Raw genomic sequence first — 43,065 nt, 5'->3', positions numbered from 1 at the left:
CACCTCCAGGCGATCATCAAACACCGACTCAAGAGCATCCAGTACCGCACCGACCTACTCGACAGCTTCCTCGCCCACACCGGCCTGACCCTCGAACCCGACACAACCTGACCATTCAAGATCTGTAGCCCGCTTCGCGGAGCACCTCGACAAGAACGGTCTTGATGATAGAACGGTATGCTGACATCGCTTGCTGAGACTTCGGCACATTCGGGAACATGCAGTTCAAGCTTATCCCGGACGAGTTTCGGTAGAACCACATGTTCCCGGTATTCGTGTGGGATGCGTTCGGGATCGTCGAGGGAAGCCAGCTGTGGTATTGGTCGTAGTTGGGCATCTTCCGAAAATCGATAAAAGAGAAGAAGTTTACCGGGAAAGGCCAAGTCCTCAGGTGGTAATACTGCGGAGCCAACAATTCCCAGGCCTTGACGAACGGCACATCCACGCTCTTGATCATGGCCTTGAAGCTCACCTGCGCGGCGTGGAGAACCTCCGGAAACGAAAGTTCACCCGACACGGAAAAAGCAATTGGCACAGTATTGACGAACCATCCGAATGATTCACTCCACCGCGGGTCCCGCCGCTCGCTGATAGGGAGGAAGCCATAGTATGAGGTCGCGCCGGAAACTCTGTGCAGCGCGATCCCCACTGCGGCCAGCAGACCCAGGAAAAGCTTTCCATTATAATGGGCACACAGGTCTTCGAACGCCGTTGCATCCTCATCGTCGAGGAGTCGGACGGTCAAGTTGTGGGCCGGGTACATGCGACCTGCCTCGATGCCAAGGTCGAGCGGAATCTGCGGAAACAGCCCTCCGGACTGTGCGACGAAAGATCGCCAGTACTCTAGCTCCGGGCCTTCCGCGGTGATTCCGGAGTACTTCCTCCGTTGAGCTTCAGCAAAGTCGAGGTAGCTACCGGCGGGCGCGGTGGGCAACCGCCGCCCAGCGCAGACGTCTGCGTACACACGCTGCACCTGATCGACGGCTATCGCCAGGGATATCCCGTCGCAAACAATGTGGTCGAATGCCAGGAAAACCATTGAATGTTCGGCACCAACCAGTACGCCCATACGGAACAGCGGCCACGACAAAGTGCTAATTTCTCGGTCAAACATGGCTTTGAGATGACCCGCAGCAGCGTCTGCCGTAGGCATCTCTCCGCTATCCACGTGATGCAGCGTCACGTCGGCCGGAGACATGACGTCACATCGCAGGGCGCCGGCGAGATGTTCGAAACCGCATCTCAGTACCTCATGCCGCTCGACGAAGTGCCGGAGGGCACTCTCCAGTGCGGGGAGATCGACACGACCAGGAATTCGGAAGGTGACCGCGATCCAGTAGTCCTCGGAAGCGTGTTCCCGCCGTGCGGAAGCCGCTGCCGTGAAGTGCTTCTCCTGATTGAACGACGCGATTTTCTCAGCGAGGTAGGCTGGGTCCAGGTTTTCGGGGGCACAGAGCTGCCATTCGTGAATATGACCGGGCATCGCCTCGAGGTCCGAAAACGGTATCTGCCGCATGCGCGTCCACCTCTCGGGACGTCAGGCTGACGGTCGCGTCGGGGGTGCAGCGCGGTCCGCGACCATCGGATGTTCTATTGGCTGAACAGAAGAAATTATACATTTTCGGCAGCAACGAGCTGAACGACTGAGGGAAAGGTCCACCTTGACAGAATTCGCAGGCACGGCGCGGGATTCCCTCAGATGGACATGACCATGAGTGCGGTTCGACCGTTCGACACTGGCGTGAGTAGACCGAAGGGAGGATCATTCACGACATCAAGCGGGAAGGCGGGGATTGATGATATTGCTCCTGGCAGCATTCGGATCACGCGGCGATATTGATCCTTTCGTCGCGCTCGGCCGCGCGTTGGTCAATGCGGGTCACGAGGTGCGGTTGGTGACCCAACGCGAGTTTTGCGATCTTGGCCGGGATTCGGGCCTGGACACAAGACCGATCGACATGGATTCCAGCCGCCATCTCCTCGGTCTGCCGGCGGCCCGAACAGCCCTGCGCCGGGACTACGATCCCGTGGCTGTTGCTCGGTTGATGTCAGCGTTGACCCCTCAATTCGAGCGCATCTACCGGGGCACGCTCGCTGCCGCACGGGGCGTGGGGGCGATGATCTGCCACCCGATGGCGTTCCCCGCACTCGACGTCGCCGACCAACTGGGGATACCCGTTGTCGAGGTGCACCACGTGCCCGCCGTCCGAACGCGTGCGTTCCCCTCCGCCACGGGGCACCGGATCGGACATACGCTGGGATCTCTGGGGAACCGGCTTTCATACGCTGCCGACGATTGGGTTGCTTGGAAGCTGACCGGGCGCATCATGAACCGGCTCGGACGAGAGGTTCTTGGTCGCCCACCGCTGTCCACCCGGCAGGCGCTGAACCTGCGACGCCAACGGGTTGGAGTGATCGTCGGGGTGAGCCCGACGGTGCTGCCGCGGCCCGACGACTGGCCGGCAGAAGTGATCATGACAGGGTATCTGCGAAATCCCGCCCAGACTCACGGCACGCTGGAGCATGCCACGTCGCGCTTCGTCGCTGCCGGCGATCCGCCGATACTTGTCACGCTCGGCTCGACGCCGACGCTCGAACCACATCGGGTCAGTCAGCTCCTGGTTGCCGCCGCGCGTCGTGCCGGACTGCGGATCGTTCTGCAACGCGGCGTTGCCGGACTCACCCACAGCTTCGATCCGCGATGGGTACATCTGGTCGGAGACCTCGACTACCACCAGATCCTCGGGCGGGTCGCCGCAGTGGTGCACCACGGTGGGGCCGGCACCCTGGCCCAGGTCCTCGCCCATGGCAAACCGTCAGTCGTCCTGCCGAGTTTCGCCGATCAGTTCTTCTGGGCACACCGTGTGCCGGCCCTCGGGGTCGGGCCCCGGCCGTTGCCCCTACGACGGCTCACCGAGTCCGCCCTGGCGCAACGGCTTGCTGAGGTTACGGCCAATCCTGAGTACGGCAGCCGCGCCATGGTCATCGGTGCGGGCATCGACGCCGAGGACGGTCCGCGCGCCGCGGCCATCGCGGTCAACGATCTTCTCACCTAGGATCCGCCCCAACGGCGATGCCGTCGAGTGCAGAGGCAATGATCCGGCGCCGAACCGCGGTGGACAAGGTCGTCCGTTCAGAATGCGCCGGTACGGCTTGTCGTGGTCGGATGGGCGGAACGGCGCCGATTCCTCGCGTTGCCGGTTCTTCGGTGCCTGGCTGACGCCTCACGACGGGCAGGGCCGCGACAGCGCCACAACCGCCTGGAAGTCGCATTGGAAGCTCAGGTGTGGCAGAATCGGCAACATCAAGCGTTTTGTCCGATTAGTAGCTAAGTTGCTCCTTGTGTGACCCCTCACCACGTCTCGGCCCGCCCGAAGGGCGGCCCGTCACGGAAGACAGTCCGGGTCAGACCACCACTGCGCTGTGTCGCCGACGCAGCGAACTGGCGTCGTACAAGGAGGACAAGTTGGGGGAAGAGGCAGGGAGCATCAGCGGCGAGTCGGTCAGCCGAACAAAGCGCCGCAAGCTCAAAGCGATCCTGGCCGGGGGGCTCGCCCTCGGCGTCGGAGCAACGATCACGCTCGCAGCCTGGAACGACTCTGAATACGCCAAGGGCACCTTCAGCGCAGGCACGTTCGGCATCGAGGGAAGTACCGACGGCACCACCTATGCGGAGCATCCCACAGCCGGCTCGGCGGCGGCGTTGGCCTTCAGCACCGGCTTCGACGACATCAGTCCCGGCGACGTGGTGGCGGCACCGTTCGCCGTTCGACTAACCGCGGCCACCACGTACGACGCCACGGTCACGGTAGCGTCGGCCACTCCCGCTCCGCCGGCCTTCGTCGGTCTCACCTACGGAATCGCGACCGTTCCCACCTTCGCCGATTGCGATGCGACACCCACGACCCCGACGTGGATCGTGACCCAAGGCACCCCGCTCACCTCAGTCGCCGGCGCGACGTCGTTCAACCTCACCGAGGGCACCCCGCCCACGACACCCGGCGCGCCTGCCTTCCTGTGCTTCGTGGTCACGGCGGGACCCACTCTGGTGCAGGGCACGTCCGTCGTCCAGACCTGGCAACTATTGGCGGAGTCTGTCTAGAGCGATGTCCGCGGTCAACCACCGGGCTGCAGTCGACCCACCGCGGCTGCGCAAGATCCGTGCCGTGCTCGCCGGCGCGCTCGTCCTCGGCTTCGGGACGACGTCCACACTCGCCTCGTGGACCGACGGCGAGTACGGCACGGGATCATTCGCCGCCAGCATCTTCGGCACCGAATCGCAGACCGCATCCAGCAGTTGGGCCAGCCACACTCCAACAGGAAATGCGGCGATGTTGGCCTTCAACGCCACAGCGATGTCCCCCACGGTCTCGTACTACGCATGGATCGACATCCGCACCACATCGACGACCACCACCAGTGGGACCGTCGCACTGAGCAACTCGTCGAACGACTCCGGCACGCTCCTGCCAGTTCTCCAGTATCGCGCGGTGCGGACCGCTACCACCGGCACCACCTGCGCCGCCGCCGCCTTCACGGGATCCCCCGTCTGGATCGTCGGGCCCAGCTACACCAGCATCACCTCGGTGCCCGTTCCTGCCGTCTCCTCCTCCATAACGGCTCCGGCCGGCACGACACCGCAGTTGCGCTTCTGCTTCGAGACGCGCATCCAGTCCGGTGCCAGCAACACCTACCAGGGCACGACCGGCTCCGTCACCTGGCAGTTCACTACCACGTCTACGTAAGGATCCCCGCAGATGGTGGGACGACTCCATCAACGGCACAGCATCCTCGTGCGGGTCGCCGATCTGGCGCTGACCCTGCTCGCCGTCGGCGGGGCGGTATGCGTCGTCCTTGTTCCGCTGGCCCTGTTCTTCGACATCTCCCTCGTCCTGTTCAAGACCGGATCGATGGGGCCCACCATCCCTGCTGGATCGCTGGCGGTGGTGCGGGAGATACCCGCCTCCGAGGTTGCCGTGGGAGATGTCGTCACTGTCGACCGCACCCCGTTGCCCCCGATCACCCACCGGGTGGTCGACATCGCCGACGGCGGAGGGCCGGTGCGCCTGCTCACGCTGCGGGGGGACGCGAACGAGTCCAATGACGCCATGCCACACGCGGTGACACACGTGCGGCTCGTCGAGTGGTCGGTGCCCGGGCTCGGGTACGCGGTGCGCACCTTGTCGAACATCTACGTGACAAGCATGATCGCAATAGGCATCGCGGTGATCATCACCTGGGCGTTCTGGCCTCGCGACACCTCCCCGCAGACGCTGCGGAAACGACCCTGGCACCGCCGCAGGCCGTCCACGGCACCCCGGTCAGATCCTGGGCACCGCCCCCCACCGAACGGCACCCCACCGGACGTCGGACCACGCGCGGGACGTCCACTCATCGCTGTGGCGCTACTGTCGGGCCTCACCGCCGCGGTACTGGTACCCCCCAGTCAGGCGCGCGCAGAAACGACCGAGAACATCATCCATAGCAAGAGCCTTACCCTCATCTCCATCGGCGACCAGGACCGCATGACCCACATGGTGCCGGACGATCCCGTGCCCTGGCAGGTCGGCGTCACAGCGCAGGCGAGGCAGCCCGGCACGGTGACCATCTCCCTTGCGGCGCTGGGCGCACTCGCCCTCAATCCCCACGGACTCCAGGTCATGGTCGCCGTATGCGCCAAGCGCTGGGTGGAAAGCGCCTGTCCCACCGGTGAGCAGAAGCAGGTCCTTCCCCGAGGCCCGGCCGCCGCGCTGACCGCCCACCCGGTAATCATCAGCTCGATGCGCGCCGATCAACAACGCTGGGTGCTCATCACCGCGAGCCTGCTCACCACCACCATGGCCTCGGGGTCGGCCGACCTCGTCGTTACAGCGGTCGGCCTCGGCGACCAGGCATCGGCAGGAGGCAACGTCGGCCCCCTGCCGCGCACCGGACCCGCACTGCGGACACCGATACTCGCCGGCGTCAGCGCGCTCATCGCCGGCTCACTGATCATGCGCGCTACCCGCAGACGCCGGCTCCGGCCACGACAGCCGTGAAACCCCCGCTGTTCTCCGCCGCACCACTGGTAGGGAACCGTCGACTCGTGTTGCGCAACTGGACCAGAAGCGCCATGGCCCTCGTGCTCGCCGGCACCGTTAATATGGTCGCACCGCCACAGGCGGCGCTGGCCTCGTGGAACGGCAGCGAGTACGGCACTGACACCTTCCGGGCCGGCACGGTCAACCCACCGACCAATCTGCGATGCACCGCCGGCCTGTTAGCACCGCCGACCTTCACCTGGGACCTGCCCATCGGCGGCCTGACCAGGAGCGCCTTCACCTGGTCCCTCTCGGGTCCCTTCTCCGGGGGCGGAACTCTCGCGGCCAATGCCACCACGGTCACCATCCCGGGCCCGCTGCTTGCCATCGGTAGCGGCACATTCCAACTGTCTGCCACCGGCCCCGGCGGCTGGACATCCTCTCAGGTGACCGGCTCGGTCGGCATGCTCACCACGGTGCTCTACTTCTGTAGCGTCCCATGACGCTTCCGCCGCACGATGGCGATACCTGCGGCTTCGGGGCGGCGCAGCAGGTGCGGGGCGAACGCACCCTGACGAACTCCGCCTCCCCTCGACCACCGGGAGACACGGACGGTCGCATGGCGACACGGGCTGCGGCCGGACCAGACGGAGCAAGGACCGCCACGCCGGTCAGTGGCGGCGATGCGTGACATCGAGCTCGGGACTGTCCAAACAACGGCCTGGTGCTATCCCGTTGGATCGTGAGAAACCACCCGACCGCCCGGACGGGCGTTGCTCGCCATGGCGGGTGCCCGACTGCCGGGCCGCACCGGTCGGGAACATCAGATTGTCGGCGGCAGAACGCCAAGCACGGGTTGGGCTGTGAGTCGATTTTTCGCCGACGTCGCAACACTTCCCCGGCTGGTCGCACGCTCTGACACAAACAACCGGTCATCGTTACTCATCGATCATTCGGGGTGCAGGAACCGTTCGGGTCATAACGTTCATCGGGAACCGGCGATACCTTTCTGCTTACCCATCAGCACCACACGTCGGAGGCACCACATGAAGCACGTCTTCGCCCGGGTCGCCGTGACCGGAGCGCTCGCCGCAGCGAGCCTCGTCGTCGTCCCTACGATGGCGCAAGCCGCACCCACCTGCATCAAGGGCATCGATCCGCAGCAGCTGAACCAGAGGCGAAGTGGCTGGGTGCAGTGCTCCGGTGAGCCGGGCCGGCAGTTCCGCGCGAAGCTCACCTGCCAGACCACGATGCTCTTTCCCAATGTCGTCTACACCGCCAACGGGCCATGGGCACAGGCGGACGGATCATTCTCGACCGCCCGCTGCTCCAGCGCGTACGACACGATTGAAGAGGACCTGAACAGCGTTACCTACGAACTCCGCTGATCGCTTTGCCGCCCCGCTGACGACCTGCCGGATGCCGTGCCGAGCAGCCGTTCCAGGACGTCGACGCCCCGCTGGCCCCAGAGACGGCCTGGCGGGCCCGAGTGGCCCGACAGCTCGCCAACTCGGCGGAGGTGGCCCGAGTCCGTCAACTCGCTGCCGCCGAAGCCTCCGCCGGCCAGAACGCCGCGTAGACCCCTTCGCAATCGAATTCCGGCCAGCCGGTGACGTTGCGGCTGTCACTTCGTCTCGTCAACCCCGGGTACCGGTCGGACCTCAGAGCAGCTCGTCGGCGAGTAACCCCCTCATGAGGGTGTCGCACCACCCGGCCGTCGCGTCGCGGTCTGCCTGGGCCGCGCGAGGTCGGCGAGCGTGCCGATCCTCGCGGACCGCCATCGGGCGACGAGGGGAAGCGGCTTGTCGTCGTCCCGGCGGTGCAAGGGTGGATGGCGGAGCCGGGCCGAGCTGGCCCCGCACTCAGCGCGGCGTTCGACAGTCTATGGTCAGATGATGTCCGAGCAATGGTCGTTGACCGTCGACTGTGCGCGCCCGCGCGAGCTGGCTGCGTTCTGGTGCCTCGCGCTGGGGTACGTGCCGGCCGCGCCCCCGAAAGGGTTCGCCAGCTGGGAGGCGTGGCAGACCCACTTCAAGATTCCCCAGGACGAGTGGGACGATGGCGCTTTTATCGAGGATCCGGACAGCGTTCGGCCCAGTGTGTCGTTCCTGAAGGTGCCGGAGCCAAAGGTAGTCAAGAACCGCATGCACTTCGATATCCACGTTGGCGGCGGCCGGCAGGTGCCGGTCGAGGTGCGCTGGCCGCGAGTCCAGGCGGTGGTCGACAGGTTGGTGGCGGCGGGCGGGGTCGTGCTCCGGATGGACGAACTAGATGGGACGCCTGACCATGTGACGATGGCAGATCCGGAGGGTAACGAGTTCGACGTCCTCTAGCCATGTTCGTTCGGACACCCAGATGCCAGATGCACCAGCCATGTCAGCAGCCCTCTCTTGCAAGGTCAACTGGACGGCCGTCACGGGCCGGGCACATTGGTATTGCAGCGGACCCGGGCGGACCTGTCGGTCGACGCACGGCCAGTCGTGGTGCGGGTACATGTGCGCCGCCTGCTGCGCCCGTCGCAGGGCTGCCGCCGCACGTTCCTTGAGCGGCTTGCGGGTATTCTCAAGCGCTGCCAGCCTCGGACGCCAGGTTGATCTCGCAGGTCACTTGCGGTGGTACGCCAACTGCCTATCGGGGAAGCGCGCGGTTGATGTCGACCCTGACGATGGTCGTCATGTACCGGCACACCGCCCTGCGGACGCCGCCACACGTTTCGTCGTGCCCCCCGCGTGGCTCTGGGTCGACGACTTCGCGCTGTGCCGTCGTCAGCGATACGCGACCGTCCTGATCGCGCGGTCCTCTGCGAGTGTGTCAGGTGCTGCCCGACCGCAAGGCCCACACGGTGCCGACGTGGTTGAGTGAGCATCCCGGGTGTCAAGGTGGTGTGCCGGGATTCCTCCGGCACCTACGCCCAAGTCGTCCGTCGCGCGCTGTCCGCAGCGGTTCAGGTAGCGAACCGCTGGCACCTACGGCAGCGTCGCCTACGGGACCCCGCCGCCGGCGCCACTCGACTCCTCGCCGAGATCGGAGAGCTCATTGGCTTTCGGTTCACGATGTGTATGCCGTGCGGGCGGGATCCAGCCACGGTCATCATGCTGCCCACGTCGTGGAGATGGTCCGTGCACACCGGCGGCCGGTCTTGCGCGAGGCACCTCTAGCCCAGGAATGTCCAGGCGCGTATTCGACCAAAGTGGGCCGACGCCGGAACGGCCGGTGGCCACCCACGCTGCCGATTCTTCCGGCGACCTTCGAAGCGGCAGGCCTTCCAGGAAGGCGCGAGGGTGTTCAGCAATCATCAGGAATAGGTAGGGCATGCACGGCAATGTCGTGTCGCCGTTTTGTAGTCGGAAACGACCACTCGACGACCGGTTCATATGAGATGTTGTTAACATGCGAATTGACCGGCTGGTAGCTATCCTCCTCATGCTGCAGCAACGCGAGCAAGTGACAGCAACAGAGATCGCCCAAGAACTGGGTGTGTGTAAGCGCACTGCCCGCCGGGACCTTGGTGCCATGGTCGTGGCCGGCGTGCCCGTGTATTCCCTGCGAGGTCGAGGTGGCGGCTGGCGCCTCGCCTGCGGCACACGCGTCAGCCCGGCCGGATTGACCGCAAGCGAGGCCCGCGCCCTGCTTCTCGTCGCCAGCCCTGCCCCAGCCGCGGACCGGGCATGAAAGCAGTTGGCCATAGACATTCAACGTTGGGGCCGAATTGAGCCCCGGCCACTGCCCTGTGGCGACGCCTCGTCGTCAACGCGGAGCCCTGCCGGCGGATCCTCCGGGTCGAACATGTGTCTTCCGCACGACTTGACCGTCATGCCGTTCATCGGCCCGAGGCTTCGTTCGTGCCGGAGGTAGGCGCGATCGCTGATGAGTTCGCCGCAGGCGAAGGCTCTTCGAGATTCAGGCGACATGTGCGGCCGACGGGATAGACCTACTCCGGATAGTGACCGACAGCCGATTCGGGCGAGGTGTCACGACCGTCGGCCCTTGTTAGGTCGTGACCCCGGTTCTTGCGGTTGATGTTGGCCAGCGGCAGAACCGGCGCGGGTTGGTCTGTAGTCCGGCGCGCAACGGCGGCTGATCGTGAGTGGCAGCCCTGATTGGTCGACCAGGGGCGTATCGAGCGTGACATGGATGCTCGAGAAGCGCTGACAGCAGGCCACGAAGGCAACCGGCCTCGGCGAGTACCAGGTCCGAGCCCGGTACGGCCGTGGCCACACTTCCTCACCCATCACGAAGCCAGCAGCGCCGACGACACGATCCCAGGCGGAAAGGTTTCGACTCTCGAAACTCCTCCATACGCACGGCGCTTCGTCGAGTCGAGGACACAGGCCGCCATTGGTCTCATCTCGCCACTATAGGATGTTCCACGGTGCAGTCGGACCGCCTACCAGAAGGGGCTTCTCCGCTGGCTCCGATAGCACAGCCACCCCTGGCAGATTTTGCCCCCATAAACAACACCGCCACCGAACTCTCCAGCTTCAGCCATGCATCGTCGGGCTTCGTTGAAGTCGAACCATCCGACCTCGATCGTCCGAACGACGAATCTCAGGAGACAGCACATGCCGAGCATCGACGACTTCCTTCGACGCCAAGAACAGCTCGTTGACACCAACGGCTGGGCCGTCACCCATGTGCTGCCCACCGACCACGACCCCGACACCGCCCCATTCACCTACACCGTCGGACTCACCGCCCACGACCAACCGGAGCTGGTCGCCTCTGGGCTGTCCCCGGAGATTGCCCACAGCCTGCTCAACGATCTGGCTCAACGCGTCTATGACAGATCCGAACGGTTTACCCACGGCCAGCTCATCCGCAACTTCATTGCGAGCTACGACGCGATCATCATCGACGGCCCACCTACCGACGACCTGCTGCCGGGGCTGGCGATCGCCCGTTACGGCCGTGCTCGTGTTCGCCTCCAGCAGATGGTGTGGCCCGACCAACAGGGCTTGTTCCCCTGGGAAGCCGGGTACGACCTCGCACCGAAGGCGCAGCCGCTGATCGCCCACCTGTAGCCCAAAGCACTACACCGGCGCCGTCCGAACCTGGACGCCTCAAGGCTACCGCTGTCTCGTCTCGATCGGTGCCCGCAGGACGACGGCGCCGAGGCCCCTGGCGGATTTTTCGTGATACCCGGCGCAGTGGTGTCCTCAGGACCATCAACGTGGGTGCAATCAGCAGACGACAATGTCCAGCGCTGTTGTGGCGCGCATCCGTCGAGTACCGTTCGTTACGGCCGCCGCAAACCGGAGCCGGCCGACTCGGGCGGTGGACATTCACTCCTGATCAAGCAGGGCGCGCTAGTGGTCCACATCGTGATCAGCGAGGTCGGTTCTGACGCTGTCGCCGAACGTGGACTGATGCGGCTGGGGTAGACGAGGTCGACGATCAGCCTGTCGGCCCGGTGACGCCAGCCCGTAGCGCGCGTCGCCACCGACCGGTGGGAGTGCGCTGATGCCGAGGAGTCGGGCGATGGCATGCACGCAACGCTCGGCTGCGCGGCCGTCGCCGAAGGGAGAAGCCGCTGGTGCGCCTCGCGGTCCGGTCAGGCGTCGGGTGACCGCGTCGATGATCCGGTCGGGGTCGGTACCGACGAGCTCACCGAGACCGTGGTCCAGGATTTCCGGTCGTTCGGTGGTCTCTCGGGTGACCACCACCGGCACACCGAGGCTGGCGGCTTCCTCCTGCAAACCTCCGGAATCGGTGACTACCAGGTCGGCGGCGTGCAGCAGGCCGATCATTTCCGGGTACGGCATCGGCGGGATCAGGCGGGTGTTACGGACGTGACCGAGTCCGGCCCGGACCTGTGCGGCCAGCTGCGGGTTGGGGTGGTTCACCAGGGCGAGGTCCAGGTCAGGGTGGGTGGTGGCGACGCGGGCGAGAGCACCGAGGATGTCGGTGATGCCGCGGCCCCAGTTCTCCCGGCGATGCACGGTGGCCACTGCCAACCGACGCTGAGGGTCCACCCAGGATGGTGTTCGGGCGACGTCGTGGCGCAACAGGGTGTGTAGGGCGTCCACCACGGTGTTGCCGGTGACCACGACCTGGTCTGCGGGTAGTCCTTCGGCGAGCAGGTTACGGCGTGCGGTGGGTGTTGGCGCCAGATGCAGGTCGGCGCAGCGGGCCACCATCGCCCGGTTGGCCTCCTCGGGAAAGGGGTGGCCACGGTCGTGGCTGCGTAGCCCGGCCTCCAGGTGCACCACGGGAATCTGGTTCCAGAACGCCACCTGTGCGCCGATCAGGGCGGTGGTGGTGTCGCCGTGCACCAGCACCGCCTCCGGACGGTGCCGGTGGAGGGTGTCGTCAACGGCGGTGGTCAGCGCGGCGGCGAGTTCGGCGAGTCTGCCTGTCCGCCGCCGTATGGTCAGGGTGTCGTCGGGTCGTAGCCCGAACGGTGCCAGTGCCTCGGTGACCCGGCCGGGTTGCTGCCCGGTGTCGACGACCCGGGCGGCGATGCGGGGGTCGTGGCAGAGCAGGCGGACCACAGGAGCGATCTTGATGCCCTCGGGGCGGGTGCCCACTAGGACCATGATCTCGGGAACGTCCACTCTGCCACGACCCATCGGTCAGCTCCGCGCGGTGGCGCGGCGACGCCGGTGCAGCAGGATGCCGCCACCGGTGCCGGCGGCCACAGCGCCGAGACCCACGGCGATGGGCATGCCGGCGAGCGGGATCACCGGGACGGGCGGGGCGATTGCGTTCGGGCCGCAGCCCGCCGACCCGATGACGAGCGAGGCGAGGGAGCCGCCGAGGGCGCTGAGGTTGAGTGCGGTGACGGTCAGCTGTCCGGGAGTGGAGCTGGTCTGGCCGTTGAGGACCAGGCTCAGCACGCCCGGAATGTTCAGCCCGGTGTTGGCTGCCGGGTTGGCCGGCAGGGTGAGCAGGGTGGTGGGGATGCCGAGTGTGGTCGACACGATGCTGGCGTTGACCAGGGTGGCGCTGCCGGTTGCCGACGGGCTACTCGTGGCCGAGCACTGGGCGTAGATCGCGTCGGCGACCAGGGTGATGGTGGCCAGGCCGTTGGTCCCCAGGGTCAGGGTGACCGATGCACCGGGTGTCACGGTGCAGGACCCGCCGGCCCCGATGTTGATGGTACCGCCGCTGCCCAGCACACCCGAACAGGCGGCCGAGGTGCCGTCGTTGAACGCCCGAACGTACTGGCCGAGCACGCCAGCGGTGATGACCGTCTGACCACCCAGCACCGACAGCGGTGGGTTGGTGTTCCCGGAGATCGACTCGGTCGTTCCGTCGTTGGTGGCGGTCGCCGTTCCGGAACTGGCCAGTCCCCCGCCGACGAGGCTGATCTGCAGGGCGCTGGCCGTCGCCTGTGACGTGTCGGCCAACGCTGGTGACGCCGCCAGGACGACCATCGCCAGGCCGCCGGCCAGCACGGTGGCGGTCCGGGTGAGCCCCGGTCCTAGTTTGCGCATGACACTGCTCGCTCTCTGTTGCTGTGGGTGAGGTGAGGGCTGGTCTTTGGGGTGCTCTGGGTGGGTGGTTGGGCGACGGGCACACTGGCGCGGATCACCGGTACGCCGGCGGGGGTGAGCTGGTGGGGGCGTAGCCGCCGTGGGCTGGTTGCTGCGGGGGCCGGTTCGGTTCGGGCGGGTGCGGGCGCTGGGTCGGCCGCCCGGGCGGTCTTGTGCCATTCGGAGCGCGCGGTGAGCATCCGGCCGAGCGCGATCCAGACGGCCACCGACTGCAGATAGCTGTAGACCCAGTGGCCGATGCCGAGGCCGAGGGCGGCCGGAAGCGACAGGTGTGGTTCGCAGCGGTTGCGGTAGACCAGTCCCCACACCGCGAATGGGCCGACGCCGAACAGCGCCACCAGCGGGATCAGGCCCCAGCCCCCTGACGTCCACCAGGCGGCGATGCCGCCTTCGGTGCGGCTGATGTACCAGCCGAGCACGCCGACGCAGCAGAGGTAGATGGGGGTGCCGATGAGTTGGCACCAGGGTGCGGCGAGGAAGTGGGTGATCTCCATGATGGCCGGGTTGCCGATCCGCCGGCAGTTCAGCACCGCGTTGAGGTACCGGACGCACTGCATGGATCCCTGCGCCCACCGGGTGCGTTGCCGGATCAGCGGTCTGACCTTGGTGAGGGCCTCCTGGGTCACCCAGCTCTCGGCGCAGTATTCGGTTGCTCCGCCGTGCAGCAGGATGTGCAGGCCGAGTTCGAAGTCTTCGAGCAGCGCGCCGTGCCAGGGTGTGCCGTGCTCGGCGCCGAGCGCATTGAGCAACGACAGCCTGGTGAACTGTCCGTTGCCGCCCATGGCGACGCTGCGGGTGTGTCGGCGTAGCGACTGCATCGCGGCGATCGGCGCCCGGAACTCCATGTCCTGTAGCCGCACGAGGAGGCGGCCCCATCGGTTGAGTTCCGGCGTCGGTCGACTGCACTGGACCATCCGGACCTCGATCTGGACGGCGGCGACGGCGGATGAGCCGAAGTAGCGGGGGCCGGCGAGGGCGGAGCGGCAGCGTGGGTCGAGCTGGCTGTCGGCGTCGAGGACTCCGACGATGGTCCGCTCGGCGTCGGTGTCGGCGGGCAGATGATCCTGGATGGCCCGCCACGCAGCGTTGAGGGCTGCGCCCTTGCCCTGTACGGCATCGGGACGCCGTCGGGTGACCACCCGGACTCGAGGGTCCGCGTCGAAGGACGTCAGCACTGCGGCGGTGCCGTCGTCGGAGTCGTCGTCGACGCACCAGACGGTGACATCGGGCATGTCGTGCAGGAGCCGCCGCAGGGTCGCGGCGATGACGGTTGCCTCGTTGCGGCAGGGCACGATGATGTGCCAAGAGAACTGGCCGTGGTCGCCACCGCTAGCCCTTGCTGCCCGCAGGTGCAGCACGAGGATGCTCAGGACGTAGGCGCAGAAGTAGACGCACAGCAGGAACGCGATGGTGTTCAGGATCGCCAGCGACGGGATTTCAGCGGACACCGCGTTGCCTTCCCGGTCGGTGGCTACGGCCGACGACAAGCAGGAAGATGATCGCCACCGCGATCAGTCCGAGGGTGCTGATGACGGAACCGATCAGCACGTGACTGCGTTGGTAGCCCACCTCGAAGCCCCACATCTGCATGGCGGCGACGACGGCGGCGAGTCGGAGCTGGTTGACGGTGACCAGCATGGCCACCGCCAACGCGACGGTGATCGCGGCTCGGGACAGGGTGAGCCGCCGGAAGCCGACGAGGAGGCTCGCCAGGACAAAGGGCGGGATGAGCAGCATCGACACCGAACAGCCGGTGGAGACCAGGAACCCGACCCATTGTTTGTCGAGCGGGAAGGTCACGGCCGCACCGACCGAGGTGGTGTCGGCCAGTCCGACGGCTGAGACGAGGTGCGCGTTGAGCCACGCCTCGACCACGGCCACGTCGTGCCAACTGCGGAACAGGATGACACCGATGGCCACCGCGCAGACCGCTCCGAGCAGTGCCTGCGTCCATCCCAGCAGGGTGCGGCGGGTCATCGAGCCCGACCGGCGTAAGAGGCCAGCCACAGTGACGCGCCGAGGACCACCAGACCGATCCCGACCAGAATCCAGGAGTGCAGCGCGGCACCCGTCGTGGCGAGACCACCGCCGACGGAAGGCCCCTTCGTCGGAACCCCGTACATGTCACAACCTCCCGGCACTAAAACGCCCTTCACTTACCGGAAGGAACATACATGGCCAAATCGGTCGAATACGGCTTATCGGTAATGTGAAACTGAGTCAATACAGATGACCTGACAGCCTCGACTGCTGGTAGAAACCACCGCGTCCACCAGGACGCCCGGGACCGGCGTACGACCGCCATCGCGCAGCGGCCATCGGCGGTTCGACCGCTCGATGAACGCTGACGGAACGCGCGGATCTACGACGCGGCCAGCCCTGGCTGATCTCTCGTCGCGCGCTGATGCGCCACCCCGCGTTGCCGATGGCAGGCGGGCGGGATGGTCGAGTCTTGTGGGGACAGGCCGGCGGAGCGCCGATCACCCGCCTTTGGGTGGGTGTGTCACTGTCCGGCCAGGGCGCGGCTGTCGGCTCCGCCTGAAAAGTTCAGCCGGCGTTTGACAGCGGCGTCATCGAGCGCAGCAGACTCCTACGCTTCGACGGCGGGCAGGCCGTCCCGCCCGCTCACAGCGTTACCTCAGGCGCCTTCGCCGCATCCGCCGAGGAGCCGGCTGACTACGGGTGCTTGCGGCACCCCGGCTGACGCGGTGCCGCAAGAGCCATCGACCACACTCAGCCGGACAACATCGCCCGGGGTGTGGACTGATCCACCTGACGTCGGCTGGCTCCTCTGTCGTCCGGGGCCGCGCCCACACGGGGGCGCACTCGACATCGTCAGGCCCCGTTGACGTGGCCCGACGGTTGTCCACACCGAGCCGGATGCCCTCGTGGGTCGCGTGCGGATCGAGCCGCCGGGGGTCCGTGTCCGCTCAGAGTCCGGCGCCGACGGGCTGCTCGGTAGTCGGCCGGTATGGGCGCTGCTGCCCGGCACGACGTCGACGGATCTCGCGCACGGTGAGCTGGACCCCGTCGGTGAGCCCGATGGTGGGTCGCCACCCGAGGCACTGCAACGCCTTACCGCTGTTCAGCGCCATTCGTCGCAGGTCGCTGCCGTCGAATTGCGGCTCATACCGGGCTTGGGTACTCGATCCGACAGTGGCCGCGACCGTTTGATACAGATCGTTGACGCTGGTCTGCCGACCGGTGCCGATATTGACCAGCCCGGCACCTGGGTGATGGCAGGCACGGGTGATGGCGTCAACCACGTCGCTGACGTGCACGAAGTCGCGGGTCTGCCGGCCGTCGCCGTAGATCGTGGGCTGCTCGCCGTCGAGCAGGGCTTCGGCCAGCACCGACACCACCCCGGGGGTGCGGACCGCGCGGTCCGGGCCGTAGACGTTGCCCAGCGCGAGGGCGGTGAAGGCGAGACCGTGCTCCCGGCGGTACCAGTCGAGGTAGCAGACCCCGACAGCTTTGCTGATCCCGTAGGGGCCGGTGGCGGCCAAGGGGTGGTCCTCGCGTACCGGTAGGGCCTCGGCGGGCACCGGGCCGTAGATCGCGCTTGAGGTGGCGTAGACGAAGAGCCGCACTCCGCTGCGGGCGCAGGCATCCAGGACGTTGATCGTGCCGAAGATGTTCACATCGGCGTCGAAGAGCGGCATCTCCTGGGCAGCGGGCGCGCTGCTCTGCCCCGCGAGGTGCACCACCACCTCGGGCTGCCACTCGTGAATGATGTCCACCGCTTCGACGGTCCGAACGTCGCCGTCGAGGACATCGGACTCCTGGAGTCCTCCGTACGCCGCGTCGGCGAGATTCTCCATGCTTCCGGTGGAGAAGTCGTCGATCACCCGCACGTCGCTTCCCATCAGCATCAGCCGAGCGACGACGCCGCCGCCGATGAAACCGGCCCCGCCGGTGACCAGCACCCGGCTCGGCACGGAACTGCCGGGCTGAAACGGCTGCTCCAGCGACTCTTCATCCATCCTGAGACTCCTTGACAGTGGTGGGACAGAGTCACCACCGTGGCCCTTACAGCTTGATTGGACCACGTTATGCACCATTATGTCCGATAGAACCGTCAAGCATCTTGATGCATTTTTATGAGCAAGCCTTGCATTTGAGGGTCTCCAACAATTTTTGCCGCATCTAGTGCCTTTTACGACCCTTTAGCGTTGTTCGTCTGAAGGAGCACGAAGGGTACGACATGAAGCAGCCGACAAGCACACACACCGAGGGCCCGCTCGCCGCGTCCGCGCCCGAAACCGCGCGCCGGCACGGAGCTGGCTCACTGCTCAGCGGCGACCGCCGCAGATCCCCGAAGCCGCGACAGCCGCGCCCGTACCGAACCATGATCATGGTCGTCGAAGCCGACGACACCATGCCGCTGGTGGACCGTCTCGCCGACGAGTTCGACGTTGTCGTGCGCATGCCTGCGTCCACGCAGCCTGACGACCTGGTCGCCGCCATCGGGCGGATCCGCCCCCGGATGCTGTTGCTCAAGCACCCGCTGGAGAACATCGACGTGCCGACGGTGACGCTGTGCCGTCAGCTCGGTGTGGAGATCCTGGTGTTGGCCCGCCCCTGCTACGGCCTGCTGCAACCATCCGGCCTGCGCCGCTTCGGCGGGATGCCCTGGATCCGGTTGCGACCCGGGCCACACCGACAGACTCGGGTGGATCTACAGCGTTGCCTCGACCTCGGAATCCTCGCCCTCGGCTCCATCCTGATCCTGCCGGTCATACTCGGCATCTACCTCGTCGTGGCAAGCACCGGACCACCGTTCTACCGCCAACAGCGAGTGGGTGCCGGCGGCCGGCTGTTCCACGTCGTCAAATTCCGCACCATGCGCACCGATGCGGAGCGGGACACCGGACCGGCCCTCGCCCGCCCCGGCGACGAGCGGGTCACCCGGCTGGGCGGTCACCTGCGCCGCTGGCGCCTCGATGAGCTGCCACAACTGTGGAACGTGCTGCGCGGCGACATGAGCCTGGTCGGCCCGCGCCCGGAACGCCCGGAGTTCATCGCCGAGTTCCGCCAGATGCCCCACTACGACCTACGCCACCTCATCCGGCCGGGCCTGACCGGCATCGCGCAACTCACCGGCGGCTACGCGGCCACGGTCGAGGACAAGCTCCGCTGTGACCTGCTCTACCTCAACTGCCGGTCGTTGCGGATGGACCTGAGCCTGCTGGCGTTGACCCTTCTGGAGTTGCTGCGGGGATTTCCCCGTGGCTGAACCGACCGGACGCGCAGGCACCCGACTGACCCGCAACACCCTGACCATGCTGGCGGCGCGCGTCGTGGTGGCGTCGACCGGGGTGGTGACCCTGCCGATCGTCTACGAGCGTCTCGGTACCGTCGAGTTTGGTGTGTGGGTGCTGCTGTCCGGTCTACTGGCCATGGCCGCAGTACTCGACCTTGGGCTCGGGTCGACACTGGTCCGCGAGGTCGCCGGAGCAGGTCCGGAGCGCGACCCGGTCAGCGTGCGCCGGCTGCTCGGGCTGGGCTTGGGCTGGGGAATCGTGCTCGGTCTTCTGCTGCTGGCCGTCCTGACCAGCGGCTGGCCATGGATCAGCCAACTGCTGCGCCTGGGCGAGCTCAGCCGCGACGCCTGGCACGCCGCCCTGTGGCTGCTGGTCGGGGTAGTCGCCGGCGGCGTCGAAACGCCCTGGCGGGCGATCCTCGAAGGCGTCCAGCGCTACGGCGTCCTCGCAGCCGTCACCAGCATCACCGCGGTTCTCGGCGCGGCCCTGACCGTCGTGACGCTCCGCCTCGGCGGCGGCCTCGCCGCCCTCGCCGCCTGCACCGCCGGAACCGGGATACTGCGCACCGCGATGCTCGCCGTCGCCGCGGAACGCGGACACCGGCACCTCGCTCCTCGCATCGGCCGCCTGACCAACCAGGACCTACGCCGGATCACCGGGTACGGCCTGCGGGTACAACTCACCAGCGCCACCGGCGCGGTCAACGTCGAGCTCGACAAGCTGATCCTCGGCGCGGCATTCGGTCCGGCCGTCGCCGGCTCGGCCGACCTCGGGGTACGGCTGCTCAATCTGCTACGGCTACCCCCGGCGTTCGCACTGCAGGTGCTCTTCCCCGAGGCCGTCCGGCGCACTGCCATCGGCGGTCGGGACTGGCTGGACCGCTTCTACCTCACCACCCTGCGCTACCTCGCCGTGCTACTCGCCCCCGCCGCGGCTGCGCTGGTCGTCGGTGCCGAGCCGCTGGTGCGGCTCTGGCTCGGCCACCCGGTCGACTGGGCTGCGGCGACCATCGCCATCCTCGCCCCCGCCTACGCACTGAACCTGGTCGCCGGTGCGGCCACGGTCACCGCCCGGGTGCAAGGGCGACCGGGGCTGGAGACCCGCTACGTCCTGCTCTCGGTGGCGATCAACCTGGCCCTGACCGTTCCCCTGCTCGTGCTGGTCGGGCCGCTCGGGGTTCCCCTGGCCACCTCACTCGGCGTGGTGCTGGCCACCGGCTACTTCCTGGCCCACTTTCACCGGGCGACCGGCCGTCCCATCGGCGTGCTGCTGCGTACCCTGTGGCCGCCCGCCGCCGCAGCCACCCTCGCCGCCCTGGTCACCGCCGCGTCCACCGAACTGCTGCCCGACGGGCCCGGGCGCCTGGGTGCCGCCGCCGCCGGATCCGTCCGCGCCGCACTGGTGTTCGCCCTCACCGCCGCCATGCTCCTGCTCTGCGGCTACCTACGCGCCGACGAACGCAGCCGACTACGCGCCCTGGCCACGAAAACCCGCAGGGTGGCGGTGTGGAGCGTCGCAGGGGGCGACCGATGAGCATCGACGTCTCCGTCGGTGCCTGCGTGACCTGCGCCGCCGACCAGCCCCACCTGCCTCACCTCAACGGCCTGCTGCGCCGGTGCACGGGCTGCGGGCTCGGCTGGACCGTGCCCGAGCCGGGGCAGACCCCGGTTCGCTACGACCTGGACTACTTCACCGGTGGCGGTTACGAGGACTACTTCCTGACCGGCCCCCGCCGGTTCGAGGCGGGTCGCCGGTTGCGGTGGTTGTCCTCCCTGGTGAAGCCGTCGGTGCTGGTCGAGGCCGGGTGCGCGGGAGGCTACTTCCTGGAGGCCGCGAGGCGGGCGGGCTTCACGGTGACCGGCGTGGAGGTGTCGGAGGCGGCGGCGGGATTCGCGGCGGCCCGCTGGGCAGTACCGGTCCGGCAGGGCCGCTTCGAGCAGGTCGCGCCGTCGTTACGGGCGGACGTGGTGTGCGCGTTCCACGTGTTGGAGCATGTGGCGGATCCGCGAGCGTTCCTGCGGGCGGCCCGGGCGACGCTGACGCCGGGCGGATGGTTGGCGTTGGAGGTGCCGAACATCGCGTCGGCGGCAGCCCACCGCCTCGGACACGACTGGCCCGGCCTGCAGCCTCGCTACCATCACTGGCACTTCAGCCCGCTATCGCTGGCCCGGCTGCTCGCCGCCACCGGCTTCGATGTGGTACGGCAGGACACCGCCGTGTTCCGTTACTACATGCCGCTGGGCTACCGGGTGCGGCACGCCCGTCGTCTCCTCCCCCGAGACTGGCTGGACCTGCGTTCACCCCGCCTCACCCACCCGCGGCGGGGAGACCTGCTGCGGGTCGTCGCGCGCAGGGCCGACAGGGGGACAGCCCGATGAGCGTCGCCACCCGACCCGCGCTGTCCATCCTGCTGACAAGCTGGAACACCCGGGAGCAGACCCGGCTCTGCCTGCAGTCGCTGGCCGACACGGCCGACGCCGACCTCGACTACGAGGTGATCGCCGTCGACAACGCCTCCCGTGACGGATCCGCCGAGCTACTCGCGGGCTGGCCCGGCGTCGACCTCATCCGCAACGAGCGCAACCTGGGCTTCGCCGCCGCCGTCAACCAGGCCTACCGCCGTTCCCGGGGAGAGGTGATCCTGGTGCTCAACAGCGACGTCCGCTTTCATCCCGGGGCCCTAGCTCGGATGCTCGCCTTCCTGCGTGAGCACCCGCAGGCGGCCGGGGTGAGCCCGCTCTACCTCAATCTGGACGGCACCTTCCAGCAGCACTATATCCAGTTGCCCAGCTTCCCCGCGGCCCTGGCGCTGGTCACCGTGTTGCGACGGGTACCCGGATTCCGCCGGGCCCTGCACACCTTCCAGATGCGAGGACAGGATTTCAGCCGCCCCCGACGACTCGCCTCGGGCAGCTGCCTGATGGTGCGCCGGCACATCCTGGAAGCCGACGCCATCTTCGACGAACGCTTTCCGATCTATTGGAACGACGCCCTGCTCGTACGCCGACTCGACAAGGCAGGACACCAGGTCTGGATGATCCCCGACGCGGTGGTCGACCACGTTCGGGGTGCCTCCTGCCGGCTACTGGGCCCCGCAATCCGCTACCGGCACCTGCTCGGCGGTCTCGTGGCATACCTGAGGCTGACCCAGCCGCGCCACCGGGTCACTCTGTTCCGACGCGTCGTCCTCGCCGACCACCTGGTGAAACTGCTGTGCGGGCGTCCGGTGCAGCTCACCCTGCCCGACCTGCGCGCCGCCCTGCGCGCAGACGTCGGACCGCTACCCGACGGCGACACCCGCGACTGGTTGATCGTCTTCACCCGATCCGCGTGGCCGGCACCGCAGGCCCGGGCCGCAGCCGACAGACGAATGCCGCAGGGCGACCGCCTGCTACTCGTCGACCCACCCGCCGCACGGATCAACCGGCGTAGCCGGGTCACCACTCTCACCGACGCACGCTGGCAGTTCACCCCACCGACCCTGCTGCCCTTCGGTAACCGAGTGCCCTTCGTGGACCGGATCAACCGGCGGGTCGCCGCCGGCGCCGTCCGACGGTGGCTGGACCGGCAGTCCGGCGCCCGCCTGCTGCGCCTCGACGATCACCGGGCCGGTTGCGTCCGGGGTCGGCTCGGCGAGGACGAGGTACTGCCCGCCTCTGCCCCGGTGCTGGTCGAGCAGCGGGAGCACGTGTGAGCGACCTGACCGCGCGGCGACAGCCGACTCTCAACAGTGATCCCGTGCGTACGGCCATGCCGTGGGCCGTGCTGTTCAGCGGCACCCCCTGGGTAGGCGGCGCACATCGCCAACATGCCCTGGCCCGGGAACTCACCACCGAACACCACGTGATGTTCGTCGATCCACCCGGACAGCGGCCCCGCTGGCAGGCGACGGTGACCCAGGTCGACCGGGCGCTCTGGCATGCCGTGCCGCCCACCGCCGTGCCGTTGGGTCGGCATCTGCCGCCGGGCAACGAGATCAACCGGTGGGTGGCTGCGGGCGCCCTCCGCCGCTGGTTGCACCACCACGGAGGTCGGATACGCCTGCTCTGGATCGACGAGGACCTGGCCGCGCCCTACGCCGGCCGGTTGCCCACAGCCGCCGTGGTCTACGACGCCACCGACCTGGACTGGACCTTCACCCGCTGGTGGAACCGTCGACACCTGCGCCGTAACCTGGCCAGGGCCCTGACCGCCGCCGACCTGGTGCTCGCCTCGTCGTCGGCGCTGCCCGAGCGGATGCCGCCGCTGGGTCGCGTCCCGGTGGTCCTGCCCAACGGGTGCGATCCGACGCACTTCGCGGTCGATGGTCCTGTCGCACCCCTGGTGGCCTGCCTGCGCGGTCCGATCGTCGGCTACTGCGGGGCGGTGGACACCCGGGCCTTCGACGCCGATCTGGTCGCCGCCGTCGCGCACGCCCGTCCGGACTGGACGTTCCTGCTAATCGGGCCGAGCAGCCGAGCCGGGCGGGCACCACTGCGAGGACTGGACAACGTGATACTGACCGGCCCGATCGGATACACCGACATTCCGGCTCTGCTGCGGGGCTGCGACGTGACGGTCATTCCGTACCGGGTCGGCGGACGTATCGACTACGTACATCCGAAAAAGTGCTACGAGTACCTCGCCCTAGGCAAGCCCGTGGTCGCCACTCCTCTGCCCGCGCTGCGGAAAATGACTGGTCTGGTCCGGATCGCCGCCGGCCCGGCGGCTTTCGTCGAAGCGATCGCTACCGAACTCGACACGGCCACCGGGCCGACGCAGATCGCCCGCCGCCGGGCGGTGGCGGTAGCCAACAGTTGGGCCCACCGCGGCCAGCGCCTGCGCAACCTTCTCGAAGGGCTGCCGTCGTGAGGCGGGCCGTCGGACCAGCCACCGTCGCGCTGGCCGGTGCCGCGTTCGGCAGCTTGGTGTCGGTGCTGCTGATGCTGCCGGGGCAACTCGCGCTGGCCGGTGCCGGTGCACTGGTGACGCTGTTCGTGTTTCTGCTCTGGCCATGGCTGGTGCTGCCGGTTGGCATTCTCGGCGGAGCCGTGATCGGCGGTGTGACCAGCGGAGGGGACGTCCGAACGTACATCGTCGCGCACCTGCTGCTCCTGGCGACCGGGGTGGCTGCTCTGCTGGTCCGGTACTGGCTGCGGTTGGACCCGGGGCCCCGGCACACCCCCGCCGATCTCGGGATGATGGTCGTGGTCGTCCTGACCGGCATCACCGCCGGCTACGGCTTGGCGATCGGGAACCTGCCTTCGGAGGTACTGGTCGCCGGGTACCAGATCACCGTCGTGCCGATGTACTTCTTCCTCGCCACCCATTCGCTGACCACGCCCCGGCGGCTCGCTGCGGGCGGGCTGGCGTACGTGGTTGTCGCGGCGGGGCTGACAGCGGCGTCGATGACTCTGCCGGGGCGACACGGTGGACTGCTCACCCTGCTGGCGATCCCCCCGTTGGTCTGGCTCGCCGGGCGGGTGCATGGCTGGCGTCGGATCCTCACGGTCGTGGTCGCCGGGTTCTTCGCCGCCGACGTGCTGCTCGCCTCCTACCGGGGCATCTGGCTCGCGGCTCTGGTGACGATCGCGGTCCTGCTGCTGCGCGGCGGACGTAGCATCCGCACCGGACTGACCGCCACCGCGGCGGCCGGCCTGGCATTGGGTGTCGTGCTGGTCTTCACGCCCGGTGTGCAGCAGCGGGCCCAGGAGATCGCCACCGGACTGGAGCAGTCCGCCGGGTACCGGGGCCCGGAGTCGGCCGTCGGGTTGGAGGTCTTCGCGCACCGTCCGGTGCTCGGTGCCGGCCTGGGGCAGTCCACCGCCGACGTCTATCTCGCCGACTTCGCATCCACCGACGTCGGGCCGGTCTACCACGCGTACTACGTCACGCTCCTGGCGAACGTGGGTCTGGTCGGTCTCGCCCTGGTGCTCTGGCCGATCGTGCGCAGCATCCGGACCGGTCTCGCCGTCCGGGATGCGCCGTCCGTGCCGTTCGCCGCATTGTGCTGCGGGTTCCTTGCTGCGGCGTTGTTCGCCGCTCCGACCGACGGGCACTGGGAACTCGGTCTACTGCCCGCCCTGACCCTGCTCACGCTGCCGACGACACGACCGTCACCGGCCTGGTCGACGATGCCGACGACGGTGTCACCGACCACGGCTTGGCGGCGCCTGGAGGTTGTCCGATGACGTCCCGCTCCGACGCCACCGCGATCGTGGTGACACACAACTCCGCCCGCCAGATCCCCGCTACGTTGGCCGCGCTGCACCAGGCCGACCTGCCGGTACGCATGGTCGACAACGCCTCGACCGATGAGACGGTGGATCTGGTCCGCGCACTCTTCCCCACCGTGACGGTGCTGGCGAATACGGAGAACCTCGGCTTCGCCGCGGCCGTCAACCAGGCGGCGCTCGGCGTCGACAGCGCGGTGCTGCTGCTGGTCAACCCGGACTGCGTCGTGCCGCCGACGACCGCCCACGAACTCGTCCGCGTGGCGACCGAACGGTACGGGGTGGCCGGACCGAGACTGGTCGACCCCGCCGGGCGGGTCGCGGTGAGCGCCCACCCCTTCGAGACGTTGACGACGGTGGTGGCGAGCCGCTTCGGCGGGCCACTGGTGCCGGTGCCGCTGCGCTGGTGGTTGTCCGGGCGACGGCATCGGCTCACGTACGACGCCTGCCTGCGCGGTGACCGGCCCACCCCGGTGGACTGGCTCTCCGGTGCCTGCCTCGCGGTACCCACCAGGCTCTTCTGCGCCATTGGTGGACTCGACGAGGCGTACTTCATGTACTACGAGGACGAGGAGTTCTGCCTCCAGGCCCGGCACCGAGGTGCTGAAGTGCTCTACGTGCCGGCAGTGAGCGCCTGCCACATCGGCGGGGCGAGCAGCAGTGATCCGCTCTGGATCTGGCCGCACCTGTATCGCAGCATGCTGCTGTTCTTCAGCCGGCACCGGTCACGCAGCCGGCATCTGGTTCGGGTGGTGGTCCTGCTGCGGGCGCTGCTCGGTATCGGCCTGGCCGGTGTTCGGCTGTCCCTGCAACCACGAGTCGGCCTGGCCCGATTGCGGGCCTGGACCCGGGTCGGCCGACTCGCGATATCCCGTCTGCCCAGTTGAAGGAAAATTGTGATGCACGTTCTGACGTTTGTCGTGGGATCGCGGACCGAGCACTGGACCGATCTCTTCGACGTCCTCTGCAACCATCCGGATCTCCGCTTCAGCGTGATCGCCGCCGACGTCTCCGAGGCAACCCGCCAAGACTTCGACCGGTTGGCCCGTATACACACCAACTTCAATGCGCGCGTCGTGCCGCACTGGCTTGGCGAAGGGCGTAGCGGACACATGGCCTCGGTGATGTTCCGCAGGTTGGCGCTGGACGACCTACCCGCCGAACCACCGGACGTCGTGCACGTCATCGGTGAGGCCGCATACCTGTCGACCTGGCAGGTGTTGCGGCTGTGCCGACGACACTGGCCTAGCGTTCCGACGACGCTCTACGCCGCGCAGAACGTGGTGACCCGGTTCCCGCTGCCCTTCCCGATCCTGGAGCAGGCCGCGTACCGGTCGGTGCGGATGACCCTGCCGATCACTCCGCAGGCCCGGGAGGTCCTGCAGGCGAAGGGGTACCGGGGACAGAGCAGCATCGTTCCTCTGGGGGTGGACACCCGAACTTTCCGTCCGTCGGCGCAAACCGGCAGGGACGGCCGGTTCACTGTCGGGTTCGTCGGCCGACTCGAGCCGCATAAGGGAGTCCTTGACCTGTTGCGTGCCGCTGAGCTGGTCGACTGCGACGTGCTGCTCGTCGGTGACGGTAGCCTCGCCGCGGAGATCGACCTCGCCGGCAAGCGCCGCCCCGGACGGGTACGGCGGCACAATTGGGTGACCCACGACCAGCTGCCGGCGCTGCTCGGTGCGATGAGCACCCTGGCGCTGCCATCCGTGGAGGTCATACAGCGCAACGTGCTGCCCTGGGTCGGCATCCCGCTGCGCGAGCAGTTCGGCCGCGTGCTGGTTGAGGCCATGGCATGTGGCGTTCCGGTGATCGGCAGCGACGTCGGTGAGATCCCCTACGTCGTCGGCGACGCTGGTCTGATCTTCCCTGCCGGAGACGTGACCGCGTTGGCCGACCAGCTGACCCGGCTCAGAGACGAACCTGGCCTGACCACCGACCTGGCGGCTCGGGGCCTGCACCGGGTCGAGACGGAGTTCACCTGGGAGCGGGTTGCCGACAGGCTGCACGACATCTGGCACGGGTTGGCCGCAGCCGCTACAGCCGCGCCGACCAGCCGGCCGAGGTTCGGTGATCCCGCCGAGTTGAAGGGAGAGGTGCGAGTCTGATGGGACGCTCAATGGGCTTCAACGGCGGTGTGACGATGTTTTGGCACCGGATAGCGCTGCCGCTGCTCGGCCTCTGCGCTGGCCTGGCCGCTGCTCAGGTGCTGACCCCGCTCCTACCGGCCCGCTATGAGGCACAGTCATCGCTTCTGCTGACGGCGACACCGCCGGACGAGGACCGTTCCGCAGAGCGGAGTCTCGCGCTTGCCCAGAACCTCGCCCCGACCGTGGCGAAGTTGGTTGGCTCCCGGGAGGCGGCCGTCGAGACGGCCAGGGCGATGTCCGTGCCGGAACAATCGCTCGTTGGCCGCGTATGGGGCACGTACGAGCCGGGTCTGCAGATCATCACGATCGGAGCCAGTGCCCCATCGGCGCAGCAGGCGGCCGATCTCGCCAACGCGGCCACTGCGGCGGTCAGCAAACAACTGACCCGCCTCAAACTGGGCAGGGACACACCGGTGGCCACCCGGGTAGTCGACACCGCCAGCCCGCCGGCGACGGCTTCGTTTCCGAAGCCGCTACTCAACAGCGCATTGGGGGCGATGATCGGCCTGCTGGCCGGCTGGTGTGCGATGGTGCTGCGGGACCGCTTCGACCCTCACGTCCGCGATGTCGGGCAGGTGGAATCGCAGCTGATGCTGCCCGTCGTCGGTGCCCTGCCACCGTTGCCCCAACGGTTCGCCCGCCATCATGCGTCGGCACTGTTCGCCCGGCGGGAGGTCGCCGAACAGACCCGGGCCACTGTCGCGGCGGTGAGCATGTTGACCGCGTCGATCGGGCGTCAACGGCTGCTGGTCACCAGCGTGCGCGACGACGACGGCGCGGCGTTGCTCACCGCGCTGCTCGGACTGGGGGTGGCCGCCGAGCATCGCAGGGTCACGGTGGTCGACGGCGCGGTCCGCGACCCGGTGCTCTCCGGGCACTTCCCGGACGCGTCGTTCACCTGGCAACAGGTTGTCGGTGAGCAGCGCGCCCCGGGCGTGCTACCCGGGCATCCGACGCTGACCGTGCTGCCGACCGAGCCGCAGGACTGTCTGACTCCGCAGCGGACCCGGGAACTCGCCGACCTGCTCAACGCTCTCGAGGAGACCGAGGAGGCGGTGCTCGTGCACGCGCCGCCGGTCCTGGCCAGCAGCGACACCGCAGTGTTGGCCCAGCACGTCGACGGGGTGCTGTTGGTGGTGGTGGCCGGCCGCACCCGGCTGGCCGAAGCGGCCCGGGCTGCGCGGTTGTTGCGTCAGCTGAACCTGCCACTGGTAGGGGTGATCGCGGTCGGTGCCGCCGACCAGACCGGCCGCCGGACGGTGGAGGCCACGACCGGCACCCTCGGGTCGCTGCCTGTCGCTCCTGCCGAGACCGAGCCGGTGTCCGGTCCCACCGCCGCTGTCACCGAAAGCCGCCGGTCAGCCCGCAGCCGCCACGCGGCGTCGCGGATCACGCGCCCGACCGAGAAGGCCTCCAACCAGTCAGCCGTGGCCGGACATGCCAGCGGACGAGCGGCCGTGGTCGAGCCGGTAGTTCCCGAACGGGTGGCTGCGGCCGAGCCGGCCCGGGAGCCGGTCGGCGTCGAGACCACCGGGGAGCCAGCGGTCTTGCCGAACGTTCGGCAGGTCGTGCCGGTGGCGCGACACCGCAGGTTGGGGGCCGACAAGGCGGTCCCCACCGTTGTGGCTCCGATCGGTGCCAAGGAACTGCCCAGCCTGCTGCGCAGCCGGCCGTTGGTGCGGCCTGAGCCGAGCAGCCAGTCATCGCGACCGCCGACCGGTCGCGTGCCGATCGAAGCGGTGCCGAGCAAGCGGGAGGCGGAGCCGGAGGGTTCCCGCTACGTCCCCAACGGGGTACTCACCGAGGGTGGCGGCTACCGGCGGCCCGACAGCCGCCGGTGATGACCGTCCGTTCCCGGGTCGGCGCGGTCACTGTCGAGACCACGTGGACCCGTCCATACCTGAGAGGATTTCGATGACCGAGACGATGACCACGGACCGGACCGGGGTGACCGATCCCCGCGTCCTGTATTGCGAACTGCTCAAGCAGGCGCTGACCCGGTATGTTTTTCAGGAGACCTGGATGCCGTACCAGCCGCGGGCTGCCTCCCTGCACGGCCGTATCTACCATCGGTTCAAGCACCTGCTCCAACGCCGCGGGTTGGAGCTGGTGTTACGGTTCCCGTTCGACGCCGACGCCCGCGCCAACGGTAGGGACTGGCCGCCCGAGGCGGACACCATGATCGGTCTGCGTCGGCTCGACAACCTGGAGCGTTGCATAGCCGACGTGTTGGAGCGTAACGTCCCGGGCGATCTGATCGAGACCGGGGTGTGGCGCGGCGGCGCGGTGATCTTCATGCGTGGAATGCTGCGCGCCTATGGCGATCAGGAGCGTTCCGTGTGGGTGGCAGACTCGTTCCAGGGCCTGCCGAGGGCCGAGCCGGGTCGGGTCGAGGACGAGGAGGACGCGCTCTGGTCCCAGCCGATCCTGGCGGTGTCACAACAGCAGGTGGAGAACAACTTCCGGCGGTACGGCCTGCTGGACGAGCGGGTCCGGTTTCTGCCAGGTTGGTTCCAGGACACCCTGCCCGGCGCTGCGGTGCAGCAGTTGTCCGTGATCCGCCTCGACGGTGACATGTACGACTCGACGATGGTCGCGCTGCGCAGCCTCTACCCGAAGCTTTCGGTCGGCGGCTACGTGATCGCCGACGACTACCATGCGGTGCGGGGCTGCAAGCAGGCCGTTGACGACTTCCGGGCCGAGCATGGCATCACCGACGAGCTGCATCGGGTGGACTGGACCTGCCGGTACTGGCGCCGTTCCCGATGACCGGGCATGACATCCGGGCCGTTTCCTCTGAGGACTCAGTCGGTCGTACTCACATATCGGGGATGGTCGGTGAGCCATCGGTCGACGGTGTCCTCGCGCACGGCGGTGAACAGCTCGGCTGCGGCTTGGCTGTCGAGTAGTACCGCCGAGCCCGCCGGGGTGTCGAGGCCGGGGTCGCTGACCGGTACCGTCACGAAGCGGATTCGTTCGGTGCGGACGTGGCGTAACGCAAGCGCCAGGTCGGTCAGATCGAGGTTCTCGTCGACGGTGAGCGACTCGGCGGCGGTGGTCAGCAGCCGGTCCATCCGGGTCGGGTTGGCGATCAGGCTGGTCGGGCTGAGCTGCTGCGCGATCGCCTTGACGACAAGGTGCTGGTCGAGGATGCGGCCCAGGTCCCCGCCGGGCACTCCGTGCCGCTGCCGGACCAGGTCCTCTGTGGCGTTGCCGTCGAGTCGATGGCAGCCGGCCGTCCACTGCCTGCCGGTGGTAGTGGAGGTGACCTCGTACGGTAGGCAGACGGTGATGCCGCCGACGGCGTCCACGATCGTGCGTACGGCGGCGAAGTTCGCCACCACGACGCCATCGATGGTCACACCGGTGAGCCGGTGCACCGTCTCGGCGGCGAGGGCGGCTCCACCGAAGGCGAACGCCGCGTTGATCTTGTTCCTGCCACCGTCCCAGACACCCGTGCGGGCGGGCACCTCGACGTAGCTGTCCCGAGGAATCGATACCATCGTCACAGCGTCTCTGGCGCCGTTGAGGTGCGCCAGCATGATGGTGTCCGAGCGCTGGCCCGAGTACTCCCCCTGGTCCGGTTCACCGTCGCGGGAGTCCGAGCCGAGCAGCAGAAGGTTCAACGGTCCCCGATGCCACCGATACTCGTCGCGGGGTGCGGTGCCCTGGCCGAGGATCTCCTCGCGGTGCACGCGGCCCTCGTATCGGTGGCGGGCGCCCGAAGCGAGCATCACGAGACCGACACAGACCATCGCGCCGACGACCATGACGGCGAGCACCGCCCTCCGCTGACGGGTCAGACGACGCCAATGTCGCGCCGGGTTCCTCGTGCTCATCGCGACACAGGTCTGGGTGCTTCGTCGGTGACCGGGCGCAGTTGGGTCGGCGTCCGAAGTTCGCTGGCGGCGGAGCGGCGGCGGTCATTGACGTCATCCTGCGACCGGACGACAAGCCAGTTCCTGCCACGTAGCGCCGGGCCTTCCACCAGGTGCCAGCTGGGTACGGCGAACACCAGCGTACCGACCACGGAAAGCACGACGTAGATCAGCAGGCCCTCCGAGGCTCCGCCGAGCAACGCCAGCACCTGCTGCACCGGAAACGCGTAGATGTAGATGCCGTAGGAGTAGTCCCGGTGTCGGCCGATCCGCCGCAGCACCCGGGGTGCCGCCACCGCGACGTAGAGCACGAGGTAGGCGAAGGCGGGCAGACCGATGGCGAAGAAACCACCGAACCACATGGAGACGAGCACGACGATTCCGGCCGCCGCGGCGTACCTTCCGGCGATCGGTAGCCGGTGGGCGTAGCGGCGAGCGCAGACGCCGAGTAGGAACAGAAAAGTGAGGTAGAGCGTCCAGTCGGTGGTGAAACTGCCGAGCAGCGGCAGGGTGATCGCTCCCCGTGTCGGCGGTCGGTCGGTCCAGTCGGCGACGGTCAGCAGATCGTTGAGAATGAGCAGGTAGGCGCCGATGGTGAGCGCCAGCACGAAGCGGGCTGCACGGTGCAGCACCGCCGTCGCGGCCAGCAAGCCGATCAGCAGGTAGCAGGCGAACTCGTAGCGGAGGCTCCACAGCGATCCGTCGAAGGCACTCGGGCCGCCCATCATTCGGCCGAACGGGGTGTCTGCCAGCAGACCGGAGATCGGATACTGATCCATCGCGCCGAGCCAGTTGACGGCGAGGTAACGCAGCGGGCCCTCAGGGTGTGTCCAGAAGCCGGTCAGGTCGCCCCGCTCGATCAGGTGGACCGCCGGCGCGATCAGTAGTGCGGTCACCGCGAGGCAGACCCAGAGGCCGGGCAGGATACGCAGCGCCCGGTGCCAGGCGAACCGACCCGGGGAGAGCCGGAGTGCGCTGCCGGCGACCAGGAAGCCGGAGATGACGAAGAACCCCTGCACCGACAGGGTGCCCAGGTCACTCTGCCCCAAGGTGAGCGAGGCCCCGAAGCTCGGTCGGCCCAGACCGAGTGGCCAGGCGTGTGCGATGAGCACACCGAGGGCCAACGTCAGCCGCAGGAACCCGAAGGCGTTGTCCTGCGGATCGTAGCGCTCAGCAAGAGTCCTGCGGACTGCGCGCCCAGTCTCCGTTTTTTCCATCGGGCACCCCTGTCACGGTCAGTCGGGCTCCGGCGAGTAACCACCGGATCAAAACGCCATTATCGCCTTAAAATCTACCAATGGTGCCAATTAGCTAATTCACCCGTCGACGGACGGTTTCGAGTGCAGAACCCGGTACGTCTGTCGGCTCCACCTGAAACTGGCTCTGGTACATTTTGTGATTGATCTTGTTGATGGCTCACAGGGTGGCCAGGACGCGTTTGCGGAGGAGGTCGAGGTTCGCGCGGCCGTACATCTTGCGCTTGATGGTCTTGATGCGGTTGACCTGGCTCTCGACGAGGCCTGAGCGCCCGGGCTGAGTGAGGCCGGCAATGACGGCGTCACAGTCGCTGGCGAAGCCGCGGATCGCGGGGGATGCGGCGTGGCGGGCGCGGCTGATCCAGGCATCTAGTGCCGTGACCACGAACGTTCACGGCACCCTGCCAGTCCCCGGCTAGCAGGGTGTGAGCACACAGGGCCAAGTCGACGACCAGCTGTCGTACGCCACCGCGATCTGCTCGGCATGATCTTGAGGCCGGGGCGATCTGCGGAATCACTCCGGCCGGCCCGGGAGGGTGCGCGCCGTGCCGGCGGCACCCTCGCGCGCTACATGCCCGTGATGGCGTAGGTGATTATCGCGTGGGCGGCCACGCTGACCGCGCCCCAGGGCAGCAGCGCCCGCAGCACCTTGTAAGCGGCGTCGCGGCGGGGCGCGGTCTCGCTGAACACGCTGGACACGGCCATCAGGACCACCATGCCGACGTAGGTCAGCACGAGCGTGACGGGAACCCACTCAGGCACGTGACCGCTCCCCTCCCAGACGCAGCCCAACCGCCAGTTTCGGAACGCCGCACAGCAGGATCCCGAGGATGTACCCGGCGCGCCTCCACCACGACGCACCCTCGGCACGCAGGTCGTACAACTCCCCAGCCCACTCCTCGCGGTAGCGGCACGCCGCCCATCCCGGCAGCAGGCCCGCCGCGCCGCGCAACAACACCGCGCCTCCGGCTCCAGGCAGGAGTCTCACATTGCGCCTGACGTCGGCCCCAGCGATAACGGTGCTAGCGACAGCGAAGGCGGCGCTGGCGACAGCGAGGGCGACGTCGGTTCCGGTGGCGATGACGCCGGTGAGGCCGATAGCGGCGGCGGCTGGGAAGACGACGGTGACTGGGCGGACGATGACGCCCCGGCGGGAAGCGACGACACCGACAACGCTGGGGCCGTCAACGACCCGAGCTGCGTCGTCGACAGGAGTCTCGAGTTCACTGCCTTTGCGGTTGCTTCCGCTGGATGCCATCTCGGCGTCCATCCTCATGTGCAGCCAGATTGCGGCCTTCATGCGCAACCAGACTGCGGTGACAGCCGGCCCAGAGCGGGGGCATGAGCGGCGGACTGGGTGGCTTCGGCGAGCGCGAGGCGTGCCGTTTCGGCTCCATCGGAGGTGAACCGGTAGTAGCGGCGACGGGGCCGGCCGGCGTCCTCGTGCTCGGCCGGGTCCTCCCAATAGCTCTCCACCCATCCGGCCCGCTCCAGGCGGGCCAGGATCGGGTGCAGGCTGCCGGACTTCAATCCTGTCTCAGCGGCGATGTCGCGCCCCCAGCGAGCCTTAGCCGGCTCGGTCAGCAGCGCGCGTACCACCGCTACCGTCTGCGCGGTAAGGCGTGGTCCCATAGTCATGGGCGAAACTCTACCTAGGTAGCCCACCGGTGTCTACTTAGGTCGAGTTGATCCGGGAGGAGAGCCCGCCGGCTCTGGCCCCCCGGTCAGGGTCGGCTGGCCGAGGCGCGGGCGAACGCGCGCAGCTTCGCTGCCAGTTCCCGCGCCTGAGCCGGGGTGTGGTGGGCGGTGTAAGGCTGCCAGTAGTCACTATCCGGGTCTTCGTCGCTCTCCACCCCGGCGACCGCGACCCGGGTTGAGTTCCCCCCGCTTTGATGGAGCGTCCCGGGCCGCCGTTCAGGACGACGACATCAGGCACCTGACCGGTGACTCCCACATGCATTGCGGCGGCTCCCACGTGAACCGTTCGCAGGATTCCGTGTCCCGGGACATTCTCAGCCCTGTTTGTACAGCTCTGAGTTTACTTGCTCAGGTTGGTGCGGAGTTGGGTGGCCAGGGTGATGGTGTCGTCGTGGGGTTGGGTGTCGAGGTCGGTGAGGGCTTTGGTGAGGGCGCGGAGGAGGGTGCGGATGCCGTCGGCGTCGCCGAGGGTGTGGCGGGCGTGCATCGCTTTGACGTAGAGGGCTTCGTTGTAGTGGTCGAGGGTGATGGCTTTGTCGAGCAGGTCGGATGCGGCTTGCGGATCATGATGGAGCAGGTCGTCGGCGAGGAGGAGATGGGCTTCGGTGCCCCAGCGTCGGATGGTCTCGCGGTGTGGGGGTAGCCATTCGTAGTCCTGGCCTTCGGCCAGTGGCGCGGTGCAGAGGTCGCAGGCGGTGGTGAGGAGTTCGCGGCGGCGGGGTCCGGTGGCGATGGTGGCGTTGCGCATCAGGTCGCGCAGGGTCCACACGTCGACGTCGACGGTCGTCGGGTCGAGTCGGTATCGTCCGGCGGTTTTGATGACGTAGGCGTTCTTGGTGTCTGCGGTGCCGGCGCGACCGAGTACGTGTCGCAGGTTCGACACGTTGGTGTGGACGCGTTGGTCGGCTTGGCTGAGGCGGGCGTCGGGTTCGAGGTACTCGCCGATTTCGCGGGTGGCGGCCCCGTCGGGGTGCACGGCGAGGTACACCGCCAGTTCGAGGGCTTTGGCGCGCAGCGGACGTCCCAGCCCGGTGATGCCTTCGATGCGCGGTGGACCCAGTACCCGCAGTCGAGCGCGTCCCGTGGGGACATCGTCGGAGGGCCGGTCGGTGCCCGGCGGTGGTGCGGTGTCGGCGGGTGGCGTGGCAGCTCGGCTGGTGTACAGGGGCACGGGCACGGCGGGTGCGGCGGCGGGTGGTGTGCCGGTGTGCGCCTCGCGGAGGGTTTGCAGGATCTGCATCGCTGTGGCGGCTTCCAGCATCGGCAGTTGTGGCGGCACCGGTCCGGCGGGCTGCTCGGCCGCAGGGTGGGTGTGTCCGTCGGTGGTGACGTCGACGGTGGCGTCGGGTGTCCATTCACCGAGCAGGAGCGCGGACATGTGCAGGTCCGCGCCCAGGGTGAGGGCGGTCTTGGTTCGCATCCGGGCAGTGGGTGGTGGTGCGTCGGTGATCAGGACGATCGGTGGTAGGGCTCCCGCGTCGGGGGTGTCCGGGTGTGGGGTGGTGTCGAGGTCGGTCAGGGTGTGGTCGTCGAGGATGCGGCTGCGGTGCAGCAGGTGGGTTTCGATCGTGGTGAGTGCGTCGGTGAGGGTGTCGACGAGGTGCAGCCGTGGCCATGGGGTGAGGGTGGTGGCGTCGGGGCCGAGGAGGGTGGTCAGGGTGGCGGTGTCGATGATGATTTCGCCGCGGTTGTCGGGGTGGTGGGGGTCGCCTGCGGCGAGGACGGCGACGAGGGTGGCGCGGGCGGCGGCGTGCGCGCCGTCGCCGATGATGCCGATTCCGCCACCGGGCGGCGATGTGAGTACGGGGTGCGGGCTCGGTGGCTGCTCGTCGCTGCCCGGCTCTGATGGGTGGGCGGTGACGGCGCGGCGGACCTGGACGACCGGTGCCGGCAGCGCGGTGAGGGGTTCGGTGTCGGGTTCACCGGTGTAGCGGCGGCGACGGTGCAGCCAGACCATCGTGGCGGCGGCGCTGATCGCGGCGGCCAGCGACCAGGGCAGCCACTCGGTGGCCGACAGCCGTACCCCATGTCCGTCGATGGTCGTGGTCGGGTCGACGGCCGTGGGTTGTTGCGGGGTGGGGGTCGGCTCGGTGGGTGAGGGCGCTGGCGGCGTCCCGCTGATGGTTGGGGTTGCCGGCGTGCTGCTCGGGCTGGTTGCCGGCGTTTCGGTGGTGTCGGACGGTCGGGTGGTGGGTGCTGGGGGTTGCGGGTCGGCGCTGGCGGAGGCCGGTGGTGGTCCCGAACGGTGCGGGGCTTGCGGTGGTGGGGTGGTCGGGGTCGCTGGGGTCGCGGCGTGTGGTGGGCGGGCGTCGGCGGGTAGCCGCAGTTCCCAGCCGGGGTAGATGAGGTCGCAGTCGCGCAGGGTGCCGCCGGTGCCGGGGAAGTGGCGGTGTTTGTTCAGCTGGCAGATCTGCGGCCACCGGTTCGCGTCGCCGAGCCATTCCTTGGCGACCTTGGACAGGGTGTCGTGGCGTTCGACGGTGTAGAGGTACCGCTGGTCGGCGACCTGGATGATCGCCGGGCCGGAGGCGGGTGCCTGGCGGGGAACATCGATGTGTTCGGCGGTGGCGACGGGGGTCGTCGGCCGGTCAGGTGTTGCCGCCGCGTCGAGGGAGCCTGCGGAGGTGACGGCGAGCGCGGCGGTGCCGGCCAGGCCGAACACCAGGCGGTGCAGGGGTGCCGGCAGGGTGAGCGCCGGGATGCGCCACCGGGTCAGCGTGGTGACGAGTTCGGCGACGAGGAGCAGGGCGAACACCGCCCACAGCAGCCACATCACCCAGAACGCCGCGCCGATGAGGACGTCGGGGGTGAACCGTCCGTTGGAGCGTTCGAACCAGGCGGGGATCTGCGACCACTGCGGTAGCCGCCGCAGCGGGTTGCCGCCGGCGAGCCACAGCACGGCTGGCACGACCACCAGGAGGATGCCGGCGGCGGCCATGACCCGGGCTCCGGTGGCGACGGTGCGGGAGAGAGGTACTCGACGGTGATGGTTGTCGCGGGGTGGGTGGACCGTGGCCCGTGTGCCGTACTCGGCGAGTCTGTCGCCCCTGTCCGAGGACACCTTCGGCACCCGTCCCTCCCTGCGACTCATCGGTGAAGCTCTCCGCTTACAGGAGAATGCACGTCGCTGGCTATTGCGTCGAGAAGGATTCTCACCATCCGCGCACAAAGGATCACGCGGACAATCAGGGTTGACGTCGCCACACCCCCACGGGCCAGACTGCCCCCCATGCCACACGGGGACACCACGGCAGCCGTCGATCTGAGTTCCGCCTCCATCGCCGCGACCGTCAGCCGCGACGGCGCACGCGTCCCGATCCTCATCGACGGCCGCCTCGTCATGCCCCCCGGTGTCGTCATCGGCCCCACCGGGCACCTGTACGTCGGCGTTGACGCAGCGACGTCCATCCCGGCGGACCACCGCTTCGTCGACGACCCGACCGCCCTGCTCGGCAAACCCGCCCCCACCACCCCCACTGATGCCGCACCTACCGACCCCGTGGACCTCCTCGCGGCAGTACTACGGCATGTCGGCCAGAACGCCGCCCACCAAATCGGTCAGCCGATCACCGCCCTCACCGTGACCATCCCACCGAGCTGGGGGCCACGCCGCCGCCACCAGGTCACCGAAGCCGCACAGCGCGCCGGACTACCGTCCCCTGCCCTGGTCACCGCACCCGCCGCGCTCGCCGCCCACGCCACGACCCTCGGCCACCCCACACCCGCCGGCTCCTGCGTCCTCGTCTGCCAGGCCGACCGGCACCCGGCGACCCTCACCGTCCTGCACACCACCGACGGCGGCTACACCGAACTGGCCACCCGAAGCCTCGACGACACCCCCGACCTCGACCGCCTCATCACCGACCACGTCATCCACACCGCCACCGGCGACGACGACCCCCTCCGCACCCCCGGCGACCATTCCGCCACCGCAAACGACCACCGCGCCCTCGCCGACGCCGTCCGCACCGCCCGGCAACTCCTCGTCACCCAGGAACGCGCCCCCGTCCTCCTCCCCGCACCCCGCCAACCCGCGATCATCACCCGCGCCGACGTCACCCGCGCCGCGCAACCCGTCCTCGACCAGATCCCCCGCGCCGTCACCGACCTCCTCGACGCCGCCGACGTCGACGCCGGCCACCTCACCGCCGTCATCCTGCGCCCCAACCCCGGCCTGCCCGCCGTCGCCGAGCACCTCGCCCACACCACCGGCACCACCCCCGTCCTCGTCGACCACCCCCACGCCCTCACCGGCGGCGCCCTGACCCTCACCGCCCACCACCAGCCCGCATCCCGCGCCACCGCAGCTCGGCTGCCCCGCGTCCGGCTGCGCATCAGCGACCTCACCGGCACCCTTCTCATCGGCGCCTGCTCCCTGGCGCTGCTCGTGCAGGCCGTCCTCACCGCCGACATCACCATCCACAACACCTGGGTCGTCGGCGCCCGCACCTCGCTGCCGCAACTCGGTATTGCCGGTGCCCTCGCCATGCTCACCGCCATCGCGATCGCCCACCTCGCCCCCACCACCTGGCTCACCGGCACACCCACCACCCCCACCGAGGAACCCACCACCGGCAGCCTCATCCGCCGCAGCTACCTCGCCGCCGCCGTCGGCGGCACCATCACCGCCACCCTCTACGGCCTCGCCACCGGCACCGCCTTCTCCTTCGACTACACCTCTTACCTCAAATGGACCCTCGGCGGCGCACTTCCCCTCGCCGCCTGCGCCACCCTCATCGCGGCCACCGCACCCCGCATCCCCGCCCACGCCCTCCCCCACTGGCTCACCCTCACCCGACCCGCCATCACCCACGCCGCCACCGCCGCAGCCGGCATCTGGCTCATCCGCGCCGCCTACACCCTGTCCACACCCATCGACCTCACCGGCATGCCCGGCCTCGCCAGCACCATCGGCGCCGCACTCCTCGGCACCGCCACCGCCCTGACCGTCAGCCGAACCCGCACCATCCGCCTCATCACCACACCCGGCCTCACCATCGGCTACGCCCTCGTCATCAGCTACAACACCCACAGCGCCCTGATCATCGGCTACCTCGTCGCCCTCACCTGGTGGGGCATCCGCCTCACCGCCGACACCCTGCGACTCGCCTTCCCCCACACCGGAAACGCCCTCCGCCGCCTCATCGATCGCCCCGGCAACTGACGATCCGAGGAAACGCAGACCAGCGCCGTACGCTGACAGCCCGACGAACCCGCATGCCGGATCGGCGGCGGGGCCGGGCACGGCGTGGAGAGGTTGACCGTGATCAGCTGGCTCTCGGATGTGTGGACGCGGACGCACGTCGTGCGGATCCTCGACGGCGGCGAGGACGCCGGCCCCCTGGCCGACCGGGCGACCCTGGCCGAACTACGTTCCCCCTCCACGATCGAAGCGGCACGAAAGCTGACCACGACCGGCCGCTTCACCGAGAACATCTGCCGCTGCCCCGGCGACACCACCATCGCACTCCACGATGACTCCGACGAGCTCGTCACCACTGCCAGCCTCCACGGCTACGGCAACATCAGCTGGGAACGGCAACGCCTACACAACGACCTGTACGTGGCAGATCCCGCCGCGCTGCACCTGTTCCTGGCCGCCCACGGCGTCCCGGACCAGATCCCGCTGTTCCTGACACCACTGACCGACCTGCTGAATCTGCACGAAGGACACCCACAGTTCCGACCCGCCGGAGACGCCGGCAGGCAGCACCTGACCGAACGGGCCGTCCCCCACGTACTCCATCCGGCCCTGCTGCCCCTCACCGGCCAACAAGCAGGCGAACTGTCCACCACACAACTTGATGCCATGAACGATCAGCTCACCACCATCGCACCTTCACCGGTCGACCGCGCGGGAATCCTCCTGTCATGGCTCGGTCGACTCCCCGTCCCCGCCGAGGCGTTCTGGGGCGAAGGCGCACTCATCCGGCACCTCCTCGCGGACATCCCCCGGGCCGACATCGCCACCGCAGCCCGTCACGCACCCACCGCACACACCACGATGGGCGTAGTCAACCTGGCCCTACATACCGGCGACGACGGCACCCTCGCCACCGCCATCAGACCAGCCCTGCGGCGACTACTGTCAGTCGCTCCGACGCCCCACGCTCCCGCTGAGCGTTGAACGATGTCGCCACGTCGCGGCGAGTTGTGTGAACTCGCAGGTGGTCGGCGAGTTTGCGGATGCTCCACCGGGTGAACGCCGCCCCAGTTTCTCGGAGCGGGTGTTGGCCGTCTCGACGATGGATGCCTCGTCATCGGGGCTGATCTGGCCGGGACAGCCCCCACCGCCCGCCTCGGTCGGATCGGTGAACCGGCTCCCCGACGGGTGACTCTGAGCAGCTGCTGACCTTCTTGATCACTGAGCCGCCGCACGCGTACAAGATCTGCCACAGCCTGATCGCCACGACGCCGCCCCGACCGACACCACGGGTGGCGTGTCAACCAACATCGTGAACGTTCATGGTCACGGCACAACCCGCACCCGGTGCCGGGGGTTCCCGGTCAGGTCCGCTTGCGGCTCGCGATCTGGTCAGAGAGTTGGCGCACACGGGCGGGGTCCGCGTCCCGGGCTAGGGCGACGTAGTGGTCCATGACGGCCGGCCGGTAGCGCACGGGCAACGTCTGCCCTGGGGCGAGTCGGGTGAGCTCGGTGATCGTGAGACCTTCGTCGGCGATACCGCGGAACGAGATGCCCTCGGCGGTCTCCACGTCGAACATCAGGACCACGCGAGGGTTGCTGTTCACCTCCCGCCAGCCGACGAGGACACCGAGCGCAAGCACCCCAGTACGTAGGTCCGCATTGCGCTTGCGTGCGTCACTGCTCAGGAGCGGGTTCGGGGCGACGCCCGGGAAGTCGGGCCCGACGCCCAGTGACTCCCGGCTCAGGTCAGGCCTGAGCTGCGCCACCATAGCGTCGAGCTTCTTCTTCCGACCGAACATCCTGACCCCTCCCTCACCGGTGCCGGGATCTCGGCCTGACGCCTCGCCACCATCGCGATCATACGTCGCCAGTCATTCCCTTCCGACCCAGGCGTCCCAGCGCTTTCAGGAGCATCCCCTCGAACAACGACCACTGGGCATCCGAAAGCAACATGCCTAAGCATCAAACGTTGCGCGCATTGACATGACCCCGAACGAGATCCGCCAGATCGTAGGCGATGCGCGGCTACTCGCAGTGTGTGCAGGTCGGCTTCCGTGACGACGTGGCGGAGCCGAGGCTGGTCCGCCAGCAGCGCCTGCGCATCCGTGCGGTCTTCGAGTTGTGTGTTGGCAGGTGCCGTCGCGCGGAGGGCCAGCGAGCAGCTGCCGGTCGGCCCGCCGCGGTTGCGCAACCCGGTGCGGAGAGGCGTGCCGGGCCCCGGGTCCGACCGACACCGGGGCGGGGGGTGTGCCGGCGGGTGCGGTCCTCAGCGGGCCGTTGTTCGGCACCGCGCACGCCGCCCGTAGACCACGTCACCGCTGGGCTGGCCGGATAGTTCCGTGTTGATCCCGACAGCGCGGGCGGCGGCCACGCTCGCCGCGATGGCTTCGGCCGGCAGTTGCCGCCGGTCGCCGCGGGTGCCGCAGACGGCGTGGTGATGGGCGTCGTCGGCGAGGCCGAAGGTCGTCGTCCTGCCGACCGGCACGGTGTGGGCGATGCCCAGCTCGACCAGTTGCTGCAGCACCGGATGCACGGTTGACAGTTCCACGGCCACACCACGGGTGAACAGGGCTTGATACAGCTCGTTCACGGTGAGGTGCCCGCGGCCACCTACGGCGTGGGCGAGTTGGTCGAGCGCTCCGCGCCGGGCCGCGGTGTTGCGCAGGCCAGCGCGGCGTAATCGCTGCACCGCGGCGCTCGCCCGCTCGGTCTCCGATGTGGTCAACCGCCGCTCCTCGCCGCACGATCACCGGTTCTATTGCAAGATAGTGGCAAGAGCATCAACTTGGCAGCAACCCCGAGGAGTTCTGATGGCGGTTTACACCCTGCCGGATCTGCCCTACGACTACGGCGCGCTGGAGCCGGCCATGTCGGGGCAGATCCTGGAGCTGCATCACGACAAGCACCACGCCGCGTACGTCAAGGGCGCCAACGACGGCCTGGAGCAGCTCGCCGAGGCCCGAGCGAAGGGGGACTTCTCCACGCTTGTCGGTTTGGAGAAGACGTTCGCGTTCAACCTGTCCGGGCACGTACTGCACTCGATCTTCTGGGGCAACCTCTCCCCGGACGGCGGTGACCGTCCCGACGGCGAGCTGGCCGCCGCGATCGAGGAGCACTTCGGCACGTTCGACGCGTTCGCCGGGCAGCTGTCCGCCGCCACCAAGGGCGTGCAGGGCTCCGGATGGGGCGTGCTTGCCTGGGAACCACTCGGACAGCGGCTGATCGTGGAGCAGGTCTACGACCACCACGGCAACGTCGGCCAGGGCTCCGTTCCACTGCTGGTCTTCGACGCCTGGGAGCACGCCTACTACCTGCAGTACCGCAACGTCCGGCCGGACTACGTCGACCGGCTGTGGAACCTGGTCAACTGGCCGGACGTGATCGCCCGCTTCGACGCCGCCCGCGCCACCACGCCAAAGATCTGATCGGCGTGACCAGCCCCACCCCGGCAGCGGCTGAACTGGTCCAACGCGCCGCCGGGGTCATCGCGGCCAAGCACCGCGGTGACCTCGGCGGCGCCGAGGAGCTGCTCGCCGCGTTCGGTTCCGAGCAGGCCAAGAGCCTCGGCTTCTACCTGCTGGCCGATCTGAGCCTCGGGCTGCTCCGCGCGCAGAGCGGCCAGTCCATGGACGATCTCGTGCGGGAACTGTCCCTGCTCGTCGCCGTCACCGCCACTCCGCCCGACAGCTGACGGCGGTGGTCATCCGGTCGGTGCCGCCGGCACCACCAGACGTGCCGACGGCACCGACCGGTGGGAATCCGGGACTGCCCCGCAGCGGTGAGTGGGAACGACCGCCGTCATCAGCACTGGGCCGCATGGCCTGGGAAGCGACGGCCAGTAGGGGATCCGGGGTGTCCGGGTCACGCCCACGAGTCCGAAGACCTGCCCGCGCTGCGCATCCACGAGGTGGGTGCGCTGCCGTCGACCTCGCGGGCGGGTCGGGC

The 43,065-nt window shown here is 68.3% G+C and carries 39 protein-coding genes and 1 riboswitch; of the genes, 23 read left to right on the top strand and 16 right to left on the bottom strand.

What is annotated here, in order from left to right; genetic code table 11:
- Nucleotides 1-115: 115 nt before the first annotated feature.
- Entirely contained in the window at nt 116-1,516 is a 1,401-nt protein-coding gene (locus H1A17_RS18115) for a condensation domain-containing protein (RefSeq protein ID WP_194822424.1), read from the bottom strand.
- Between the two features lie 280 nt (nt 1,517-1,796).
- Between H1A17_RS18115 and H1A17_RS18110 the strand changes: the two genes are divergently transcribed.
- The 9 genes from H1A17_RS18110 (at nt 1,797) to H1A17_RS18070 (ending at nt 11,041) form a co-directional block, all read left to right on the top strand.
- On the top strand, nt 1,797-3,056 hold the full coding sequence (locus H1A17_RS18110; RefSeq protein WP_194822423.1) for a glycosyltransferase: 1,260 nt from the start codon (nt 1,797-1,799) through the stop codon (nt 3,054-3,056).
- A gap of 410 nt (nt 3,057-3,466) precedes the next feature.
- Complete coding sequence (locus H1A17_RS18105; RefSeq protein WP_194822422.1) at nt 3,467-4,102, top strand: SipW-dependent-type signal peptide-containing protein; 636 nt, start codon at nt 3,467-3,469, stop codon at nt 4,100-4,102.
- Between the two features lie 4 nt (nt 4,103-4,106).
- Nucleotides 4,107-4,745 (top strand): hypothetical protein, encoded by a 639-nt coding sequence (locus H1A17_RS18100; RefSeq protein WP_194822421.1) that lies wholly within the window; start codon nt 4,107-4,109, stop codon nt 4,743-4,745.
- Between the two features lie 12 nt (nt 4,746-4,757).
- Nucleotides 4,758-6,038 carry a signal peptidase I gene (locus H1A17_RS18095; protein ID WP_194822420.1) on the top strand — a complete coding sequence of 427 codons (1,281 nt, stop codon included), beginning with the start codon at nt 4,758-4,760 and terminating at the stop codon, nt 6,036-6,038.
- A gap of 47 nt (nt 6,039-6,085) precedes the next feature.
- Nucleotides 6,086-6,523 (top strand): hypothetical protein, encoded by a 438-nt coding sequence (locus tag H1A17_RS18090; RefSeq protein ID WP_194822419.1) that lies wholly within the window; start codon nt 6,086-6,088, stop codon nt 6,521-6,523.
- A gap of 543 nt (nt 6,524-7,066) precedes the next feature.
- On the top strand, nt 7,067-7,408 hold the full coding sequence (locus H1A17_RS18085) for a hypothetical protein (protein ID WP_194822418.1): 342 nt from the start codon (nt 7,067-7,069) through the stop codon (nt 7,406-7,408).
- A 507-nt stretch (nt 7,409-7,915) separates the two neighbouring features.
- Nucleotides 7,916-8,353 carry a VOC family protein gene (locus tag H1A17_RS18080; RefSeq protein ID WP_194822417.1) on the top strand — a complete coding sequence of 146 codons (438 nt, stop codon included), beginning with the start codon at nt 7,916-7,918 and terminating at the stop codon, nt 8,351-8,353.
- Nucleotides 8,354-9,410: 1,057 nt separating this feature from the next.
- The gene (locus H1A17_RS18075; RefSeq protein ID WP_194822416.1) at nt 9,411-9,692 is read left to right on the top strand and encodes a YafY family protein; all 282 of its coding nucleotides are present in this window, start codon (nt 9,411-9,413) and stop codon (nt 9,690-9,692) included.
- 890 nt (nt 9,693-10,582) lie between these two features.
- Nucleotides 10,583-11,041, top strand: a complete 459-nt coding sequence (locus tag H1A17_RS18070) for a DUF4262 domain-containing protein (protein ID WP_194822415.1) — start codon at nt 10,583-10,585, stop codon at nt 11,039-11,041.
- Nucleotides 11,042-11,326: 285 nt separating this feature from the next.
- On the opposite strand, the gene wecB is transcribed toward H1A17_RS18070, so the two are convergent.
- From wecB to H1A17_RS18045, 5 genes are all read right to left on the bottom strand, one after another.
- Complete coding sequence (gene wecB / locus H1A17_RS18065; RefSeq protein WP_228543758.1) at nt 11,327-12,556, bottom strand: non-hydrolyzing UDP-N-acetylglucosamine 2-epimerase; 1,230 nt, start codon at nt 12,554-12,556, stop codon at nt 11,327-11,329.
- A 36-nt stretch (nt 12,557-12,592) separates the two neighbouring features.
- Entirely contained in the window at nt 12,593-13,456 is an 864-nt protein-coding gene (locus tag H1A17_RS18060; RefSeq protein ID WP_194822413.1) for a choice-of-anchor P family protein, read from the bottom strand.
- The gene (locus tag H1A17_RS18055; RefSeq protein ID WP_194822412.1) at nt 13,444-14,964 is read right to left on the bottom strand and encodes a glycosyltransferase; all 1,521 of its coding nucleotides are present in this window, start codon (nt 14,962-14,964) and stop codon (nt 13,444-13,446) included. Before H1A17_RS18055 ends, H1A17_RS18060 begins: the two co-directional genes overlap by 13 nt.
- Entirely contained in the window at nt 14,954-15,493 is a 540-nt protein-coding gene (locus tag H1A17_RS18050) for a hypothetical protein (RefSeq protein ID WP_194822411.1), read from the bottom strand. The genes H1A17_RS18055 and H1A17_RS18050 overlap by 11 nt, the downstream gene beginning before the upstream one ends.
- Nucleotides 15,494-16,446: 953 nt before the next feature.
- Complete coding sequence (locus tag H1A17_RS18045; RefSeq protein ID WP_194822410.1) at nt 16,447-17,499, bottom strand: NAD-dependent epimerase/dehydratase family protein; 1,053 nt, start codon at nt 17,497-17,499, stop codon at nt 16,447-16,449.
- A gap of 371 nt (nt 17,500-17,870) precedes the next feature.
- Here H1A17_RS18045 and H1A17_RS18040 point away from each other — a divergent pair, with 371 nt between their 5' ends.
- The 10 genes from H1A17_RS18040 (at nt 17,871) to H1A17_RS17995 (ending at nt 29,911) form a co-directional block, all read left to right on the top strand.
- On the top strand, nt 17,871-18,752 hold the full coding sequence (locus H1A17_RS18040) for a sugar transferase (RefSeq protein ID WP_228543751.1): 882 nt from the start codon (nt 17,871-17,873) through the stop codon (nt 18,750-18,752).
- Nucleotides 18,745-20,313, top strand: coding sequence for a lipopolysaccharide biosynthesis protein (locus tag H1A17_RS18035; RefSeq protein WP_194822408.1), 1,569 nt, complete (start codon nt 18,745-18,747; stop codon nt 20,311-20,313). The genes H1A17_RS18040 and H1A17_RS18035 overlap by 8 nt, the downstream gene beginning before the upstream one ends.
- Nucleotides 20,310-21,158: a class I SAM-dependent methyltransferase gene (locus H1A17_RS18030; RefSeq protein ID WP_194822407.1), complete on the top strand. Its 849-nt coding sequence runs from the start codon at nt 20,310-20,312 to the stop codon at nt 21,156-21,158. Before H1A17_RS18035 ends, H1A17_RS18030 begins: the two co-directional genes overlap by 4 nt.
- Entirely contained in the window at nt 21,155-22,474 is a 1,320-nt protein-coding gene (locus H1A17_RS18025; RefSeq protein WP_194822406.1) for a glycosyltransferase family 2 protein, read from the top strand. Before H1A17_RS18030 ends, H1A17_RS18025 begins: the two co-directional genes overlap by 4 nt.
- A 44-nt stretch (nt 22,475-22,518) precedes the next feature.
- Complete coding sequence (locus H1A17_RS35575) at nt 22,519-23,631, top strand: glycosyltransferase (RefSeq protein ID WP_194822405.1); 1,113 nt, start codon at nt 22,519-22,521, stop codon at nt 23,629-23,631.
- Nucleotides 23,628-24,950: an O-antigen ligase gene (locus tag H1A17_RS35570; RefSeq protein ID WP_194822404.1), complete on the top strand. Its 1,323-nt coding sequence runs from the start codon at nt 23,628-23,630 to the stop codon at nt 24,948-24,950. Before H1A17_RS35575 ends, H1A17_RS35570 begins: the two co-directional genes overlap by 4 nt.
- Nucleotides 24,947-25,879 (top strand): glycosyltransferase family 2 protein, encoded by a 933-nt coding sequence (locus H1A17_RS18010; protein ID WP_194822403.1) that lies wholly within the window; start codon nt 24,947-24,949, stop codon nt 25,877-25,879. Before H1A17_RS35570 ends, H1A17_RS18010 begins: the two co-directional genes overlap by 4 nt.
- A gap of 12 nt (nt 25,880-25,891) precedes the next feature.
- Nucleotides 25,892-27,100, top strand: a complete 1,209-nt coding sequence (locus H1A17_RS18005; protein ID WP_194822402.1) for a glycosyltransferase family 4 protein — start codon at nt 25,892-25,894, stop codon at nt 27,098-27,100.
- Nucleotides 27,100-28,983: a hypothetical protein gene (locus tag H1A17_RS18000; protein WP_194822401.1), complete on the top strand. Its 1,884-nt coding sequence runs from the start codon at nt 27,100-27,102 to the stop codon at nt 28,981-28,983. Before H1A17_RS18005 ends, H1A17_RS18000 begins: the two co-directional genes overlap by 1 nt.
- Before the next feature lie 73 nt (nt 28,984-29,056).
- Complete coding sequence (locus H1A17_RS17995; protein ID WP_228543750.1) at nt 29,057-29,911, top strand: TylF/MycF/NovP-related O-methyltransferase; 855 nt, start codon at nt 29,057-29,059, stop codon at nt 29,909-29,911.
- 35 nt (nt 29,912-29,946) lie between these two features.
- On the opposite strand, the gene H1A17_RS17990 is transcribed toward H1A17_RS17995, so the two are convergent.
- The 8 genes from H1A17_RS17990 to H1A17_RS17960 all read right to left on the bottom strand — a co-directional run bounded on the left by H1A17_RS17990 (nt 29,947) and on the right by H1A17_RS17960 (nt 36,912).
- Nucleotides 29,947-30,876: an LCP family protein gene (locus tag H1A17_RS17990; RefSeq protein WP_255542074.1), complete on the bottom strand. Its 930-nt coding sequence runs from the start codon at nt 30,874-30,876 to the stop codon at nt 29,947-29,949.
- Nucleotides 30,877-30,977: 101 nt separating this feature from the next.
- Nucleotides 30,978-32,237 carry an acyltransferase gene (locus H1A17_RS17985; protein ID WP_194822399.1) on the bottom strand — a complete coding sequence of 420 codons (1,260 nt, stop codon included), beginning with the start codon at nt 32,235-32,237 and terminating at the stop codon, nt 30,978-30,980.
- Between the two features lie 199 nt (nt 32,238-32,436).
- Nucleotides 32,437-32,661, bottom strand: coding sequence for a hypothetical protein (locus tag H1A17_RS17980; RefSeq protein WP_228543759.1), 225 nt, complete (start codon nt 32,659-32,661; stop codon nt 32,437-32,439).
- 182 nt (nt 32,662-32,843) lie between these two features.
- The gene (locus H1A17_RS17975) at nt 32,844-33,038 is read right to left on the bottom strand and encodes a hypothetical protein (RefSeq protein WP_194822398.1); all 195 of its coding nucleotides are present in this window, start codon (nt 33,036-33,038) and stop codon (nt 32,844-32,846) included.
- Complete coding sequence (locus tag H1A17_RS17970) at nt 33,031-33,576, bottom strand: hypothetical protein (protein ID WP_194822397.1); 546 nt, start codon at nt 33,574-33,576, stop codon at nt 33,031-33,033. Before H1A17_RS17970 ends, H1A17_RS17975 begins: the two co-directional genes overlap by 8 nt.
- The gene (locus tag H1A17_RS17965) at nt 33,573-33,914 is read right to left on the bottom strand and encodes a helix-turn-helix transcriptional regulator (protein WP_194822396.1); all 342 of its coding nucleotides are present in this window, start codon (nt 33,912-33,914) and stop codon (nt 33,573-33,575) included. The genes H1A17_RS17970 and H1A17_RS17965 overlap by 4 nt, the downstream gene beginning before the upstream one ends.
- An 86-nt stretch (nt 33,915-34,000) precedes the next feature.
- Complete coding sequence (locus H1A17_RS35120; RefSeq protein ID WP_255542073.1) at nt 34,001-34,129, bottom strand: hypothetical protein; 129 nt, start codon at nt 34,127-34,129, stop codon at nt 34,001-34,003.
- Between the two features lie 185 nt (nt 34,130-34,314).
- A complete protein-coding gene (locus H1A17_RS17960; RefSeq protein WP_228543749.1) occupies nt 34,315-36,912 on the bottom strand; it encodes a LysM peptidoglycan-binding domain-containing protein in 2,598 nt (865 codons plus the stop codon).
- A 291-nt stretch (nt 36,913-37,203) separates the two neighbouring features.
- Here H1A17_RS17960 and H1A17_RS17955 point away from each other — a divergent pair, with 291 nt between their 5' ends.
- Both H1A17_RS17955 and H1A17_RS17950 read left to right on the top strand, forming a co-directional pair.
- Entirely contained in the window at nt 37,204-39,138 is a 1,935-nt protein-coding gene (locus H1A17_RS17955; RefSeq protein ID WP_194822394.1) for an Hsp70 family protein, read from the top strand.
- A 99-nt stretch (nt 39,139-39,237) separates the two neighbouring features.
- The gene (locus H1A17_RS17950) at nt 39,238-40,101 is read left to right on the top strand and encodes a hypothetical protein (RefSeq protein WP_194822393.1); all 864 of its coding nucleotides are present in this window, start codon (nt 39,238-39,240) and stop codon (nt 40,099-40,101) included.
- A gap of 380 nt (nt 40,102-40,481) precedes the next feature.
- On the opposite strand, the gene H1A17_RS17945 is transcribed toward H1A17_RS17950, so the two are convergent.
- Nucleotides 40,482-40,919, bottom strand: coding sequence for a hypothetical protein (locus H1A17_RS17945; RefSeq protein ID WP_145920713.1), 438 nt, complete (start codon nt 40,917-40,919; stop codon nt 40,482-40,484).
- A gap of 467 nt (nt 40,920-41,386) precedes the next feature.
- Nucleotides 41,387-41,845, bottom strand: a complete 459-nt coding sequence (locus H1A17_RS17940) for a Fur family transcriptional regulator (RefSeq protein WP_194822392.1) — start codon at nt 41,843-41,845, stop codon at nt 41,387-41,389.
- A gap of 85 nt (nt 41,846-41,930) precedes the next feature.
- On the opposite strand from H1A17_RS17940, the gene H1A17_RS17935 reads away from it, so the two are divergent.
- Both H1A17_RS17935 and H1A17_RS17930 read left to right on the top strand, forming a co-directional pair.
- The gene (locus tag H1A17_RS17935; protein ID WP_194822391.1) at nt 41,931-42,545 is read left to right on the top strand and encodes a superoxide dismutase; all 615 of its coding nucleotides are present in this window, start codon (nt 41,931-41,933) and stop codon (nt 42,543-42,545) included.
- A 5-nt stretch (nt 42,546-42,550) separates the two neighbouring features.
- Nucleotides 42,551-42,811, top strand: coding sequence for a hypothetical protein (locus H1A17_RS17930; protein ID WP_091285980.1), 261 nt, complete (start codon nt 42,551-42,553; stop codon nt 42,809-42,811).
- Nucleotides 42,812-42,867: 56 nt separating this feature from the next.
- Nucleotides 42,868-43,002, top strand: a riboswitch (cobalamin riboswitch).
- Nucleotides 43,003-43,065: the final 63 nt, after the last annotated feature.

Origin of the sequence: Micromonospora sp. S-DT3-3-22, from assembly GCF_015354745.1 — a bacterium.
Lineage (GTDB): Bacteria > Actinomycetota > Actinomycetes > Mycobacteriales > Micromonosporaceae > Micromonospora > Micromonospora wenchangensis.
The sequence above is the reverse complement of the archived record's forward strand: the minus strand, read 5'-3'. Positions and strand labels throughout refer to the sequence as shown.

Bases quoted from the DNA above. Each gene is read 5' to 3' on its own strand.
- H1A17_RS18050 (WP_194822411.1), bottom strand. From the start codon at position 15,493: ATGACCCGCCGCACCCTGCTGGGATGGACGCAGGCACTGCTCGGAGCG.
- H1A17_RS17945 (WP_145920713.1), bottom strand. From the start codon at position 40,919: ATGTTCGGTCGGAAGAAGAAGCTCGACGCTATGGTGGCGCAGCTCAGG.
- H1A17_RS17965 (WP_194822396.1), bottom strand. From the start codon at position 33,914: ATGACTATGGGACCACGCCTTACCGCGCAGACGGTAGCGGTGGTACGC.
- H1A17_RS18060 (WP_194822413.1), bottom strand. From the start codon at position 13,456: ATGCGCAAACTAGGACCGGGGCTCACCCGGACCGCCACCGTGCTGGCC.
- H1A17_RS17955 (WP_194822394.1), top strand. From the start codon at position 37,204: ATGCCACACGGGGACACCACGGCAGCCGTCGATCTGAGTTCCGCCTCC.
- H1A17_RS17935 (WP_194822391.1), top strand. From the start codon at position 41,931: ATGGCGGTTTACACCCTGCCGGATCTGCCCTACGACTACGGCGCGCTG.
- H1A17_RS18010 (WP_194822403.1), top strand. From the start codon at position 24,947: ATGACGTCCCGCTCCGACGCCACCGCGATCGTGGTGACACACAACTCC.
- H1A17_RS18040 (WP_228543751.1), top strand. From the start codon at position 17,871: ATGGTCGTCGAAGCCGACGACACCATGCCGCTGGTGGACCGTCTCGCC.
- H1A17_RS18070 (WP_194822415.1), top strand. From the start codon at position 10,583: ATGCCGAGCATCGACGACTTCCTTCGACGCCAAGAACAGCTCGTTGAC.
- H1A17_RS18075 (WP_194822416.1), top strand. From the start codon at position 9,411: ATGCGAATTGACCGGCTGGTAGCTATCCTCCTCATGCTGCAGCAACGC.
- H1A17_RS18085 (WP_194822418.1), top strand. From the start codon at position 7,067: ATGAAGCACGTCTTCGCCCGGGTCGCCGTGACCGGAGCGCTCGCCGCA.
- H1A17_RS17990 (WP_255542074.1), bottom strand. From the start codon at position 30,876: ATGCTCGCTTCGGGCGCCCGCCACCGATACGAGGGCCGCGTGCACCGC.
- H1A17_RS18110 (WP_194822423.1), top strand. From the start codon at position 1,797: ATGATATTGCTCCTGGCAGCATTCGGATCACGCGGCGATATTGATCCT.
- H1A17_RS17960 (WP_228543749.1), bottom strand. From the start codon at position 36,912: ATGGCCGCCGCCGGCATCCTCCTGGTGGTCGTGCCAGCCGTGCTGTGG.
- H1A17_RS18080 (WP_194822417.1), top strand. From the start codon at position 7,916: ATGTCCGAGCAATGGTCGTTGACCGTCGACTGTGCGCGCCCGCGCGAG.
- H1A17_RS18095 (WP_194822420.1), top strand. From the start codon at position 4,758: ATGGTGGGACGACTCCATCAACGGCACAGCATCCTCGTGCGGGTCGCC.
- H1A17_RS18000 (WP_194822401.1), top strand. From the start codon at position 27,100: ATGGGACGCTCAATGGGCTTCAACGGCGGTGTGACGATGTTTTGGCAC.
- wecB (WP_228543758.1), bottom strand. From the start codon at position 12,556: ATGGTCCTAGTGGGCACCCGCCCCGAGGGCATCAAGATCGCTCCTGTG.
- H1A17_RS18030 (WP_194822407.1), top strand. From the start codon at position 20,310: ATGAGCATCGACGTCTCCGTCGGTGCCTGCGTGACCTGCGCCGCCGAC.
- H1A17_RS18100 (WP_194822421.1), top strand. From the start codon at position 4,107: ATGTCCGCGGTCAACCACCGGGCTGCAGTCGACCCACCGCGGCTGCGC.
- H1A17_RS18115 (WP_194822424.1), bottom strand. From the start codon at position 1,516: ATGCGGCAGATACCGTTTTCGGACCTCGAGGCGATGCCCGGTCATATT.
- H1A17_RS18045 (WP_194822410.1), bottom strand. From the start codon at position 17,499: ATGGATGAAGAGTCGCTGGAGCAGCCGTTTCAGCCCGGCAGTTCCGTG.
- H1A17_RS17970 (WP_194822397.1), bottom strand. From the start codon at position 33,576: ATGAAGGCCGCAATCTGGCTGCACATGAGGATGGACGCCGAGATGGCA.
- H1A17_RS17985 (WP_194822399.1), bottom strand. From the start codon at position 32,237: ATGGAAAAAACGGAGACTGGGCGCGCAGTCCGCAGGACTCTTGCTGAG.
- H1A17_RS18005 (WP_194822402.1), top strand. From the start codon at position 25,892: ATGCACGTTCTGACGTTTGTCGTGGGATCGCGGACCGAGCACTGGACC.
- H1A17_RS17995 (WP_228543750.1), top strand. From the start codon at position 29,057: ATGACCGAGACGATGACCACGGACCGGACCGGGGTGACCGATCCCCGC.
- H1A17_RS18025 (WP_194822406.1), top strand. From the start codon at position 21,155: ATGAGCGTCGCCACCCGACCCGCGCTGTCCATCCTGCTGACAAGCTGG.